Origin of the sequence: Muricoccus pecuniae (assembly GCF_014199205.1) — a bacterium.
GTDB classification, from domain to species: Bacteria; Pseudomonadota; Alphaproteobacteria; order Acetobacterales; family Acetobacteraceae; genus Roseomonas; species Roseomonas pecuniae.
In genome coordinates this window covers 1-55,127 of the sequence record NZ_JACIJD010000002.1, presented here as the reverse complement: position 1 = coordinate 55,127, position 55,127 = coordinate 1, and the positions used below count along the sequence as shown (strand labels likewise).

At 72.4% G+C, this 55,127-nt stretch carries 52 protein-coding genes (1 of these 52 running past the window's edge); 18 read left to right on the top strand and 34 right to left on the bottom strand.

The annotated features are described in order from the left end of the window. The 5 genes in view from FHS87_RS02205 to FHS87_RS02185 are tightly spaced (at most 22 nt apart) and all read right to left on the bottom strand, a layout consistent with a single transcriptional unit that may run on beyond the window. Positions 1-318, bottom strand: the 5' end (the start) of a protein-coding gene (locus FHS87_RS02205) for an aldose epimerase family protein (RefSeq protein WP_184513448.1). 522 nt of this gene lie to the left of the window's left edge; 318 of the gene's 840 nt are visible here — the first part of the coding sequence; its start codon is at positions 316-318; the stop codon falls past the left edge of the window. Between the two features lie 4 nt (positions 319-322). Continuing rightward, positions 323-1,165, bottom strand: a complete 843-nt coding sequence (locus tag FHS87_RS02200; RefSeq protein ID WP_184513446.1) for an NAD-dependent epimerase/dehydratase family protein — start codon at positions 1,163-1,165, stop codon at positions 323-325. A 7-nt stretch (positions 1,166-1,172) separates the two neighbouring features. Continuing rightward, positions 1,173-2,453, bottom strand: a complete 1,281-nt coding sequence (locus tag FHS87_RS02195) for a TRAP transporter large permease (protein WP_184513444.1) — start codon at positions 2,451-2,453, stop codon at positions 1,173-1,175. 22 nt (positions 2,454-2,475) lie between these two features. Beyond that, positions 2,476-3,009, bottom strand: coding sequence for a TRAP transporter small permease (locus FHS87_RS02190; RefSeq protein ID WP_184513443.1), 534 nt, complete (start codon positions 3,007-3,009; stop codon positions 2,476-2,478). A 2-nt stretch (positions 3,010-3,011) separates the two neighbouring features. Beyond that, positions 3,012-3,998 (bottom strand): TRAP transporter substrate-binding protein, encoded by a 987-nt coding sequence (locus tag FHS87_RS02185; protein WP_184513441.1) that lies wholly within the window; start codon positions 3,996-3,998, stop codon positions 3,012-3,014. A gap of 152 nt (positions 3,999-4,150) precedes the next feature. Between FHS87_RS02185 and FHS87_RS02180 the strand changes: the two genes are divergently transcribed. Next, on the top strand, positions 4,151-5,500 hold the full coding sequence (locus FHS87_RS02180) for an amidase (protein WP_184513438.1): 1,350 nt from the start codon (positions 4,151-4,153) through the stop codon (positions 5,498-5,500). Between the two features lie 19 nt (positions 5,501-5,519). Here the strand turns inward: FHS87_RS02180 and FHS87_RS02175 are convergent, their stop codons facing one another. The 3 genes from FHS87_RS02175 to pnp all read right to left on the bottom strand — a co-directional run bounded on the left by FHS87_RS02175 (position 5,520) and on the right by pnp (position 11,408). Then, entirely contained in the window at positions 5,520-7,481 is a 1,962-nt protein-coding gene (locus FHS87_RS02175; RefSeq protein WP_221299432.1) for an alpha/beta hydrolase domain-containing protein, read from the bottom strand. 147 nt (positions 7,482-7,628) lie between these two features. Further along, positions 7,629-9,029 (bottom strand): NAD(P)H-dependent flavin oxidoreductase, encoded by a 1,401-nt coding sequence (locus tag FHS87_RS02170; RefSeq protein WP_184513436.1) that lies wholly within the window; start codon positions 9,027-9,029, stop codon positions 7,629-7,631. A gap of 147 nt (positions 9,030-9,176) precedes the next feature. Then, positions 9,177-11,408, bottom strand: a complete 2,232-nt coding sequence (pnp, locus tag FHS87_RS02165) for a polyribonucleotide nucleotidyltransferase (RefSeq protein ID WP_184513427.1) — start codon at positions 11,406-11,408, stop codon at positions 9,177-9,179. Positions 11,409-11,921: 513 nt separating this feature from the next. Between pnp and FHS87_RS02160 the strand changes: the two genes are divergently transcribed. Together FHS87_RS02160 and FHS87_RS24145 are read left to right on the top strand one after the other, a co-directional pair. Beyond that, the gene (locus FHS87_RS02160; protein ID WP_184513425.1) at positions 11,922-12,128 is read left to right on the top strand and encodes a cold-shock protein; all 207 of its coding nucleotides are present in this window, start codon (positions 11,922-11,924) and stop codon (positions 12,126-12,128) included. Between the two features lie 232 nt (positions 12,129-12,360). Continuing rightward, complete coding sequence (locus FHS87_RS24145) at positions 12,361-12,483, top strand: hypothetical protein (protein ID WP_281394247.1); 123 nt, start codon at positions 12,361-12,363, stop codon at positions 12,481-12,483. Positions 12,484-12,525: 42 nt separating this feature from the next. On the opposite strand, the gene FHS87_RS02155 is transcribed toward FHS87_RS24145, so the two are convergent. Next, entirely contained in the window at positions 12,526-13,098 is a 573-nt protein-coding gene (locus FHS87_RS02155) for a YbhB/YbcL family Raf kinase inhibitor-like protein (protein WP_184513423.1), read from the bottom strand. 92 nt (positions 13,099-13,190) lie between these two features. Here FHS87_RS02155 and FHS87_RS02150 point away from each other — a divergent pair, with 92 nt between their 5' ends. Continuing rightward, positions 13,191-14,069 (top strand): aldose 1-epimerase family protein, encoded by an 879-nt coding sequence (locus FHS87_RS02150; RefSeq protein ID WP_184513421.1) that lies wholly within the window; start codon positions 13,191-13,193, stop codon positions 14,067-14,069. 168 nt (positions 14,070-14,237) lie between these two features. Here FHS87_RS02150 and FHS87_RS02145 read toward each other — a convergent pair whose 3' ends face one another. From FHS87_RS02145 to FHS87_RS02095, 11 genes are all read right to left on the bottom strand, one after another. After that, entirely contained in the window at positions 14,238-14,618 is a 381-nt protein-coding gene (locus FHS87_RS02145; protein ID WP_184513419.1) for an H-NS histone family protein, read from the bottom strand. Between the two features lie 183 nt (positions 14,619-14,801). Then, on the bottom strand, positions 14,802-15,662 hold the full coding sequence (locus tag FHS87_RS02140; RefSeq protein ID WP_184513409.1) for a DUF2272 domain-containing protein: 861 nt from the start codon (positions 15,660-15,662) through the stop codon (positions 14,802-14,804). A 5-nt stretch (positions 15,663-15,667) separates the two neighbouring features. Continuing rightward, complete coding sequence (locus FHS87_RS02135; RefSeq protein ID WP_184513407.1) at positions 15,668-17,533, bottom strand: hypothetical protein; 1,866 nt, start codon at positions 17,531-17,533, stop codon at positions 15,668-15,670. A 105-nt stretch (positions 17,534-17,638) separates the two neighbouring features. Then, on the bottom strand, positions 17,639-18,610 hold the full coding sequence (locus FHS87_RS02130; protein ID WP_184513405.1) for a Bug family tripartite tricarboxylate transporter substrate binding protein: 972 nt from the start codon (positions 18,608-18,610) through the stop codon (positions 17,639-17,641). A 103-nt stretch (positions 18,611-18,713) separates the two neighbouring features. After that, a complete protein-coding gene (locus tag FHS87_RS24140) occupies positions 18,714-19,589 on the bottom strand; it encodes an SH3 domain-containing protein (RefSeq protein ID WP_281394244.1) in 876 nt (291 codons plus the stop codon). A 52-nt stretch (positions 19,590-19,641) separates the two neighbouring features. Further along, the gene (locus tag FHS87_RS02120) at positions 19,642-20,013 is read right to left on the bottom strand and encodes a DsrE/DsrF/DrsH-like family protein (RefSeq protein ID WP_312861849.1); all 372 of its coding nucleotides are present in this window, start codon (positions 20,011-20,013) and stop codon (positions 19,642-19,644) included. Continuing rightward, on the bottom strand, positions 20,010-20,804 hold the full coding sequence (locus FHS87_RS02115; RefSeq protein WP_184513403.1) for a HesA/MoeB/ThiF family protein: 795 nt from the start codon (positions 20,802-20,804) through the stop codon (positions 20,010-20,012). Before FHS87_RS02115 ends, FHS87_RS02120 begins: the two co-directional genes overlap by 4 nt. A gap of 41 nt (positions 20,805-20,845) precedes the next feature. Further along, complete coding sequence (dut, locus tag FHS87_RS02110) at positions 20,846-21,301, bottom strand: dUTP diphosphatase (protein ID WP_184513401.1); 456 nt, start codon at positions 21,299-21,301, stop codon at positions 20,846-20,848. Next, on the bottom strand, positions 21,298-22,749 hold the full coding sequence (locus FHS87_RS02105) for a bifunctional phosphopantothenoylcysteine decarboxylase/phosphopantothenate synthase (protein WP_221299469.1): 1,452 nt from the start codon (positions 22,747-22,749) through the stop codon (positions 21,298-21,300). Before FHS87_RS02105 ends, dut begins: the two co-directional genes overlap by 4 nt. Then, positions 22,737-23,480 carry a class I SAM-dependent methyltransferase gene (locus FHS87_RS02100; RefSeq protein WP_184513397.1) on the bottom strand — a complete coding sequence of 248 codons (744 nt, stop codon included), beginning with the start codon at positions 23,478-23,480 and terminating at the stop codon, positions 22,737-22,739. The genes FHS87_RS02105 and FHS87_RS02100 overlap by 13 nt, the downstream gene beginning before the upstream one ends. 43 nt (positions 23,481-23,523) lie before the next feature. After that, positions 23,524-25,236, bottom strand: coding sequence for a gamma-glutamyltransferase family protein (locus tag FHS87_RS02095; RefSeq protein WP_184513395.1), 1,713 nt, complete (start codon positions 25,234-25,236; stop codon positions 23,524-23,526). Positions 25,237-25,291: 55 nt separating this feature from the next. Between FHS87_RS02095 and mutM the strand changes: the two genes are divergently transcribed. Beyond that, on the top strand, positions 25,292-26,185 hold the full coding sequence (gene mutM / locus FHS87_RS02090) for a bifunctional DNA-formamidopyrimidine glycosylase/DNA-(apurinic or apyrimidinic site) lyase (RefSeq protein WP_184513393.1): 894 nt from the start codon (positions 25,292-25,294) through the stop codon (positions 26,183-26,185). Positions 26,186-26,210: 25 nt separating this feature from the next. On the opposite strand, the gene FHS87_RS02085 is transcribed toward mutM, so the two are convergent. The 5 genes from FHS87_RS02085 to dnaN form a co-directional block, all read right to left on the bottom strand. After that, positions 26,211-26,783, bottom strand: coding sequence for a histidine phosphatase family protein (locus tag FHS87_RS02085; RefSeq protein WP_184513391.1), 573 nt, complete (start codon positions 26,781-26,783; stop codon positions 26,211-26,213). A 94-nt stretch (positions 26,784-26,877) separates the two neighbouring features. Continuing rightward, positions 26,878-27,504 carry a glutathione S-transferase family protein gene (locus FHS87_RS02080; protein WP_184513389.1) on the bottom strand — a complete coding sequence of 209 codons (627 nt, stop codon included), beginning with the start codon at positions 27,502-27,504 and terminating at the stop codon, positions 26,878-26,880. A 130-nt stretch (positions 27,505-27,634) separates the two neighbouring features. Next, the gene (gene gyrB, locus FHS87_RS02075; RefSeq protein WP_184513964.1) at positions 27,635-30,091 is read right to left on the bottom strand and encodes a DNA topoisomerase (ATP-hydrolyzing) subunit B; all 2,457 of its coding nucleotides are present in this window, start codon (positions 30,089-30,091) and stop codon (positions 27,635-27,637) included. 198 nt (positions 30,092-30,289) lie between these two features. Further along, the gene (recF, locus tag FHS87_RS02070; protein ID WP_184513387.1) at positions 30,290-31,435 is read right to left on the bottom strand and encodes a DNA replication/repair protein RecF; all 1,146 of its coding nucleotides are present in this window, start codon (positions 31,433-31,435) and stop codon (positions 30,290-30,292) included. Positions 31,436-31,558: 123 nt separating this feature from the next. Beyond that, positions 31,559-32,686 (bottom strand): DNA polymerase III subunit beta, encoded by a 1,128-nt coding sequence (dnaN, locus tag FHS87_RS02065; protein WP_184513385.1) that lies wholly within the window; start codon positions 32,684-32,686, stop codon positions 31,559-31,561. Between the two features lie 168 nt (positions 32,687-32,854). Between dnaN and FHS87_RS02060 the strand changes: the two genes are divergently transcribed. Then, the gene (locus FHS87_RS02060) at positions 32,855-33,862 is read left to right on the top strand and encodes a zinc-dependent alcohol dehydrogenase family protein (protein ID WP_184513383.1); all 1,008 of its coding nucleotides are present in this window, start codon (positions 32,855-32,857) and stop codon (positions 33,860-33,862) included. A gap of 21 nt (positions 33,863-33,883) precedes the next feature. Here FHS87_RS02060 and dnaA read toward each other — a convergent pair whose 3' ends face one another. From dnaA to FHS87_RS02035, 5 genes are all read right to left on the bottom strand, one after another. After that, a complete protein-coding gene (gene dnaA / locus FHS87_RS02055) occupies positions 33,884-35,374 on the bottom strand; it encodes a chromosomal replication initiator protein DnaA (protein ID WP_184513381.1) in 1,491 nt (496 codons plus the stop codon). Between the two features lie 254 nt (positions 35,375-35,628). Next, positions 35,629-35,901 carry a 30S ribosomal protein S20 gene (gene rpsT, locus FHS87_RS02050; RefSeq protein WP_184513379.1) on the bottom strand — a complete coding sequence of 91 codons (273 nt, stop codon included), beginning with the start codon at positions 35,899-35,901 and terminating at the stop codon, positions 35,629-35,631. 120 nt (positions 35,902-36,021) lie between these two features. After that, positions 36,022-36,801, bottom strand: coding sequence for an enoyl-CoA hydratase (locus FHS87_RS02045; protein ID WP_184513377.1), 780 nt, complete (start codon positions 36,799-36,801; stop codon positions 36,022-36,024). A gap of 63 nt (positions 36,802-36,864) precedes the next feature. Next, complete coding sequence (locus tag FHS87_RS02040) at positions 36,865-37,728, bottom strand: DMT family transporter (RefSeq protein ID WP_184513375.1); 864 nt, start codon at positions 37,726-37,728, stop codon at positions 36,865-36,867. A gap of 69 nt (positions 37,729-37,797) precedes the next feature. Beyond that, a complete protein-coding gene (locus FHS87_RS02035) occupies positions 37,798-38,490 on the bottom strand; it encodes an SIMPL domain-containing protein (protein ID WP_184513373.1) in 693 nt (230 codons plus the stop codon). 176 nt (positions 38,491-38,666) lie between these two features. Here FHS87_RS02035 and FHS87_RS02030 point away from each other — a divergent pair, with 176 nt between their 5' ends. Further along, the gene (locus FHS87_RS02030; protein ID WP_184513371.1) at positions 38,667-39,053 is read left to right on the top strand and encodes a PH domain-containing protein; all 387 of its coding nucleotides are present in this window, start codon (positions 38,667-38,669) and stop codon (positions 39,051-39,053) included. A gap of 3 nt (positions 39,054-39,056) precedes the next feature. On the opposite strand, the gene FHS87_RS02025 is transcribed toward FHS87_RS02030, so the two are convergent. Continuing rightward, positions 39,057-40,847 carry a thiamine pyrophosphate-requiring protein gene (locus FHS87_RS02025; RefSeq protein WP_184513369.1) on the bottom strand — a complete coding sequence of 597 codons (1,791 nt, stop codon included), beginning with the start codon at positions 40,845-40,847 and terminating at the stop codon, positions 39,057-39,059. 221 nt (positions 40,848-41,068) lie between these two features. Between FHS87_RS02025 and FHS87_RS02020 the strand changes: the two genes are divergently transcribed. From FHS87_RS02020 to FHS87_RS24135, 4 genes are all read left to right on the top strand, one after another. Continuing rightward, positions 41,069-41,971, top strand: a complete 903-nt coding sequence (locus FHS87_RS02020) for a DMT family transporter (RefSeq protein WP_312861847.1) — start codon at positions 41,069-41,071, stop codon at positions 41,969-41,971. Positions 41,972-42,062: 91 nt separating this feature from the next. Next, on the top strand, positions 42,063-43,787 hold the full coding sequence (locus tag FHS87_RS02015) for a cation:proton antiporter domain-containing protein (RefSeq protein ID WP_184513367.1): 1,725 nt from the start codon (positions 42,063-42,065) through the stop codon (positions 43,785-43,787). Continuing rightward, positions 43,784-44,518 (top strand): alpha/beta hydrolase, encoded by a 735-nt coding sequence (locus FHS87_RS02010; protein ID WP_184513365.1) that lies wholly within the window; start codon positions 43,784-43,786, stop codon positions 44,516-44,518. The genes FHS87_RS02015 and FHS87_RS02010 overlap by 4 nt, the downstream gene beginning before the upstream one ends. 85 nt (positions 44,519-44,603) lie before the next feature. Continuing rightward, a complete protein-coding gene (locus FHS87_RS24135; protein ID WP_184513363.1) occupies positions 44,604-45,140 on the top strand; it encodes a cupin domain-containing protein in 537 nt (178 codons plus the stop codon). Between the two features lie 16 nt (positions 45,141-45,156). On the opposite strand, the gene FHS87_RS02000 is transcribed toward FHS87_RS24135, so the two are convergent. Together FHS87_RS02000 and FHS87_RS01995 are read right to left on the bottom strand one after the other, a co-directional pair. After that, a complete protein-coding gene (locus tag FHS87_RS02000; protein ID WP_184513361.1) occupies positions 45,157-46,131 on the bottom strand; it encodes a threonine ammonia-lyase in 975 nt (324 codons plus the stop codon). Then, entirely contained in the window at positions 46,128-47,246 is a 1,119-nt protein-coding gene (locus FHS87_RS01995) for an NAD(P)/FAD-dependent oxidoreductase (RefSeq protein WP_184513359.1), read from the bottom strand. Before FHS87_RS01995 ends, FHS87_RS02000 begins: the two co-directional genes overlap by 4 nt. Before the next feature lie 247 nt (positions 47,247-47,493). Between FHS87_RS01995 and FHS87_RS01990 the strand changes: the two genes are divergently transcribed. Genes FHS87_RS01990 through FHS87_RS01975 form a run of 4 tightly spaced genes read left to right on the top strand, consistent with a single transcriptional unit; the run spans position 47,494 to position 50,874 of the window. Then, positions 47,494-48,558 (top strand): methionine ABC transporter ATP-binding protein, encoded by a 1,065-nt coding sequence (locus FHS87_RS01990; protein WP_184513357.1) that lies wholly within the window; start codon positions 47,494-47,496, stop codon positions 48,556-48,558. Then, on the top strand, positions 48,555-49,220 hold the full coding sequence (locus FHS87_RS01985; protein ID WP_221299431.1) for a methionine ABC transporter permease: 666 nt from the start codon (positions 48,555-48,557) through the stop codon (positions 49,218-49,220). The genes FHS87_RS01990 and FHS87_RS01985 overlap by 4 nt, the downstream gene beginning before the upstream one ends. 17 nt (positions 49,221-49,237) lie before the next feature. Then, a complete protein-coding gene (locus tag FHS87_RS01980) occupies positions 49,238-50,038 on the top strand; it encodes a MetQ/NlpA family ABC transporter substrate-binding protein (RefSeq protein WP_184513355.1) in 801 nt (266 codons plus the stop codon). Between the two features lie 17 nt (positions 50,039-50,055). Next, positions 50,056-50,874: a MetQ/NlpA family ABC transporter substrate-binding protein gene (locus FHS87_RS01975; protein WP_184513353.1), complete on the top strand. Its 819-nt coding sequence runs from the start codon at positions 50,056-50,058 to the stop codon at positions 50,872-50,874. A gap of 84 nt (positions 50,875-50,958) precedes the next feature. Here FHS87_RS01975 and FHS87_RS01970 read toward each other — a convergent pair whose 3' ends face one another. After that, on the bottom strand, positions 50,959-52,470 hold the full coding sequence (locus FHS87_RS01970; RefSeq protein WP_184513351.1) for a lytic transglycosylase domain-containing protein: 1,512 nt from the start codon (positions 52,468-52,470) through the stop codon (positions 50,959-50,961). A 288-nt stretch (positions 52,471-52,758) separates the two neighbouring features. Between FHS87_RS01970 and FHS87_RS01965 the strand changes: the two genes are divergently transcribed. From FHS87_RS01965 to FHS87_RS01955, 3 genes are all read left to right on the top strand, one after another. Next, positions 52,759-53,379 carry a glycine zipper 2TM domain-containing protein gene (locus FHS87_RS01965; RefSeq protein ID WP_246417776.1) on the top strand — a complete coding sequence of 207 codons (621 nt, stop codon included), beginning with the start codon at positions 52,759-52,761 and terminating at the stop codon, positions 53,377-53,379. A 64-nt stretch (positions 53,380-53,443) separates the two neighbouring features. Continuing rightward, complete coding sequence (locus tag FHS87_RS01960) at positions 53,444-54,286, top strand: ABC transporter permease (RefSeq protein ID WP_184513349.1); 843 nt, start codon at positions 53,444-53,446, stop codon at positions 54,284-54,286. 4 nt (positions 54,287-54,290) lie between these two features. Then, on the top strand, positions 54,291-55,037 hold the full coding sequence (locus FHS87_RS01955) for an ABC transporter ATP-binding protein (RefSeq protein ID WP_184513347.1): 747 nt from the start codon (positions 54,291-54,293) through the stop codon (positions 55,035-55,037). The last annotated feature ends 90 nt before the right edge of the window (positions 55,038-55,127 follow it).

Genomic DNA, 55,127 nt, shown 5'->3' with positions numbered 1-55,127 from the left:
TTGCGCCAGCACGGCGCGCCCGGGCGACACCTCCTCGATGCGCCAGGGATGCTCGCGCGAGAGGCCGTGCAGCGCGGTCGCCTCGGCGACGCGGTTGCAGGGGAAGTGGTGGACACCGCCGGGATAGGGCAGCCGGCCCCGGTCGAGCCGGTTGGTCCAGGGCAGCATGAGAAAGGCGCCGGCCCAGCTGTTGTTGGGATCGGCGCCTTCGGGAAGCGGATGCAGCACGTCCCGGCCATCATGCGCGAGGCGGGCCAGGGCGCCGCCCTGCGCGGGCAGGAGGGCGGCGCTCCAGGCGCCGCCCGCGATCTCCAGCACGGGATCAGTCCAGCGCGAAAGCGTCCTTCGGCGAGGGCTTGTCGCGGGTGTAGTCCATCGCGGTGTAGCCGCCGCCCTGGTAGCGCTCCGTCACCGGGTCGCCGGAGACCTTGCTGCCGACCTTGTCGCTGAAGGTATCGGCCGTGTCCTCCGGCTCCCAGCCGATGCGGTCGCGGTGGTCCTTGCCCCAGTAGGTCGCGGGGTTCTTCGACGCGCCCCAGACCACGGCGTGGCCGATGCGCGGCGCCTCCAGGAACCTCTCCATCAGCCGGGCGAGATCGGCGTAGGAGAGCCAGGTGGAGAGCATCCGCCGGTCCACCGGCTCGGGGAAGGAGGAGCCGATGCGGAGGTTGAGATTCTCCACCCCATGCTTGTCCCAGTAGAGGCGGCCCATCAGCTCGCCATAGGCCTTGGAGAGCCCGTAGAAGCTGTCGGGGCGGAATGCGCAGTCGGCATCCAGCAGCTCGCCATTCCCCTCGGGCCGCTCGTGGAAGCCGATGGCGTGGTTGCTGCTGGCGAAGAGCACGCGTGCCTTCTCGCGCCGGGCTGCCTCGTAGACGTGGTAGAGGCCGCGGAGATTCGGGCCGAGCACCACCTCGAACGGGTGCTCGGTGCTGATGCCGCCATAATGCAGGATCGCCTGGCAGCCCTCGGCGAGGCGCAGCATCGTCACGCCGTCGTTCAGGTCGGCCCGCGTGAAGCTCGCCCCCTCCGGCACGGTGTCCGGGAAGGGGGAGATGTCGGTCAGGCGAAGCATGTAGCCGGCCTTCGCCAGGGCGGGCGCGAGGGCCCGCCCGAGGTTGCCGGACGCCCCGGTGAGCAGGACGGGGCGGGTCTTGTCGGTCATCAGAGCCTCAGCGGAAGACGGAAGGGAGCCAGAGCGAGACCCAGGGAACATAGGTCACGATCAGCAGGACGATGAAGCTGGCGAGGTAGAAGGGCGCGCTGGTCCTGGTCGCCTCCCACATCGAGACCTTGCCCACGGCGCAGGCCACGAAGAGCAGCGGGCCGACGGGCGGGGTGATCAGCCCGATGCCGAGGTTCAGGATCAGCACGATGCCGAACTGCACGGGATCCATCCCGGCGGCGACCGCCACGGGCAGGAAGACCGGGGTGCCGATCATGATCAGCGGCGCCATGTCCATGAAGGTGCCGAGCACCAGCAGGGCGACGTTGATCAGCAGCAGCATCATCAGCGGGTCGGAGGTGATGCTCTTCATGAAGGCGACCGTGGTGGCCGGCACCTGCATCAGCGCCATTAGCCAGCCGAAGGCCGAGGCGGTGCCGATGATGAGCAGCACCATGCCCGTGGTGCGGCAGGCGCCCAGCACCGCCTCCCGGAAGCCCTCCCAGCTCAGGCTGCGATAGACCAGCCCGATCACCAGCAGCGCGTAGAGCACGGCCACGCAGGCGCTCTCGGTCGCGGTGAAGATGCCCGAGCGCACGCCGGCGAAGATGATGACGATCAGCATCAGGCCGGGAAGCGCGGCCACCAGCAGCCGCAGCAGCACGACGAAGCCGGGGAACTTCTCCCGCGGATAGCCGCGGCGCACCGCGACCAGCCAGGCGGCGAACATGATGGCGAACATCAGCAACGCGCCGGGGATGAGCCCGGCGGTGAAGAGATCGGCCACCGAGATCGCGCCGCCGGCGGCGATGACGTAGAGGATCATGTTGTGGCTGGGCGGGATCAGCAGGTCGATCAGCGCCGCATTGGCCGTGACGTTCACCGCGTAGTCCGGCGCGTAGCCGCGCGCGCGCATCTGCGGGATCATCACGCCGCCGACCGCCGAGGCGTCGGCCACCGCCGAGCCCGAGACGCCGCCGAACAGCGTGGCGGCCACCACGTTCACCTGCCCCAGCCCGCCGCGCAGGTGGCCGACCATGGCGGAGGCGAGCGCCACCAGCCGGTCCGCGATCTGGCCGCGCATCATGAGGTCGCCGGCGAAGACGAAGAAGGGGATGGCCAGCATGGAGAAGATGTTCATGCCGGAGACGATCTGCTGGAACACGACCACCGCGGGCAGGTCCATCCAGAGAACGGTGACGAAGGCGGCGATGCCGAGCGCGAACGCGACCGGCGTGCCGATCAGCAGCAGCAGCGTGAAGCTGCCGAGCAGGACGGCGATGTCCATGATGGGGGCCTCTGCGGCGCGCTCAGGCGTCGGTCAGGATGGGGTGGGGATGCTGGTCGGCCGGAGCGAGGTGGCCGGCCGCATGGGCGAGGAGCCGCTCGATCCCGAAAAGGGTGATGAGCACGCCGCCGAGCATGAGCGGGACGTATTCCACCGCGCCGTTCAGCCCGATCGTGGGGAGGGTGGTGTCGGCGACCTCCAGCGCCAGCTCGCCGGTGAACCAGGCCATGCCGATGCCAAAGGCGGTGATGCAGAGGTCCGAGATCACGTCGAAGATGCGGCCGATGGCGGCCGGCAGCACGGACTTCAGCGTGTCGAAGCCCATGTGGAAGCCCTCGCGCACGCCAACCGCCGCCGCGCCCATGATCATCCAGCCCATCAGCAGCAGCGCGGCCGATTCCGCCCAGGCGGGCGTGTCGTTGAGGACGAACCGGCCGAAGACGGCATAGGCCACGATGACCGTCATCGCGATGAGGGCGATGCCCGAGACGAAGAGCGCGACGCGGCAGATGGCGTCGAGCGCGGCCGAGAGGCCGCGCTGCGCGTTGTGGACCATGATCAGGCTGTTTCCCGGATGCGCGACACGATGCCCTTCATCCGCGCGTCCTTCACGAACTGGTCGTAGACCGGGCCCATGTTCCGCTCGAAGGGCTCCTTGTTCATCGTGTTGATCTGGGCCCCGGCGGCGATCACCGCGGCCTTCGCCTCGTTGCTGCGGGCCTGCCAGAGGCGGCGCATCTCGGGCACGCTGTCCTTCGCGGCCTGGCGCAGGAGGTCCTGCAGCTCCTTCGGCAGGCGGTCATAGGATCGCTTGGCCATGACCAGCAGCTCCGGCGCCATGGAGTGCTCGGAGACGGAGTAGAACTTCGCCACCTCGAAGTGCCGGAAGGATTGGTAGGACGGGTAGTTGTTCTCGGCCCCGTCCACCACGCCCGTCTGCAGGGCGGAATAGACCTCGCCCGTCGGCAGCGGCGTCGCGTTCGCGCCGAAGGCGCGCATCATCGCCACCCACATGTCGCTGGGCTGCACGCGGATCTTCAGCCCGCGCAGGTCGCCCGGCTCGTTGATGGCCTTGGCGCGGGTGTAGAAGCTGCGCGCGCCGCTGTCGTAATAGGCCAGCGGGATCAGGTTGTGCCGCATCAGGCCGGAGGCGATGTCGTCGCCGATCGCGCCGTCCAGCACGCGGTGCATGTGGTCCTCGCTGCGGAACAGGAAGGGCAGGCCGGGGATCACGGTCGCCGGCTCCAGCGAGTTCAGGCTGGCCGAGTTCACGCGGTTGAGGTCGATCACGCCGAAGCGCGTCTGCTCCAGCGTGTCCTTCTCCTCGCCGAGCTGGCGGGAGCCGAAGACCTGGACGCGCACGCGGCCGCCCGACTTCTCCTCGATCTGCTTGCTCATGAACTTGACGGCCTCGACGGTCGGGTAGCCGTCGGGATGCACGTCGGCGGAGCGCAGGGTGATCGTCTGCGCCTTCGCCGGATTGGCGATGAAGGGCGCCGCGAGCGCGCCGAGCAGCACGGCCCGGCGGGGGGCATGGATGGTCATGGACAGTCTCCCGGTGTTCAGGGGGGTTCTTCCCTATGGGGGGAACCGCTGCCGGCCGCCCCTCTAGTTGTCATACAAGTTGCTTCGGCCGGTGCGTCCCTGTCAACGGCGCTCGCATTGCGGTCGCGTCATCCACGCCGCATCCTCGGGGCATGATGACCATCGAGGACGCGGCCCGCGCATTGGCGGCCGGCGAGACAGGCTCCGAACAGCTCGTCGAGGAGGCGCTCTCCCGAATCGCGGACCCCGGGGGAGAGGGCTCGCGCGCCTTCGTCGCGGTGCAGACGGAGGAAGCGCGGGCGGCGGCCCGCGCGATGGACCTGCTGCGCGGGGCGGGGCGGGCCCCCAGCCCCTATGCCGGCATCCCGATCAGCATCAAGGACCTGTTCGACCAGGCCGGGGTGGTGACGGCGGCGGGCTCCCTCGCCCGGCGGAACGAGACGCCGGCCACCGCTACCGCCCCCGCCATCGCGCGGCTGGAGCGCGCGGGCTTCGTGGTGCTGGGCCGCACGAACATGGTCGAGTTTGCCTTCTCCGGCACCGGGCTGAACCCCCATCACGGCACGCCTCGCGCGCCCTACGACCGCTCCACGGGGCGCGTGCCGGGCGGCTCCTCCTCCGGTGCCGCCGTGGCCGTGGCGGACGGGATGGGCTTCGGGGCGATCGGCTCGGATACCGGCGGGTCCTGCCGCGTGCCGGCCGCGCTCTGCGGCATCACGGGCTTCAAGCCGACCGCGCGCCGCGTGCCGACGGCCGGGGCCTTCCCGCTCTCCACCACGCTGGACAGCATCGGGCCGCTGGCCCCGAGCGCCGCCTGCTGCGCGGTGCTGGACGCGGTGATGGCCGGGGAGGAGGGGGCGGCCCCGCCCTCCCCCATGCCGCTGGAAGGGCTGCGCCTCGGCCTGCCCAGCGCCACCTACCTCTTCGACGGGCTGGCGCCGGCGGTCATCGCCGCCTTCGACATCGCCCTGCGGCGCCTGGAGGCGGCGGGGGCGAAGCTGATCGACGTCGCCCTGCCCGAACTCGCCGAGATCCCCGCGGCCAATGCCACGGGCGGCTTCGCGGCCTCGGAGGCCTGGGCGCTGCACCGGGAGCTGATCGGCCGCTCGCGCGAGCTCTACGACCCCATGATCCTCGCGCGCATCGAGCGCGGCTCCTCCATGACGGCGGCGGAGCTGATCGCCCTGATGAGCGAGAGGGCGCGGATCATCGCCGCCATCGCCCCCCGCACGGCACCCTTCGACGCGATCGTCGCCCCCACCTGCCCCCTGACCCCGCCCTCCATCGCGGAGTTGGAGGCGGTGGAGGATTTCAACCGCGTCAACCTCCTGCTGCTGCGGAACACGGCCGTGGGCAACTTCCTCGACCGCTGCTCCATCAGCCTGCCCTGCCATGCGGAGGGAGAGGCGCCGGTCGGGCTGATGCTCACGGGCGAGCACGGGGGCGACCGGCGGCTGCTCGCTGTCGCCCGCGCGGTGGAGGGGGCGCTCCGGGCGGGCTGAGATCGGCGCGGAGAGGGGCTCAGCGCAGCCGCGCCAGCCTTCCCTCCCCCGCCGCGCGGATCGCCTCCTCGGCATCGGCGGGCAGGAGCAGGCGCTCGGACACCAGCCGCTCCGTCGCGGCCCTCACCGCGGAGAGGTAGGCCTCGTTGCTCGGATAGAGCTCCTCCAGCGAGGGGCGCGGGTCGCGCGCGGCCTCGCGCTCCGCCCTCGTCGCGGCGAAGGGCACGACTCCGCCCACCTGCGTGCAGATCTCCTGCGGTCCCTCGGCCCCGGCCTGGGCGTTCCAGCCGACATAGGTGGCGCGCGGCGCCTCGATGAGCGGCAGGCGGATGCCGGCGATCGCGTTCCCGTCCAGCCCCGCGCGCGGCACGAAGAGGGGGTAGCTGCCGCGGACCTCGGGCAGCGGCGCGGCCTGCTCGATCAGGTCGGCGCGAACGAGCTGCCCGCGATAGGGCAGGCCGGGAATGGCAGGATAGGCCTGGGCGGCCGGCACGAGCGTGCCATGCGCGCGCATGGGGAAGCGGCTCGCCGGCGGCTCGGTGCCCACCCGCAGCCAAGCTTCCATCGCCACGAGCAGCGCGCGCAGGGCCGGTCCGCCATTGATGGGATTGAGTGGCATCACGCAGGCAGCGCTTGGCCGGGAGACGGCATTCGGGGGATTCCCGTGCGGCGCGCCGGAGAGAAGATAGATCCTGACATCCGGCGGGAGGTCAAGGTGGTTCCCCCTGGTGTCGGTCACGAGCAGGCTGGCCTGGGATCCCCAGAACTCGAACTCGGAATCGAGGTGGATGATCTTCGGGCAGGTGTTGTTCAGCCGGCAGCGCAGGAGGATGCCGTCCCGCTTGCCGCTGAGACCGTCCTCCAGCACGGGATAGGTGAAGGGAAAGGCGAGCACGGGGTAGAGCCGGTCGTATTGCGGGCCGGGATTGCGCCCGGGCTGCGCGAAGCGGGCGTTGGTGAAGCTGCGGCGGGCGCCGGGGATGATCGGCAGCACCCCCTCGAAGACGATCCGGCCGGCCTCGTCCTCGTTCATCCCGAAATAGAGCAGGTCGCGGAGGGCGCGCCCGGACTGGGAGATGCCGAGGCCCACCGCCCGGTCGATGCCGGTCCGTCCCCCGGCGGCCAGGGGGTTCGCCGGGCCGGTCTCGCGCCGGAGGAAGGAGGTGACGTCCCGCATGGCGGCCAGCCCCATGCCGGAAAGGCGGGGATCGCGGGCGGTGTAGGTGATCTCGTAGAGCGCGCCCGGGGCGACACCGGAGAGGCGGTCGATCTCCACCGTGGTGTCGTCGACGAAGCGCAGGGCGAGGCCCTCGGGCGTCATCCGTTCCAGGTCGGTGCGGTCGCGCAGGGTGATCCGGGCGGAGCCGCGCTCGGCGGCGGGATAGGAAAGGGTCACCCGCTTCGGCGTGGCCGTGTCGGTGAAGGTGAACTCCTCCCGCGAGGGGCCGGTGATGCCCGCGGCGGTCGGCACCTCGATCCGCAGCAGGTCGGGGCCTGCCGGGGTGTCGAATTGCCAGCCCGCCCAGACAAGGGTGTATCCCCGCTCCAGCAGGAAGCCGTTGCCCGCATCCTCCGGCGCCGCGAGGCGGAGCGCGCCGCCGGCCTCCGCATCCTGCGCCCAGGCGGGCAGGAGCTTGCGGCCGCGATTCACGACCTCGAAGAGAAGGGTGCCGCTGGGGCAGGCGGGCCGGAGGATGACGACATCGGTCGTCGCCTCCACCCGGCCCCCGGCGTTGCGGGGCGCGCGATCGATATCGGCGATGACGGCGTTGCGCGGATCGGCGGGGTCGAGCGCGATTGTCGCGCGGGCCGTTATCTTCTCCGCCGCGCCGCAGCCGCCGAAGGTTCGGCCACCCAGGGCCGCCCCGTCCCGCGAGACCACCTCGAAGCGCGTCACCTCCGACCGGGCGGGGGCAGGCTGAAGGGTGAGCGCAAGGGTAACGGCCAGAGGCGCGAGCGCGCCCGAGATCCGGTATCGCATCGTGGAATCCCTCCCGGGCCGGCATCGTGGCCGGCCATCGGGAGGAGGGTGCGCGGACGCTGGGCGCGCCGCAACCTCCCCGCGGCAGGGATCGGCGCCCAGAAGAGGATACCCGCGGCGGGACGCGCCGCGGGGGAAGGACGGGCGCTAGCGCCCCGTCATGATCCGCCCGACCAGCTCCTTCACCGTCGGGATGAAGCCGTTCGAGTAGAACGGGTCCTGCCCGAAGCGGAAGGCGTTGTGGCCGGCGAACATGAGGTTCCGCTCGGGATCCCCACCGTGGCCGATGTCCTGCAGCGTCTTCTGGATGCAGAAGCTGCGGGGATCGGCCTTCTTGCCGTTGGAATGGTCGTCCGTGTGCTGCGCCCAGTTGGAGAAGCGGCACTGGGAGAGGCAGCCCATGCAGGCCACCTGGTCGGCCAGGATCTCGCGGCTCGCCTCCGGCGTCTCGAAGATCAGCGTCTCGTCGGGCGTGCGGAGCGCCTCGGTGAAGCCCTGGGCCTCCCAGCTCATCACCCGCTCCAGGTCACCCGGCACGAGGTAGACGGGGCGCTTGCGGGGGCCGACGCCGTAGGTGGCGGAGTGCTCGCCGATCGGCTCGGCCGTGTAGGCCACCTGGCGCTGGCTGCGCGCCTCCAGCTCCCGCAGGAAGTCGTTCCGCACCGCGCTGCTGTAGAAGCCGGTAGGGGAGAAATTCTGGAGGGAGACGTCGCCGGGCTTGAGCGTCAGCAGGCGCTGCTTCCAGGCATCCGGGATCGGGCTCTCGCGCGTCACCAGCGGGCGGGTGCCGAACTGGAAGGCGATGGGGCCGAGCTCGGGATTGTCGATCCAGTCCTCCCACTCCTCCAGCCACCAGACGCCGCCGGCCATGATGATCGGTACCTCGCCCAGGCCGAACTCGCGCATCTGCTGGCGCAGCTTCAGCACACGGGCATAGGGGGCCTCCGGCTTGCGGGGGTCCTCGGAGTTGGACAGGCCGTTATGGCCGCCGGCCAGCCAGGGGTCCTCGTAGACCACGCCGCCCAGCCACTCGGAAGCCTTGGAATAGGCGCGCTTCCACAGCGCCGAGAAGGCGCGGGAGGAGGAGACGATAGGGTAGATGTGGATGCGGTATTCCCGCGCGATATCGGCCAGGCGATAGGGCATGCCGGCGCCGCAGGTGATGCCGTGGATCAGGCCGCGGGCCCCCTCCAGCATCCCGCGCGCCACGCGCTCCGCCCCGCCCATCTCCCAGAGGATGTTGGCGTGGATGCGCCCCTGGCCGTTGGAGCGCTCATAGGCCTCGCGCGCCTGGGCGATGCCGCCGGCGATGCCATAGGCCACCAACTCCTCGTGCCGCTCGCGCCGGGTCTTGCCCCGGTATTCCTGGGGGATGATGCGCCCCTCGGCGTCGTAGCTGTCGGCGTTCACGGCCGAGAAGGTGCCGACCCCGCCTTCGGCGGCCCATTGGCCGCAGGATGCGCCGTTGGAGGCGGAAACGCCCTTTCCGCCCTCAACGAGGGGGAGGACGTCGGCACCGCCCATGCGGATGGTGTTGATCGCCTTCAAGGCCGTCTTCTTTCCTGGATACCGGAGCAGCGGGTGAGCCGCCTCGCGGCCCGCATATGGGCCGGGTCCGGGGAATAGAACAGTCCCCGGTCCCGGCGCCACGTTCTTTTCACGGAGCCGCGATCACGCGGCTCCGCGCGTCGGACCTCAGTAGTTGTCGCGGCGGGGGCGATCCCCACGGTCACGCCGGGGACGGTCGCCCCCACGGTCACCGCGGTCGGAGCGCTCGCCGCCCTCCTCGCCCTCGGCGCGGGGGCGCTTGGCGCCGACCTGGTCGGTGATGTCGGCGCCGGTCTGCTGGTCCACCACGCGCATGGACAGCTTCACCTTGCCGCGGTCGTCGAAGCCGATGACCTTCACCTTCACCTTGTCGCCGACGGAGACGACGTCGCCCGTGCGGGCCACGCGATCCTGGCCGAGCTCGGAGATGTGGACCAGCCCGTCCTTGGCGCCGAGGAAGTTCACGAAGGCGCCGAAGTCGGCCACCTTCACCACCGTGCCGTTGTAGATCCCGCCCACCTCGGCCTCGGCCGTGATGCCGCGGATGCGGTCGATCGCGGCCTGGGTGGCTTCCTGGCTGGAGGACGCGATCTTGATCGTGCCGTCATCCTCGATGTCGATCTTCGTGCCGGTCTGCTCGACGATCTCGCGGATCACCTTGCCGCCGGTGCCGATCACTTCGCGGATCTTGTCCTTCGGCACGTTGATGACCGTGATGCGCGGCGCGGTGGCCGCCACCTCGTTGCGGGAGCCCGAGAGCCCCTTGGACATCTCGCCCAGGATGTGCAGGCGGCCGTCCTTCGCCTGGTCGAGCGCGATCCGCATGATCTCGAAGGTGATCGAGGTGATCTTGATGTCCATCTGCAGGGCGGTGATGCCCTGCTCGGAACCGGCCACCTTGAAGTCCATGTCGCCGAGATGGTCCTCGTCGCCCAGGATGTCGGAGAGCACGGCGAAGCCGCGATCCTCCTTGATCAGGCCCATGGCGATGCCGGCGCAGGGGCGCTTCAGCGGAACGCCCGCATCCATCAGGGAGAGCGAGGTGCCGCAGACGGTCGCCATGGAGGAGGAGCCGTTGGACTCCGTGATCTCCGACACGACGCGGATCGTGTAGGGGAACTTCTCCTTCTCCGGCAGCAGCGGGTGCACGGCGCGCCAGGCGAGCTTGCCGTGCCCGACCTCGCGGCGGCCCGGGGAGCCCATGCGGCCCGTCTCGCCCACGGAGTAGGGCGGGAAGTTGTAGTGCAGCATGAAGTCCTCGCGGTACTCGCCCGCGAGGGCGTCGATGATCTGCTCGTCCTGGCCCGTGCCAAGGGTGGCCACGCAGAAGGCCTGCGTCTCGCCGCGGGTGAAGAGGGAGGAACCGTGGGCGCGCGGCAGGATGCCGACCTCGGCCACGATCGGGCGGACGGTCTTCGTGTCGCGGCCGTCGATGCGGATGCCGGTGTCGAGGATCGTGTTGCGGACGACGTCGGCCTCGAGATCCTTCATCAGGCCCTTGGCGGCGGCGGGGTCGGTGCCCTCGGCCGTCAGCTGCTCGGCGATCCGCTTCTTGACCTCGCCCACCTTGGCGTAGCGGGCCTGCTTCACCGTCTCCTTATAGGCCTCCGCCATGTCGGCGCGGCCGATCTCGGAGATGCGGGCCTTCAGGGCGCGCTCGGCCTCGCTCGCCTCGGTCAGCGCCCAGGGCTCCTTGGCGGCACGCTCGGCCAGCTCGATGATGCCCTGGATGACGGGCTGGAACGCCTTGTGGCCGAACTCCACGGCGCCGAGCATTACCGCCTCGGACAGCTCCTTGGCCTCGGACTCCACCATCAGCACGCCCTCGGCCGTGCCGGCGACGACGAGGTCGAGCTCGCTCGTCTTGATCTGCTCGATGGTGGGGTTGAGGACGTACTCGCCGGCGGCGTAGCCGACGCGGGCGGCGGCGATCGGGCCGAAGAAGGGAATGCCCGAGATCGTCAGGGCGGCGGAGCAGCCGACCAGCGCCACGATGTCAGGGCTGTTCTCCATGTCGTGCGAGAGCACGGTCGCGATGACCTGGACCTCGTTCCGGAAGCCCTCGGGGAAGAGGGGGCGGATCGGGCGGTCGATCAGGCGGGAAATGAGGGTCTCGGCCTCGGAGGGACGCCCCTCGCGCTTGAAGAAGCCGCCCGGGATCTTGCCGGCGGCGAAGGCCTTCTCCTGGTAGTTCACCGTCAGGGGGAAGAAGTCCTGGCCCGGCTTCACGGAGCGGGCGCCGACCACGGTGCAGAGGACGATCGTGTCGCCCAGGCGCGCCAGCACGGCGCCGTCGGCCTGGCGGGCGATCTTGCCGGTCTCGAGGGTCAGCTTCTTGCCGCCCCAGTCGATGTCCTTGCGGTAGTAGTTGTCGAACATGCGTACGTCCTGTCGGCCCCGTCTGGCCGGATTGCCGGCGGGGCGGTGATGCGACACGGGCGGGATGAAGGGTCTCTGCGCCTGCCCTGCCCGTGGAGGTCATCTCCCTGCGGGGTCCGGGATGCCCGGCGTCTCGGGCGGCATGGGCTCCGCCCGCTGGGGCGGGGCGGTCCGGCGCGCGTTCCCGCGCGGCGGATTCCATGTGGCCGGAAACGCCGCGCCGCGGCCGTTCCTGTCAGCCCACCGCATGCGCGGAAGGCGGGCGGAATCCACATGATCCCACCCAGCGGGCGGCTATATGACCTCTCCTGTCCCGGAAGGCCAGGGAAAACGCGCGGATGGGCGGCGCGGGTTGCAATCCGTCCATCCGGTCCCCACTTTGATCTGGCCAGTGCTGGCCCAGTCCGTCCGCCGATCCGACCAGGGACGCCGGGCCGCCAGTTGCCGGTTTCTCGCCCGGGCTTGTGCCCCGTGCCCCGGCCCGGGCAACCTCTACCGAAAGATACGCGATCGATGGCTACCGGAACCGTCAAGTGGTTCAACGCAACCAAGGGCTACGGCTTCATCCAGCCGGATGATGGCTCCAAGGATGTGTTCGTCCACATCTCGGACGTGACCCGCGCAGGCCTCCGCGGCCTGAACGAGGGCGACAAGGTTTCCTTCGAGGTCCAGAAGGACCCGAAGGGCAAGATGTCCGCCGCCAACCTGCAGATGGGCTGAGCGGCCGGGCGGACCTCCGCCCCGGACAAGAAACGGGCGGGTGCTGCGGCCGAAGGCCTGCGGCACCCGTTCCGCATGGGCCCTGCTGCGTGACGGGCAGGTGCCCCGACAGAAATCGTCACGATCACAACACGAATTGGCTTGCCGCCGCCCCATTGGGGGAGGAAGCTCTGCCTGTTCGGCATCGCCCGTGCGACGTGACCGCGCCGCGGGGCCAACGAAAGAAGAAACGATGCAGACCATCATGAATACCCGGCCAGCCCCGCGCCTGCCGGTTCTCGCTCCCCGCCCCGTGCCGGCCGGCACGCTGAGCGAGGCCGAGATCCGCCAGATCGTGCAGGAGATCCTGGGCTAGGCCATTCCGAGCCGGCGGGCCCTCAGCCCTCCGGCAAGAGTTTCAGGGGCGCGCGCAGGTGCCGATCAGGCATCCCTTCGCGAGAGCGCCCTCCCGGAACACCCGGCGCAGGGCGCTCCGGCCCTGCCAGCCCGCCAGCGAGGCGGGAGGCTGGCGCAGCGCGAAGAGTTGAAACGCGTAGCGATGGGGCCCGTGACCGGGCGGCGGATCTGGCGGGAGCCAGCCCTTCCGGAAGTAAGAGTTCCGACCCATTCCCAGCCCCGGCAATCCGGGCTCCCCAGGCCTGGGGAGGTCACCGGCCGCGAGCCCGCCATCCCCGGGCGGGAGCGCGGTGACGACGGCGTGGATGAGGGGACGCGGCGTCGGGCTGTCGGCATCCTCCACCACCAGGACGAGCGATGCCGTCCCCCGCGGCACACCGCGCCAGGCCAGCGGTGGGGAGAGTCCCGGCCCGTCGGCCGTGTAGAGGGCCGGGAGCCGGCCACCCGCTGTGAAGGCCGGGCTGGTCACCTCGATCACGGCCGGCACATTCACCTCGGCGAAGAGAAGCGCGTTGATCCCGGGCCGCAGCCCGGACATTGCGCGCCCGAGAGCAGCGGGAAGAACTTGCAGCATCGAACCTCCGCGAGGTGGGGGAACACCTTCTGGAGGGACGCGCGGCGCCGCGCCGGGTTGCGGGTCCGAGGCGACCGGCGCATCCAGGAGGCATGACCGATCTCCACCGCTTCGGTGACGAGGCCCTCTCTGCCATCATCTCGGCCGACGGAGCGGAGTTGCGCTCGCTGCGCGACCCGGGAGGGCAGGAATGGCTCTGGCAAGCCGGGCCGGAGTGGCCGCGCCACGCCCCGGTCCTGTTCCCTATCGTCGGGCGCCTGCCGAATGACAGGTTACGGTATCGTGGCAAGGCCCACCGCCTCACCCAGCATGGCTTCGCGCGGGACAGCCGGTTCGACTGGGTCGGCCGTGATACGGATGGTTGCCGCCTGCGCCTCGCGGACAGCGCCGCGACGAGGGAGACCTTTCCCTTCTCCTTCGTCCTCGACATGGAGTGGCGGGTGGGGGGTGGAGCGCTCGCCTGCACCGCAACGGTCACGAATCCGGGGAAGGCGCCCCTGCCCTTCTCGATCGGGGCCCATCCGGCCTTTGCCTGGCCGCTACCAGGCGCGGCCTCACGCGAGGGGCACAGCCTCCTCTTCCCCGGACTTGATCAGGAAGTGCTCGCGGCCCGTCGCCTGACGGATGGGCTGGTGGATGCCCGGGAGGATATCCCCCTGAAGGACGGCACTCTTCCCGTGCAGGACAGCCTTTTCGAGCGCGACGCGATTGTCCTGCCCGGCTTTCCCGGACGCCGGATCCGTTTCTCATCCGGCAACGCCGCATTGGAAATGGAATGGGAAGGCTATGGTGATCTCGGCCTATGGTCGAAACCCGGCGCCGGCTTTCTCTGCCTGGAGCCGTGGTGCGGCACCGCCGCGCCGCTTGGCTGGGATGATGAATTCTCAGCCAAGCCGGGCATCACGCAATTAGAGGCGGGCCAGTCGGCAAGCTTCCGCTGGTCGGTCCGACTTCTACCCGCTGGCGATTGACGCCAGCACAGGCCGTAGCCGCTTCAGGACATCAAACCGGCCGAACAGTTCGTGCATGCCCCACCTACCACGACGGTAGTGGTCCGGTGGGCATTCACCGAGTACGCTTCCGGGACAGTATTACCTTTTCAGCGAAAACTTCCCGGAAGCGATCCGTCCCACCCTGCCTCAGATACGGAATTCGTCGCGCTTGTGGCCCTGCGCTTCCTGGGCAGAGAGCCACTTCGGCATGCGACCGCGCCCACTCCAGGTTTCGCCATTCGGCCCACGAAAACGCGCCGCGACGGTGCCACCGGCATCCCGCCGGGTGCGGCGGGACGGCGTTGCGCTCGGCGGGGTGATGCCGGCCGGAAGCAGGGCCTCCAGTTCCAGGCCGAGCTGAGCGGCCTTGTTCCGAAATTCCTCGATCAGCGCGGTCCGGGCTTCGTCCTGCTTTTGCGACCGCTTCGCCTCAGCGGCCTCGATCAACGCGGTCAGTTCCTGCGCCGTCATGGAATCCAGGTCGAAAGCGGCCTTGCGCTTCTGGGAGGATTCGTGTGCCTCGGGCATGTCGGCTAATCCCTGATATAACGTCTTGAGGGTCGGAACGCCCGGCATGCTGGCCGGGCGAATCATTCATCCCCGGCGGAATATCGCTTTCTCCTGCGCATTGTCGAGAGCGCGCCCCGGAGATTGAGAGAGTAGCGTTCCAGGCTTTGCCGTATTTTCCGTGCAAACCCGAATTAAACCTTACTATTCCGCTCTGCGGTTCACTTCCCCCAATCGCAAGGCGATCGCCGGCTCTCGACGAAATGGCGGCAATGCACCCAGGCGATTTTCCATGACCGCGAAGATCACCGGCTCCCCCGCGGCGCGCGGGAGCAGGCGCCCGGCGAGGTCGGTCGGATACATCGTCAGAGTCACCGCATCGGCCACATTCCCGCCGATCGCCTGGACCATCCCCGCCTCGGCATGAAGCACGATGTCGCAGTGCATGGGGCGGAACCGTCCGGCTTCGGGCACGCGCTCGCGCCAGGAGGGGAGCGGCCGGGATGACCGGTCGGCGCAGACGAGGTCGCCCGGCTCCGGCGCCCGCCCGAAGGGGTCATGCGGCAGGAAGGGCGCCTGGGCCGGGAAGTCGCGCGCGTCGCGCAGCATGGCGTCGAGATAGAAGGCGTGGGAGGCGGAAGCGTGGAACTCCCGCTCGTCCACCCCTGCCGCGCGCATGACGTAGGACACGAAGGCCGCGGACCAGGCGGGCTCGGACCACACATCGGCCCCGGCAGCGCCGGCCAGGCGCGCGGACCACAGGGCGCGGTTGCGGCGGATGGCGGCGGCCGCCTCTGCCTCGGGCACCGCTCGCCAGTAGGCGAGAACCCGGGGAAAGGCCTCCGTCCCGCCCTCCGCGCCGGGGAGGAGACGCGGGAGGCTCGGGCCGGCGACGAGGCCGCCCCACTCCCTCCATTCCGCCTCGGCGATCCTCAGGATCCTGGCCCGGACCGAGGGCGGATAGGCGACCGGCGCTTCCAGCCTCTCGGCCGGCGGCGCGGCGCAGGCGGAGAGAGCCAGGGCGGTCAGCAGCGCCCGGAGAGGCGACAGGGCGCGCCGCTTCATGCCCCTCAAGCCGCGACGTCACCCGCGGAGAAGGCCACCTCATCGGGCGAGAGCACCCCGAGGAGCAGGGCGGCAGTGCTGGCGGCGTCGGGCTCGCCCACCCCGCCGGGCAGCACGTCGAGCCGGTCCTCCTGCGAGCGCAGCCGGCCGGCGAGGCCCTGGAGGCAGGCATCCCTCGCCACCACCGCCCGCGCCAGCACCTCCGCCTCCAACGCGACGCGGCCCGTGCCGGCCAGGACCTCCACCGCGCGCAGCCCGCGAAGCAGGGCGGCGAGCGCCCGCGTCGGGACGGGCTGCGCCCCCTCCAGCCCGAGAAGGGAAGGACCGGCGGGGTCCAGCGCCAGGACGGCGCGCCCCAGCGCCTCCGCCACCCAGGGCTCGGGAATGAGCGAGGCGCCGCGAGCGAGGGCGAGCATCGCCGACCCGTGCTCCGCCAGCCCCGTCCCGATCACGCCGTCCGCGGAGGCGGCCGCGGTGATCTGGCCGAGAACCTGGCGCAGGCGCCGGCGGTCCCGCGGGGATCCGCCGGCCCGCCAGACGGCATCGAGCGCGACGGCGACCGGCGCCAGCTCGGAGATGGGAAGCACCTCCCCCTCCTCGTCCGGCAGGGCCGCGAGCTGGCGCTCCAGCACCTCGCGCAGGCGGGCCAGCCGCTCCCGCGGAAAGGGTTGCGCGAAGCCGGGGGCGTTCAGCAGCACGGAGGCCATGGCAGCCAGCGGGGCGCCCGGCCCGGTCTGGCCGGGATCGCGGCCGGCCAGGGCTTCGGGCGCGCGGAGAAGGCGCAGCGCCGCCTCCGGCGTGCCGGGCACCACGCCGCGCGCGAGCAGCCGGTCCTCGCGCAGCGTCGCCGTCCCGCTACGCGGCAGGTCCGGCAGGGTGTGGCGCAGCACGAGCCAGTGGGGCACGCCCCCCCGGGACTGGAGCCGCAGATTGAACACCGCCTCACCGGCGCGCGGGCGGATATGGAGGGCCAGCGCCTCATCCTCCGGTCCCGCGCTCCAGAGATGAAGGGAGTCGGTGGGGCCGGTGGAGAGCACCTCCTCCTCGGCGAATGGCCCGGCCGGGCGACGGGACTGGGTGCCGCTGCGCCCGACCGACAGATAGGCCGGGGGCGCGGCGCCCTCGGACAGCGCGTCCAGCGCCGTCGTCAGGCGCAGGTCGGTCAGCCCCGCCCTCGGCCCCGCTCGCAGGGTCACGGTCAGGCGCAGGACGGGGTCGGCGGCCGTGGCGCGGTACTCGTAGCGGATCGTGCCGGCCGCGATGCGAAGCCCCGGGACGGGCCGGAGCACGAGGGTACTCTCGTGCCACATCAGCACTCCCGCCCCCTCGGGCTGCACGCCCTGGGCGGTGACCGCCTCCTCGATGTCGAGGGTGCGGGCGCGCAGCGAGAGGTGGCCGATCAGCCCGGGCAGGCCGCCCTGGAGGCGGAGCCGGATCATGTTGCCGGTGTGCAGCACGTCCCGCGCCCGGCTGTCGCCCCGCATCCGCTGGCGCAGGACGCCATGGGCGAGATCCCCCGTGAACTCGTGCCAGGGCGTCACCACCCGCAGGTCACGTGGGTCGGCGCGCAGGATCTCAGCGCGCGGCGGGGCGGGCGGAGGCACGCCGCGCGAGGGCGCTCCCCCTTCCTCCACCATGGCCGTCACGAAGGACAGCACGGCGTCGGCCATGGCGGGGTCGGCGGCGCGCACGGCCGGGATCGCCATCAGCTCGGCGGCCAGCGCGTTGTCGCGGGTGAGGAGCGGCGCCCCCGCGGCACTGTGATTCGCGAGCCCGGTGAGGGGCTGGCCATCCAGGCTCACCTGTCGCAGCAGGCGGCGCAGGGAGGCGAGGAGGCGGTCGCGCTCCTGGAAGTGGAGCAGGTCAGGCATGAGATGACGGGCTCGGCAGGGACTGTGTGGCGGCGGCCCATACTAGACCGGATCGCGGCCCCGTGAAATCGAGCACACGCGGCACGATCATGCTCCGGCCCCGATTCAATCGGTCAGGCGCACCCCCGTGGCCCTCGCGATCTCGCCCCAGCGCGCGCTCTCGGCCGAGATGAAGGCGGCCATGGCCGAGGGGTCGCGCGCCTCGACGGAGAAGCCGGCGGCCGTCACGCCCCGGCGCACGGCCTCGTCCCGCTGCGCCTCGGCGAGGGCGGCGGCGATGCGCGCCACCGCCGCATCCGGCGTCGCCCGCGGCGCGAAGAGGGCGTTCCAGACGGGAAGGACGAAGCCGGGCAGGCCCGCCTCGTCGAAGCTCGGCACCGCCGGGAGGAGCGGGTCCCGCGCCGGGCCGGTGACCGCGAGGGGGATCACCTTCCCTTCCCGGATGAGCGGCAGGGCGGAGCCGATCGCGGCCACCATCGCGTCCAGCCGGCCGGAGGCGATCTCGATCAGTGCCTGGGGCGCCCCGCGGTAGGGAACGTGCTGGGCCTTCAGCCCGGCCGTCGCCGAGAGCCCGGCCATGAGGAGATGGCTGGCCGAGCCGGCGCCGACGCTGCCGTAGTTCACATCCCGCTCCCGCGCCGCCGCGAGGAAGCCGGCGAGGTCCGTGGCGAGGCCGGGGCGGACCACCAGCACCTGCATGGAGATGCCGAGGAAGCCGATGGGCCGGAAATTGGCGTCGGGGTCGAAGGGCAGGCGGTCGGTCAGGTGGCGGTTGATGGAGATCGGGCCGTTGCCCGCCACGAAGAGGGTGTTGCCGTCCGGCACCGCGCGGGCGACGCCCTCGGCCGCCAGGATGCCGCCGCCGCCGACGCGGTTATCCACCACCACCGGCTGCCCGAGCGTCGCCGAGAGGGAGGCGCCGTAGAGACGTGCCAGCGTGTCGGGCGTGGTGCCGGCGGGGAAGCCGACGACGAGGCGCAGCGGCGCCCCCTGCCCCCTCGCGCTCCCGGCCATCAGGCCCAGCGCCGCGGACAGGGCCAGGACCGGCCGGCGGCCGAACCGGTGCGAACGTGTCATGACCTCTCCCCCGCGCCGGCCCCTGGCCGGATCGCCGGGAGGGATAGAGCGCGGGCTGCGCGGGCGGCAAGACGGCCGCGGGGAGAAACGAGCCTCACGCGGGCTATTTCACCTCCTCCTCGGGCATGGCGCCGAAGAACTCCGTCCGCCGCATCCAGCCGCGGTGCTCGCCGACCTGAACCTCGCACCAGACCTGCCCGGCCTCGCAGAGGCGGATGCGGCCGAGCACGCCGGGCTTGAGCCGCGCGACGACATTCGCGCCGTCCTCCGCGCGGCGGCGCAGCACCCGCTCCTCCCCGGTGACGACGAAGGTTCGGCGCCCCGTGAGGTTGGACTGGTGAACCCAGCCCTCCGTGCCCTCCATGTCCCGGATCCGGCGCCAGAGCTCGAACTCGCGCACGATCTGCACGGGCAGCTCGCGCCGCTGATAGGTCCACTCGATCGGATAGCGGGTGCCCGGGCCGGTGCGCATGTTCACCTCCTCGGCCCGCAGCGCGGCGAAGCGCGGCAGGGGCAGGCTGGTGACCGAGCCCACCGTGGGCTGCGGCTCCGGCGGCGCGGGCGCGGGCTGGGGGGCCGGTGCGGCGGCCCCCGCGGCCGCGCCCGCCGCGGCACCCGCTGCAGCACCGGCCGCCGCCCGCCGGCGGTTGGGCTGGGCTGGCTGCGAACCGGCCCCGCGTGGCTGGGCGCCCTGCGCCGGTTCGGCCCGGCGCTCGCTCGGCCGGGCGGGCTGGGCCGAGGGGCGGGCCGGCGCCGGGGCACCCGCCTCCCGGGGCAGCGTGGGGCGCGGCGCGGGCGGAGCCGCCGGCCGGCGCGGCGCGGCAGCACCTGGCTGTGCGGCGGAAGACGGCGCGGCGGGCTGCTGGGGGGCGGCCGCCCCCCCGCGCGGGACCGGCGGCGGCAGGCTTCCGGCGGCCTGTGCCCAGGCCTGGGCGGAGGGCGCGAGCAGGAGGGGCAGCATGGCGAGAAGGCGTTTCATCAGGCCCCGATCACGCGCAAACCGGCCCCCTTTGGTCAAGACTTCGTGTGGCCTAAAGCGACAGCATCTGGCCGCCGCCGACGGCCTCCAGGAAGGTGACGACCCCCGCCACCTGCACCTCCCCGATGAGATCGGGCGGCTCGATCCCCTCCGCGCGCATCCCGGCCTCGCAGGCGATGAGCCGGATGCCGAGATCCGTCGCCGCCTCCAGCAGCGCGGCGATGCCGGCGACGCCGCGCTCGGCGAGCCGCCCTTCGCGCGGATCCCCCAGCAGCACGCCGTCGCGCCGGAACAGGGCGAGGCCCGCATTGGTAGCAAAGAGGGTGACGGGGCGGCCGATCGCCGCCGCCGCCGTGGCGAGGACGAGGGCGTAGTGCGCCGGCTCGTGCCCCGCCCCGCGCATGAGGATGCCGAGGGGGGTCACGCCCCCTCCCCGCCCCCGCAGAGCGCGCAGGCCGGGTCCCGCCGGAGGCGGATGGTGCGGAAGCGGCTGTCCAGCGCGTCCCAGAGCAGGAGCCGGCCGGACATGGAATCGCCGATGCCGAGGATCTCCTTCAGCACCTCCGTCGCCTGCAACGTGCCCATCACGCCCGTGACGGCGCCGAGCACCCCCGCCTCCCCGCAGGAGGGGACGAGGCCGGGCGGCGGCGGCTCCGGGTGGAGGCAGCGGTGGCAGGGATGCGGGGCGCCGAGATGCGACTTGAAGGTGGAGAGCTGCCCCTCGAAGCGCAGCACCGCCGCCGAGACGAGCGGGCGCGCGAGATGGTGGCAGAGATCGCCGAGGAGGAAGCGCGTGGGGAAGTTGTCCGTGCCGTCGCAGACGAGGTCGTAGCGGGGGACCAGGTCGCGCGCCGCCGCCTCGTCCAGCCGACGGAGATGGGGCTCCACCGTCACCAGCGGGTTCAGGGCGCGCAGCGCGGCCGCCATGCTCTCGACCTTCGGCTGGCCGACGCGGTCCGTGCGATGGGCGATCTGCCGCTGGAGGTTGGAGAGTTCCAGCGTGTCGTGGTCCACCAGCCCGATCGTGCCCACCCCTGCCGCGGCGAGGTAGAGGGCGAGAGGCGAGCCGAGGCCGCCCGCGCCCACCACCAGCACCCGCGCCTGCCGCAGCCGCGCCTGGCCGATGGCGCCGACCTCGCCGAGGAGGATGTGACGGGAGTAGCGGTGAAGCTCGTCCTCGGTGAAGTCGAGGTCGGGGGGTGCGGGGCCGTCCATGGGGGTGATGTCGGCCGTCGGGCGCCGCGGGGCAAGCGCTCTCAGCGCGTGCCCGTGCTGCCGAAGCCGCCGGCCCCGCGCGCCGTTTCCGGCAGCTCCGCCACCTCCTCGAAATCGCCATGCGTCACCGGGGCCAGCACGGCCTGGGCGATGCGCATGCCGCGCTCCACCGTGAAGGGCTCCGTGCCGGCATTGAGGAGGATGACCTGAACCTCCCCGCGGTAGTCCTCGTCGATCGTGCCGGGGGAGTTAGGCAGGACGATCCCGTGCTTCAGCGCGAGGCCGGAGCGCGGGCGGATCTGCCACTCATGCCCGGGCGGCAGGGCCACGCGCAGGCCGGTGGGCACGAGGGCGCGGCCGCCAGGCGGGATAGCGAGCGGGGCCTCCACCGCCGCCAGCAGGTCCATCGCCGCCGCGCCCTCAGTCGCGTAGGACGGGAGCGGCAGGTCGGCGGCATGGGGCAGGCGCAGCACCCGGATGGTCGCGCGGCGGCTCATGCCAGCGCCTCGGCCACGCGGTCCGCAAGACGGGCGGCGACTTCCACCTTCGGCAGGCGCGGCCAGTCCTCCACCCCGTTGGCGGTGACGAGGTGGACGGTGTTCTCCGCCCCGCCCATCGCGTCCCCGGACACGTCGTTCGCCACGATCCAGTCGCAGCCCTTGCGGGCGAGCTTCGCGCGGGCGTGCTCGATCACGCGCTCCGTCTCGGCCGCGAAGCCGATGACGAGGCGCGGGCGGCGGGGATGGCGGGAGAGGGTGGCGAGGATGTCCGGGTTCGGCACGAGCGCCAGCGGCGGCGCGGCGTCGTCGGCCGGCTTCTTCATCTTCTGCGGCGCGGGGTCGGCGGGGCGCCAGTCCGCGACGGCGGCGGCGAAGACCGCCGCATCGGCGGGCAGCGCGGCCTCGCAGGCGGCGAGCATCTCCCGCGCCGTCTCCACGCGCATCACCGTCACCCCATCGGGGTCGGGGACCGTCACGGGGCCGGAGACGAGGGTGACGCGGGCACCCAGCGCCGCGAGGGCGGCGGCGATGGAGTGGCCCTGCTTTCCGGAGGACCGGTTGGCGAGGTAGCGCACGGGGTCCAGCGGCTCATGCGTCGGGCCGGAGGTGACGAGGACGTGGCGGCCCGAGAGGGGCAGGGCACCGGGCGCCGTGCCGCGCAGCGCGTGCGGCGCGGGGCCCGCGGTCGCGGCCTGGGAGGCGGAGAAGGTCGAGGGCGCGGCTTCGGAGGGGTCGGCTTGATGGTCGGCGGCGTGGGGATGGCCGTCGCTGAAGCTGGAAGGGCTGCCGCCACCGCGGCGCGCCGGGGCCGGGGCCGGGCGGCCCTCCTGCGCGGCGATGGCCGCGTCCAGCGCATCCTCCAGCGCGAAGTCCGGCGCCCCGTGCTCGGGGTCCGACAGGATGGCGGTGATGGCGGCGAGGATGTTGGCCGGCTCGGCGAGGCGGCCCGTGCCGCTCTCCGCCTCGGCCATCGGCCCGTCCTCGGGGCCGACGAAGGTTACGCCGCGCGCCATGAGGGTGGCGACATTCGCCCCCGTCGCCGGGTGGGACCACATGCTCGGATTCATCGCGGGCGCGACGAGGACGGGGCCGCCCCAGGCCAGCAGGGCGGCGCCGGCCAGGTCGTCCGCCATGCCCGCCGCCATGCGCGCGAGGCGGTCGGCCGAGGCGGGGGCGACCACGACGAGGTCGGTTTCGCGCGCGAGGCGGATATGGCCGCGCTCGGCCTCCTCCTCCAGCGACCAGAGGCTCTCCGCGAGGGGCCGGTTGGTGACTGCCTGGAGCGCGTGGGGCGTGACGAAGCGTGCCCCGCCCGCGGTCAGCAGGCCGGTGACGGCCGCGCCCGCCTTGCCCAGCAGGCGCGCGAGCTCCAGCGCCTTATAGGCCGCGACGGAGCCCGAGACGATGAGGAGGACGCGCTTGCCGGAAAGGGTCACAGCCGCCAGCCCGAATGGATGGCGACGATGCCGCCGGAGAGGTTGCGATGCGTCACCCGCTCCAGCCCCGCCGCGCGGAACATGCCGGAGAGCGCTTCCTGATCGGGCATCATGCGGATGCTCTCGGCGAGGTAGCGGTAGGATTCGGAATCCCGGGCCACCCGCGCACCGATCGCGGGCAGGGCCTTGAAGCTCCAGGCGTTGTAGAGCGGATCGAACGCGGCGACCTGCAGGCGGGAGAACTCCAGCACCAAGAGCTTCCCGCCGGGCCGCAGCACGCGGCGGGCCTCGCGCAGCACGGCGTCCTTGTCCGTGCAGTTCCGCAGCCCGAAGGCCATGGAGACGCGCTCCACGGAGCGGTCAGGGAAGGGCAGCCGCTCCGCATCGCAGCAGACGAAGTCGAGCCCAGCGGCCAAGCCCCGGCCGAGCGCCCTGCCCTGCCCCACAGCGAGCATGGCGTGGTTGATATCGGCCAGGATCACCCGCCCGGCCCCGCGCTCCTTCGCCAGGAAGCCGATGTCGCCCGTGCCGGCGGCGAGGTCGAGCAGCGTGTCGCGCGGGCCGGCTCCGATCGCGTTGACGAAGATGCGCTTCCAGACCCGGTGCAGGCCGAGCGACATCAGGTCGTTCATCACGTCGTATTTCGGCGCCACGCTGTCGAAGACCTGCCGCACCATCCCCGCCTTCTCGGCGCGGGGGACGGGGGTGAAGCCGAAGTCGATCGTGTCGTTCTGGGGCATGGGCGGGAAGATAGGCCCGGGGGCGCGCCGCGTCACGCCGGGGCTAGTCACCCAGCGCGGCGCCATCCCGGCGGGGATCGGCCGCGCCCTCCCAGCCGCCGGGGACGCGGCGGATGATCTGCAGTCCGGTGTTCATCTCCGCCACCACGGGCCTGTGGCCCATGGCGCGCAGGGGCTCCACCAGGGCCGCGGCGGGGGTGCCAGCCTCCAGCTCCTCCGCCCCGTTCTGGGCACCGATGCGCGGCCGGGCCGTGGCGCGGCGGGCGTCGGCGCCCCAGGCCAGCACCTCCACCACCGCCACCGCGACGGAATCGACGATGCGCGCCCCGCCTCCCGCGCCCACCACCAGCTCCGGCGCCCCGTCCGCCCCGAGGACGATGGTGGGGGCCATGGTGGTCACGGGGCGCTTGCCACCCTCCAAGCGGTTGAAGGCGGGAGCCTCTGGCGGGCCGGGATCGGCGGCGAAGTTGGTGAGCCCGTTGTTCAGCGCGATGCCGGCGGCCAGCCGCTCGGCGCCGAAGTTGAGGTTGTTGGTGGTGGTGAAGGCGATCGCGTTGCCCGCCCCGTCCACGACCGAAACATGGGAGGTGCCGGCCAGCGCCAGCGGGTCCGAGGCGGCGGGCAGGGCGCCGTGGCGCTCCATCGGGTTGCCGGCGGCCACCGTCTCCATGGCCTGCCCCGGCCGCACCGCCCCGGCACGGCTCGCGAGATAGCTCGGGGAGACGAGGGGACCGGTGGGCACGGGCACGCGGTCCGGGTCGCCCAGCCAGCGGCGCCGGTCCGCGAGGGCGAGGCGGCTGGCCTCAAGGATAAGGTGTGCCGCCTCGGGCGAATCCGGGGCGAGCCGGGCGATGCCCAGCCGGTCCATGAGGCCGAGCTGCTGCTGCACGGCGATCCCGCCCGAGGAGGGCGGGGAGGCGGAGCAGACCTGGCGGCCGAAGGCGTTGCTGCAGACGGGCTCGCGGCGCTTCGCCTGATAGGCGGCGAGGTCGCCGGCCGCCATCCATCCCGGGACCGGCTCGCGCGAGACGGAATCCAGCACCGCGCGGGAGAGCGGGCCGGTGTAGAGGGCGTCCGGCCCCTCCGCAGCCAGCAGGCGCAGGGCCTCGGCCTGGGCGGGATTGCGGATGAGCGTGCCGGGCGGAAGCGGCTGCCCCTCCGCGCCGAAGAAGATCGCGCGGATCTCCGGGTCGCGCACCAGCTCCGCCGAGCGGGCGAGAAGGGCGCGGTGCAGGCCGGGCGGCAGGGGAAATCCCCTCTCCGCCGCGCGGATCGCGGGGGCCAGGAGGTCGCGCCAGGGCAGGCGCCCGTGATCGGCATGGACGAGGGCGAGCATCCGCAGGCTCCCCGGCACCCCCGCGGAACGGCCGGAGCGCGCGACCGTCGCGGCGCCCACCCGCGTGCCGTCCGGGGCCTCGATCAGGCGGGAGGTGGCGGCGGCGGGGGCGGAGGCGATGCCCTCGTAGCCGTCCAGCCGCCGCGCCCCGGCGCTCCAGTGCAGGAGGAGCGCGCCGCCCAGCAGGCCGGTCGCGTGCGGCTCGACCACGGAGAGCACGGCCTGGGCCGCCACCGCGGCATCGGCCGCCGTTCCGCCCGCGCGCAGCATGTCCAGCCCTGCCCCGGCAGCCAGGGGATGGGCGGCCGCGACCATCTGGCGCGCGGCGCGGGTGGGCGCTTCCGCGGCCAGGGCACCCGGCACCGGGGCGCCGAGCGGGGCGGCGAGCAGCAACGCGGCGACCAGATGGCTGGGGCGCATGGCGTTCCTCCGTCGGGCGTGGACGAAACTATGCGCGCGGCACCATATCCAGGCCATGCCTGAATTGCCCGAGGTGGAAACCGTGATGCGCGGCCTCTCCGCCGTGCTCACCGGCCAGACGATCGCCCGCGCCGAGACCCGCCGCGCCGGCCTGCGCTGGCCCTTCCCCGAGATGCTGGCCGAGCGCCTGTCAGGCCGCCGCGTGGAGGGGTTCCGGCGGCGCGGGAAATACATGCTGATGCGGCTCTCCGGCGGGGAGTCGGCGCTGATCCATCTCGGCATGTCCGGCCGCATGGTGGCCCGCCCGCCCGGTGAGGGGCCGGTGCCGCGGATTGCGCCGCAGGGCGCCTTCTCCGACGCGCGCGGAGGAGGCGACGGGCTGGCGCACGAGCACCTGATGCTCGAAACCGGGCATGGCTGGCGCGTGGGCTTCCAGGACCCCCGCCGCTTCGGCTGCGTGGACCTCATGCCGACAGAGGGAGAGGACCGCCACAAGCTGCTGGCCGGCATGGGGCCGGAGCCGCTGGAGGAGGGCTTCACCCCCGCCACCCTGTCGAGGTCCCTCGCCGGGAAGAACACGCCGATCAAGGCGGCGCTGCTGGACCAGGGCGTCGTCGCGGGGCTGGGCAACATCTACGTCGCCGAGGCGCTGTTCCGCGCCGGCATCTCGCCCCGCCGCCTCGCGGGCACCGTGCCCGGGGCGCGGGCGGCGCGGCTGGTGCCGGCGATCAAGTCCGTGCTGACGGAGGCGATCGAGGCCGGGGGCTCCTCCCTGCGCGACTACGTCCGCAGCGACGGGGAGATCGGGCGCTTCCAGGAGCGCTTCGAGGTCTATGACCGGCTCGGCCAGCCCTGCCCGCGCTGCCCCGGCCCGCCCGCCTGCCCCGGGGTGCAGCGCATCGTCCAGGCCGGGCGCAGCAGCTTCTTCTGCCCCCGCACTCAACGGTGACCGGGGGCGCCGGATAAGGCGTCGGTCAGGCGCCCAGCTCGGCCGGGGTGAAGTGCCAGCCCCGGTCGCCCCCGGGCGGCTCCACCAGGAGCGGCAGGGCGTTGGGCGTGCGGATATTCGCCTCCAGCCCGGCCGCCTGACGGAAGGCGCGCCAGAGGGCGCCATGCGCCACCACCAGCACGGGGCCGGGGCTCGCTGTCGCGCGGTTGATGGCGCGCACGGCGCGGGCGCGGAGATCGGCGAAGGGCTCGGCGCCCTCGGGCGTGGTGGTGCCGTCGATCCAGTCTTGGAACCAGGCGGACATCTCCTGGCCTTCCTGCACGCCGAAGGCGCACTCGACGAGTTCGGGGTCCAGCGTCACGGGCAGCTCCAGCCGCGCGGCCACGATCTCGGCCGTGACGCGGGCGCGGGTGAGCGTGCTGGCGTGGATGGAGCGGATCCCCTTCCCCACCAGCGCCTCCGCCGCCCGCCCGGCCTGGGCGAGGCCGACGCTGTTGAGCGGGATGTCCACCTGCCCCTGGGAGAGCATGCGGGCGTTCCAGTCGGTCTCGCCATGGCGGAGAAACCAGAAGGAGACGGGATTCGGTTCGTTCGTCATCGGCCATCGCACGGGGACGGGCGATGCCGCGCCCTCCCGTGCCCTTCGCTCTTCGGATATGTCCTGCCACGCGGGCCGGGGGCCCGCGGCTGCGTCAGGCCGAGAGGCCTTCCTGCTCCAGCGCGCGCTTCACCGCCGGCCGCTCCAGCATCGCCTTGAGATGCGCGTCGAGCTTCGGCGGCAGCGGGCCGCCCACGCGCTTCGCCTGCCAGTACTCGACGAAGAAGAGCGCGGCATCGGCAATCGAGAAGCCCTGCGGCAGCAGCCAGGTGTCCCCGCGCCAGATCTTCTCGACCACGCCGAAGAACTTGTCCGCATTGGCGCGGGCCTGCTCGATGACGGCGGGATGGTCCTCCTCCCGCAGGGAGAAGACGTTCGGCCGGAACTGGCGAGTGAAGGCGTGCGGGTGGATCGTGCCGGTGACGTAGTCCACCGCCTCCAGGGCGCGGGCCTGGCCGAGGGCGTCGCGCGGTACCAGCCCCGCCTCGGGATTGGCTATGGCGAGAAAGGCCGCGATCGCCGGAAACTCCGTGAGCGCCGGGCCGCCATCCCCGGTGTCGAGGGCAGGCACCTTCGACTTCGGATTCACGGCCGTGTACTCAGCCCCGTGCTGCGCCCCCTCCTTCAGCGCCACGAGCGAGAGCTCGTAGGGCTTGCCGATCTCCTCGAGCAGGATGTGGATGCCGAGCGAGCAGGCGCCGGGGGAGTAGTAGAGCTTCATGGGGCTTCCTCAGCCGTGCGGAACGGATGGAGAGGAAGGTGACCGGATTTGCCGGCGCGTTGAAGGCCCCCGGGCCGGAAAATGCACCGGGCGGGCGGCGGCTTCCCTGCCGTCCCCGCCCGGCACGGTCCTACACGTCGAGATTCGCCACCTTCAGCGCATTGCCGACGATGAAGTCCCGGCGCGGCTCGACCACATCTCCCATCAGCGTCGAGAAGACGCGGCCGGCATCGTCGGCGTCCTCCACGGCCACGCGCAGCAGGGTGCGCGCCTCCGGGTCCAGCGTGGTCTTCCAGAGCTGCTCGGGGTTCATCTCGCCCAGCCCCTTGAAGCGCTGGACGGTGAGGCCCTTGCGGCCCTGGGCCAGGATGCGGTCGAGCGCCGCCATGGGGCCGCGCACTTCCTGCCTCTGCGCGTCGAACTGCAGCACGGCGGGGCCGGCGAAATCGGCGGCGAGGCGGTCCCGACGCTCCTCGAGCCAGCGCGACTCCGCGGAGCGGAGGGCGATGAGATCCAGATGGTGGCTCTCGGTGACGCCACGAACCTGGCGGAACACCCTCAGCCCATCCTCGTCCAGCACCGCCTTCCAGCTCCGCTCGGTCGGCGGAGCGAGCTCGTTCAGGCGGGCCGCGAGGCGCGGGGCCGCCTCGGGATGCGGCTCCGCGCCCAGCACCCCGGCGACGGCGGCCTGCTCCACGATCTCCGCCGGCACGTTGCTCGCGAGGCGGCGAATGCGGCGGGAGATGTTGCGGAGCTCGTCCACCACGGCGCGCAGCTCTTCCCCGGCAATCTCCCGGCCGTCGGCGAAGAGCATGCGGGCGCCGCTCAGCGCCTTCTCCAGCAGGAACTCCTCCAGGGCGCGGTCGTCCTTGAGGTAGCGCTCCTCATTGCCGCGCTTGGCGCGGTAGAGCGGCGGCTGGGCGATGTAGAGATAGCCGCGCTCGATCAACTCCGGCATCTGCCGGAAGAAGAAGGTGAGCAGCAGCGTGCGGATGTGCGAGCCGTCCACATCCGCGTCCGTCATGATGACGATGCGGTGGTAGCGCAGCTTGTCCGGATCGAAGAACGGCATGTTCGGCCGGTCCGGGTCGCGCGTGCCGATGCCGGCGCCGAGCGCGGTGATGAGCGTGCCCACCTCGGCGGAGGAGAGCATCTTGTCCATCCGCGCGCGCTCGACATTCAGGATCTTGCCCTTCAGCGGCAGGATCGCCTGGTTCGCGCGGTTGCGTCCCTGCTTGGCGGAGCCGCCTGCGGAGTCACCCTCGACGAGGAAGAGCTCGGACTTCGCGGGGTCCTTCTCCTGGCAGTCGGCGAGCTTGCCGGGGAGCGTGGAGATGTCGAGCGCGTTCTTGCGCCCCACCTTCTCGCGCGCCGCCTGGGCCGCCTTCCGCGCCACGGCCGAGAGCACGACCTGGTCGAGGACGAGCTTGGCCTCCTTCGGATGCGTCTCGAACCAGTGGGAGAGCGCATCGGCCACCGCCGTGTGCACCACCGGCTGCACCTCGGAGGAGACGAGCTTGTCCTTCGTCTGGCTGCTGAACTTCGGGTCCGGCACCTTCACGGAAAGGATGCAGGAGAGGCCCTCGCGCATGTCCTCGCCGGACAGCTCGACCTTCTCCTTCTTCGCCAGATCGGCGGCGTACTTCGTCACCACGCGGGTCAGCGCCTGGCGGAAGCCGGCCTGGTGCGTGCCGCCGTCGCGCTGCGGGATGTTGTTGGTGAAGCAGAGGGTGCGCTCGCGCGGCGAGCGGTTCCACCACATCGCCATCTCCACCTTGATGCCGTTCACCTCCTTCGAGGCGAAGGACACGGGCGGCTTGAAGAGCGGGTCCTCCGCGGCGTCCATCCACTCGACGAAAGCGACGAGCCCGCCCTCGAAGTGGAAATGCGCTTCCTGCACCGGGGTGTGGCGCTCATCGCGCAATCCGATCTTCAGGCCGGAATTCAGGAAGGCCAGCTCGCGCAGGCGCTTCTCCAGCACGGCAAACTCGAACTCGGTCTTGGTGAAGGTCCCGGCGGAGGGCTTGAAGGTCACCTCCGTGCCCGCGGGATGATCGCTGGCGCCCACGACCTCCAGCGGCTTCACCGTCTCGCCGTGCTCGAAGCGGATGAGGTGCTCCTTGCCCCCGCGCCAGATGCGAACCTGCATCCATTCGGAGAGCGCGTTCACCACCGCGGCGCCGACGCCGTGGAGGCCGCCGGAGACCTTGTAGGAGTTCTGGTTGAACTTGCCGCCGGCATGCAGGCGCGTCAGCACCACCTCGGCGGCGGAGACGCCTTCCTCGGCATGGATGTCGGTCGGAATGCCGCGGCCGTTATCCGTGACGGTGACGCTGCCATCGCCGTTCAGCACCACGACGCAGGTGTCGGCAAAGCCGGCCTGGGCCTCGTCCACCGCATTGTCGATGATCTCGAAGGCCATGTGGTGCAGGCCCGAGCCGTCATCGGTGTCGCCGATATACATGCCGGGGCGCTTGCGAACGGCCTCGAGGCCGCGCAGCACGGTGATGGAGGCGCTGTCATAGGCACCATCGGCGCCGGCAGCGGCGACCTCGGCGTCATGGGCGGCGCGGGCAGCTTCGGACATGCGGATCAGGAACCTCTCGGGCCGCGCCAGCGGGCGCGCGGCCATGCGGAATCGTCAGGCTGCAATATAAGGATTCCGCGCGCGCGAAGCCATGGTTGGGACGCCGAAATAGTGGATCTGCAAGGGAAATCGGCCGAGCCGGGTTGAGCCCGCCCGGAAGGGCTCCCGGCAGACGTGTAGCGCGGAGAGGATAGCCCCCTAGCCCGGCGCCACGCCCTCTGGGCCGATCGAGAACAGCTCCGCCACCCCGTCGAGGGAGGCGAAGACCCCCGGCTCCGTCCCGGTCAGGAAGCTCTGGGCAGGCAGGGCGGCGAGGGCCGCGAACAGGGCCTCCCGCCGGGTGGCATCCAGGTGCGCCGCGATCTCGTCCAGCAGCAGCAGCGGCGCGAAGCCGCGCAGGGCGGCGATCAAGGCGGAATGGGCGAGCACGGTGGAGATGAGCAGCGCCTTCTGCTCGCCCGTGGAGCACAGCTCCGCCGGAACGCCCTTGGGCAGATGGGAGAGGCGGAGGTCGCAGCGATGCGGGCCGGCCAGGGCCATGCCCGCCGCGGCGTCCCGGCCCCGGCGGGCGGCCAGGGTCTCGCGCAGCCCGTCCTCCACGGCCAGGGCGGACTGCGTCTCCAGCGCGGCGGCCGTCTCGCATTCCAGGGCGCAGAGCGCGGCGGGGAAGGCCCCGGCGACGCCTCCGGCCAGGGCGCCGTTGAGCTGGGCGATCAGCGAGCGCCGGGCGGCGGTGAGGGCCACGCCGTGCCGGGCCATGGCGTCCTCCAGCCCGTCCAGCCAGCGGGGCTCCGCGCGCCCTCCCTCGCGCGTCTCGGCCAGGAGCCGGTTGCGCTGGGTCATCGCGTTCTCATAGGCCGAGACCTCGCGGGCATGGTTCGGGTCCAGCGCCCAGACCAGGCGGTCGAGGAAGCGGCGGCGGCCGGAGGCGGCCTCCTGGAACAGCCGGTCCATCTGCGGGGTGAGCCAGACGGCGGCCACGAGCCGGCCAAGCTCCGCCTGGGTCCGCACGGGCTCGCCGTTCAGGCGGAAGGCGCGCTTCTCGGCGGGGCCGTCATGGGCGGTGCCGGTGCCGAGGTCGAACTCCCCTTCCGGCCCCTCGAAGCGGCCGGAGACGGCCCAGGGCAGGCCTTCCTCCCCCACATGACGGCCGAGATCGGCGATGCGCGCGCCGCGCAGCCCGCGCCCGGGGCCGAGCAGGCTGATCGCCTCCAGGAGGTTCGTCTTGCCCGACCCGTTCTCCCCCGCGATCACCACGATCCCCGCGGAGACGCGCAGGGCGGTGCGGGCGTGGTTGCGGAAGTCCTGCAGCTGCAGGCGCGTCAGGCGGAGGGAGGGGGTCACGCGGAGGGGGTCACGCGGAGGGGGTACCGAGGGGGATGGGCGCCCCGCTGCCCGCCGTGCCGGCCCTGCCCCCGGCCCGGCGCGGCCGGAAGGGGCGGGGCGGCCCGTCGGAGAGGCGCGGGGTCAGACCCGCATCGGCATCAGGACGTAGAGGGCCTCGGGCTTGGAGGCGTCCTGCACGATGGTGGGGGCGGAGCCGTCGGCGAAGCGGAACTCCACCTGCCCGTCCACCTGGTCCGTGATGTCCTTGAGGTAACGGGCCTGGAAGCCGATCTCGAGCGGGGCGGAGTCATAGGCCACCGTGTCGCCCTCCAGCTCCTCCTGCGCCTGCCCCTGGTCCGGCGAGGCGGCGGTGAGGAGGAGGTGGTTCTTCTCCAGTGACAGCTTCACCGGGCGCGAGCGCTCGCTGCTGATCGCGGCCACGCGGTCCACGGCGGCGGCGAAGGCGTTCTTGTCCACGGAGAGGAGCCGGTCGTTCCCCTTGGGGATCACGCGCTCATAGTCCGGGAAGGTGCCATCGATCAGCTTGCTGGTGAGGGTGACGCTGCCGAGCTTCACCTGCAGCTTCGTGTCGGAGAGCCGCATCTCGATCTCGTCCACCGTCTCCTCGGCCAGCTTGCGCAACTCGGCGATCGTCTTGCGGGGAACGATCACGCCCGGCATGCCCTCGGCCCCATCGGGCAGCGGCTCCTCCACGCGGGCGAGGCGATGGCCGTCCGTCGCCACCGCGCGCAGCACCTTCGTGCCGTCCACCTCGGTCGCGTGCAGGTAGATGCCGTTGAGGTAGTAGCGCGTCTCCTCCGTGGAGATGGCGAAGCGGGTGCGGTCCACGAGGTCCCGCAGCATGCCGGCGGTGACGCTGAACTTGTGGGGGAGCTTGCCCTCGGTCATGGAGGGGAAGTCCTCCACCGGCAGCACCATCAGGCTCGTGTTGTAGCGGCCGGCGCGCAGCGCCAGCGGGGCGTCCCCGCCGCGGTGGTCCAGCTCCACCTTCACCCCGTCGGGCAGCTTGCGGACGATCTCGAACAGGGTTGCGGCGGGCGCCGTGCAGCGACCCTCGCGCCCGACTTCGATGCCGCCCACCTCCTCGACGATCGCGATCTCCATGTCGGTCGCGGTCAGGCGGAGCCGGCCCTCGGCGGCGTCGAGCAGCACATTGGCCAGGATGGGGATGGTGTTGCGCCGCTCCACCACGCTCTGGACATGGGCGAGAGCCTTGAGGAGCACCGCCCGGTCCACCGTGAACTTCATCGCCGCCACCCCCGTAACGCGCTGGAGGCGACAGCCCCCCGGATGAGCCCTCTATCATCCTGAAAACTCGGCGTGAAGACTCGGGCCGGGAATGCGGCCTTTCCGCACCCCGCACGGACACCCCTCCCCGCCCCGCGCGTTCGAACGGGGATCGATGCGGAGAGAGCCATGCGAGCGATGGTGGTGCGCGCCCCCGGCGGGCTGGAGAGGCTGGAGAGGGTGGAGCGCCCTGACCCCGGCGCGCCCGGCCCGGGCGAGATCCGGGTCGCCCTCCATGCCAGCTCGCTGAATTTCCACGACTACGGCGTCGCCAGTGGCCGGGCCCGGGCCGAGGACGGGCGCGTGCCGATGTCCGACGGCGCAGGGGTGGTGGAGGCGGTCGGCACGGGGGTGACGGATTTCCGCCCCGGCGACCACGTCGTCTCCTGCTTCTTCCCGGACTGGCAGGACGGCCCGCCGGAGATCGACAACTTCTCCCGCACCCCCGGCGACGGCATCGACGGCTTCGCCCAGGAGGTGGCCGTGCGCCCCGCCACTGCCTTCACCCGCGCGCCGCGGGGCTTCAGCCATGTGGAGGCCGCGACCATCACCACGGCCGGGCTCACGGCCTGGCGGGCGCTGGTGGTGGATGGCGGGCTGAAGCCGGGGGACACGGTCCTCGCCCTCGGCACGGGCGGGGTGTCCATCTTCGCGCTCCAGCTCGCCAGGCGGATGGGCGCGCGGGTGATCATCACCTCCTCCTCCGACGAGAAGCTGGAGCGTGCCCGCGCCCTCGGCGCTGATGAGGTAATCAACTACCGCCAGGAGGGGGAATGGGGCGCCCGGGCGCGCGACCTCACCGGCGGGCGCGGCGTGGACCATGTGGTGGAGGTCGGCGGGCCCGGCACCCTCGCCCAGTCCATCGCGGCCGTGCGGGTGGGCGGGCATATCTCGCTCATCGGCGTGCTCACCGGCCGGGCGGGCGAGGTGCCCACCGCGGCGCTGATGGCGAGGCATGCGCGGCTGCAAGGGCTGATCGTCGGCAGCCGGCGCCACCAGCAGGACTTCGTGCGCGCCCTGGATGACGGCGCGCTGCGCCCCGTGATCGACCGGAGCTTCCCGCTGGAGGATCTCGCCGAGGCCTTCCGGCACGAGGAGTCCGGCAAGCACTTCGGCAAGATCGGGGTGGAGTGGTAGGGGGCCGAAAGCCCCCCCCTCTCAGGTCTCCAGCATCCGCCGGAGAAGCTCGACATCCTCGGCGAAGCCGGCATCGCCCTGCATCAGCTCCGCGACGCGGGAGACGGCGTGCATCACCGTCGTGTGGTCGCGGTTGCCGAAGCGCCGGCCGATCTCGGGGAGGGAGCGGGAGGTGAGCTGCTTCGAGAGATACATCGCCACCTGCCGCGGCCGCGCCACGTTCCGCGCGCGGCGGGCCGAGGACATGTCGGTCAGGCGGATGTTGTAGTGCTCGGCGACCCGCTTTTGGATCTCCTCGATCGTCACCCGCCGGTCATGGGCGCGCAGGATGTCGTGCAGCACCTCCTGGCAGGATTCCAGCGTCACCGGCCGGCCGAAAAGGTTCGCATGGGCGATGAGGCGGTTCAGCGCCCCTTCCAGCTCGCGCACGTTCGAGGTGATCTTGTGCGCCAGGAACTCCAGCACCCGCGCCGGCACGTCCACCTGCGCGGTGTTCGCCTTGCTCTCCAGGATCGAGATGCGCAGCTCGTAGGTGGTCGCGTGGATGTCGGCCACCATACCGCAGCCCAGCCGCGTCCGCAGCCGGTCCTCCAGCCCCGCGAGGTCGCTCGGCGGCTTGTCGGAGGAGACGACGATCTGCTTGCCCTGGTCCACCAGCGCGTTGAAGGTGTGGAAGAACTCCTCCTGCGTGTTGTCCTTGCCGATCAGGAACTGCAGGTCGTCGATCATCAGCACGTCGACGGAGCGGAGGCTCTCCTTGAACTCCATCGTGCTCTGCGAGCGCAGCGCCGCGATGAAGCGGTACATGAACTTCTCGGCGGACATGTAGGCCACCGAGCGGCCCGGCCCGCCCGCCTGCGGCTCGCGGATCGCCCAGGCGATCGCATGCATCAGATGCGTCTTGCCCAGCCCCACCCCGCCATAGAGGAACAGCGGGTTGAAGCCCGGCGAGTTCGGCTTCTCGGCCACGCGGCGCGCGCAGGCATGGGCGAACTCGTTCGGCTTGCCGACGATGAAGCTGTCGAAGGTGAAGCGGGGATCGAGCGGCGCGGCCCAATCACTACGGGAGTCGGCGCTGCGGGCCTCGGGCCTCGCGGCCTCGGCGCGGATCTCGCCCGCCGGGCGGGTCGCGGCCAGCGGCTCGGCCAATTCGGCGCCGTCCACGACGGCGGGGGCTTCCGCGGCGGCGGCCCGCGCCCCGTCGGCGGGGGAGGCGACGCGGATATCCACCCGGCGCACGCCGACCGACTCGGCCTGCCACAGCGCCCTCAGCCGGTCCCCGTACTGGCCGCGCAACCAGTCCCTGAGGAAGCGGGTGGGGACATGGATCACCGCCTCCTCGTCCTCCACCCCGGCCAGGGTGAGCTGGCGCAGCCAGGTGCGATACTCGGCCTCGCCCACCTCCTCGCGCAGGCGGCCTCGGATGCGCGCCCAGGCGGCGTCCAGCCGCGCCCCGTCGGGCAGGCCCGAGGCCGGGACGGCGGACGTGGCATTGGCGTGCTGATCCGGCATGCGATCCACCCCCTGCCCCTTAGCGCCCACGTCGCCGCGGGCGCCCCCTCTATCCTGAAAGGTAACTTGCGGCCCCGGGAGCGGCCAACGCCAAACACGTTCCCGGCAGACCAGACCCGGCAAACCCGGCCCGGCAGACCAGAGACCCGGCGCAAAGAAAAACGCCACGGCGCGGAAGCACCGTGACGCATCCGCATCACAGGTCTACTTGGTCATGACTTGGCGGAGGGCGCCGTGCTGGCGCCCCTCACTTGTCAGGCGGCGGCGCCGATCGCCTTGATCCGCGCGGACAGGCGCGAGAGCTTGCGCGCCACCGTGTTGTCATGCGTCACGCCCTTGTCGGCGGCGCGCTGCAGCTCGGGCTGGGCAAGGCGGAACGCCTCCTGGGCCTTCGCCTTGTCGCCGCCGGTGATCGCGTCCTCGACCGCACGCAGGAAGGTGCGGACGCGCGAGCGGCGGGCGCGGTTGCGCTCGGTGCGCTTCTCGATCTGCCGGATGCGCTTGCGCGCGGAAGCGGTGTTCGCCATGGGCCTTAGGGATACCAGTCGAAATGTTCTCGGGACGCGCACCGCCTGGGGCAGCCGCGGGAAGGGGGGCGTTCTATCCACAGCCCCCCTGGGAGTCAAGGAAAGAGCTCGCCCCCTCCCTCACGCGTTCCGGAAGGCGGGTTTGCGCTTCTCGGCGAAGGCCGACATGCCCTCCTTCTGGTCCTCGGTCGCGAAGAGGCTGTGGAAAAGGCGGCGCTCGAAGCGCACCCCCTCGCGCAGGGTCATCTCATAAGCGGCGTTCACCGCCTCCTTGGCCATGACGACGGAGGGGAGAGAGAAGGAGGCGATCGCCTCGCCCATCCTCACGGCCTCGTCCAGGAGCGACTCCACCGGCACCACGCGGGTGACGAGGTTGCAGCGCTCGGCCTCGGCGGCGTCCATCATCCGCCCGGTCAGGATGAGGTCCATGGCCTTGGACTTGCCGACGGCCCGGATCAGCCGCTGGGTGCCGCCGGCACCGGGGATGATGCCCAGCTTGATCTCGGGCTGGCCGAACTTCGCGTTCTCGGCCGCGAGGATGATGTCGCACATCATGGCCAGCTCGCAGCCGCCGCCGAGGGCGAAGCCCGCCACCGCCGCGATCACCGGCTTCCTGATGGTGAGGACCGTCTCCCACTTCGTGCCGATGAAGTCCTCGAAATGGACGGCGGGATAGGTGCGGTCCTTCATCTCCTTGATGTCGGCCCCGGCGGCGAAGGCCTTCTCGCTGCCCGTCAGCACGATGGCCCCGATCGCGTCATCGGCCTCGAAGGCCCGGAGCGCCTGCCCGACCTCGGTCATCAGCTGATCGCAGAGGGCGTTCAGCGCCGAGGGCCGGTCGAGCGTGATCAGCCCCACCTTGCCGCGCGTCTCCACCCGGATCATCCCGTAATCGGCCATTCCGTCCTCCCGTTCCGTCGGCGCAGGCTGTGGCGGGGCGCGGGCGCGGTCAACGGGGGCTCATCAGCCCCGGCGCCGCTCCGGCCAGCCCATGACGATCCCGCCAGCCGCGATCACGGCGGCGCCCAGCATCGTCCAGCGGTCGGGCGGGTCCCCGAAGAAGAGGGCGGAGGAGAGGGTGGCCCAGACGAGCTGGGTGTAGGTCATCGGCGCCAGGATGCTGGCGGGCGCCCGGGAATAGGCCTGGATCAGGAGGTAGTGGCCGGCCGAGCCGAAGATCCCGGCCAGCATCACCAGCAGCCAGGCCCAGGCCGCCGGCGGCTGCCAGACGAAGGGCTGGGCCAGCCCCGCCACCGCCCCGGCGGCGAGGCCGGTATGGAGGATGATGGTGCCGGGCCCGTCCACGGTGGAGAGCTTGCGGGTCAGGATCTGGTAGGCCCCGAAGAAGGCCGCGGTGCCCAGGGGCAGGAACAGCGCCCAGTGCGGGGTCTCGCCCGTCAGGAAGGGCGGGCGCAGCGCGAGCATCACCCCGGCCAGCCCGATCCCGATGCCCACCCAGCGCCGGCGCCCCACCATCTCCCCGAGGAAGAGCGCGGCCAGCCCGGCGGTGAAGATGGGCGAGGCGAAGGTGACGGCGGAGGCGTCGGCCAGGGGGATGTAGGACAGGGCGATGACGAAGAGCAGGTTGGCCGCGAGCAGGGTGAGGCTCCGAACGGTCTCCAACCCCGGCCTGCGGCTCCGCCAGGGAAGGCGGCCCGTGGCCAGCCGCAGGGCCAGGGCCACCACCAGCGTGTGGAAGAGGAACCGGAGGAAGATGATCTGCGGCACGGGGTAGTGGGCGGTGAGGAGCTTCGTCACCGTGTCCAGCGCGACGAACAGGGCGATGGCCGCGCATTGGAGCAGCAGGCCGGCGAGGATGGGCGACATCGGCGGGCTTATGGCACGCGCCGGCCCGGCCGTCCCGCGCGGCCGGCCCCCACCCCCGAGCAGGATGGGTCAGTTCGGCGCCAGCACCACCGCGGCCGCCACCGTGGCCGTCACCACCACGTCCTCGGCCTGGGCGACGGGCGCCGGGGCGGCGCGGGCCGCCATGGCCTGCGCGAGCATCGGCCGGGGCGCGGGAGGATCGGGCGCCTCGAGCTGGATCTCGGCGATTCGCTCCACCCTCATGCCCATCTGGGATGCCACGGCCTCGGCGCGGCGGCGCAGGGCCTCCAGCGCCATCGAGGCCGCCTCTTGCCGCGCCGCACGCGCCGTCTCGCGCGCCAGGGTGTGCTGGATCCCGCCCAGGGCGAAGCCCCGGGACTGCAGCGCGCCCGCGAGCTCCAGGATCGGCGCCTGTTCCTTGCCACGCAGCGCGAGGGTCTGGCTGGAAACCCAGCGCGGCGGGTCCTCCTGCCGCCAGGTGAAGGGGGCGCCGGTGGTGGTTGTCACGGAGGCGGTGCCGCGCGCCGTCTCCAGCGCGGCGGCCATGGCCCGGTTCACGCCCGCCTGCGCGGCCGCGGCGACGGAATCGCGCGCCTCGAAGCGGAGCAGCGCCTGCACCTCGTCCGGCACGCGCGTGACCTCCGCGGTCTCCGAGAGGCGGAGCAGCGTGCCGGGGCCGGCGAAGACCGGCGCGGGCTGCGCGCCGGCCCTGGCGGCGAGAAAGGGAAGGGCCAGGGATGCGGTGAGGAAGGTGCGTCTCATAGGGGCCGATGCTCCGCCGTGGCTGCGGCGAAGATGGGGCACGGACGGGCCACGGGCGGGGCGGCGGACGAAGATGTGAGCGGGCGAGATCCCGGGCGAGGCCGCGCCGTGCGAGGCGGGGATTTCGGTCCCCCGCGGAAACAACCTAACCTTCCGCCGCTTCGGGAGGAGAGACCATGCTGGGCAAGCTGCTGGGCGCCGTGACGGGCGATGCCGGACAGGTGGCGCCGGAAGCGCTGGGCGAGCGCTTCCTCCAGGCCCTGCTGCCGGACGAGACGGTGCTCGCCGCCTTCCGCACCGTGCGGGACGGCTTCGCCCTGACCGACTGGCGGCTGCTGATCATGGACCGGCAGGGCGTGACGGGCTCGAAGACCGCCGTGGTCAGTGTCCCCTACCGCTCCGTCCTGCGCTTCTCGGTCGAGACCGGCGGGACGCTCGATCTCGACGAGGAGCTGCGGATCTGGGACCGCGCGGGCGCGGATCCCTGGTCCTTCAGCCTGCGCCGCGGCGGGGGTGCCGCGGCGCTGGCCCAGCGCATCCTCTCCGAGAGGCTGAGGGGATAGGGCTCAGCCCTTCCCGCCGGGCAGCACGGCGTTGATGACCTGCTTCGCGGTGTCGAGGATTACGCTGCCCTTCTCCGGATCGCCGGCCAGGGCCTTGGCGAAGTGGAGCGCCTGCTCGACCGTGGTGTGCGGGGGCAGGGGCGGTACGTTCGGGTCCGTCCGGATCTCCAGCACCACCGGGCGGTCGGAGGCGAGGGCCTGGTCCAGGGCCTCGGGCACCTTCGCGGGGTCGTCCACGAAGATGCCGCGCAGCCCGGCCAGCTCGGCGAAGCGGTGATAGGGGAAGTCGGGGATGCGCTGCGTTTCCTCGAACTTCGGCATCCCCTCCATCACCCGCTGCTCCCAGGTCACCTCCGTCAGGTCCTGGTTGTTGAGGACGAGGCAGATCCAGGTGGGGTTGGACCACTTCCTCCAATGGGCGCCGACGGTGATCAGCTCGGCCATGTTGTTCATCTGCATCGCGCCGTCGCCCACCATCGCGATCACGGGCCGGTCGGGATGCGCCATCTTCGCCGCGATCGCGTAGGGAACGGCGGCCCCCATGCTCGCGAGGCTGCCGGAAAGGGAGCCCATCATCCCCTCGCGGATCTGGAGGTTGCGCGCGTACCAGTTGGCGCAGGAACCGGAATCGCTGGTGAGGATGACGCGGTCCGGCAGGCGCTTCGACAGTTCCTGGAAGGGGAGCTGCGGGTTGACCGGATCGGCGGAGGCCGCGGCCCGCTTCTCCAGCAAGTCGAACCAGTCCTCTCTCCCCTCGGCGATGCGCTCGCGCCAGGAGGTGTCCGTCTTCTGCTCGAGCAGGGGCAGGAGGGCGCGGAGGGCTTCCGCGGCGTCGCCGCAGAGCGGCACCTCCATGGGGTAGCGCAGGCTCAGCATGGCGGGCTGGATGTCGATCTGCACGCCGCGCGCCTGGCCCTCCTTCGGCAGGAACTCCGACCAGGGAAAGCTGGAGCCGACCATCAGGAGCGTGTCGCACTCCATCATCAGGTCCCAGCTCGGCCGGGTGCCGAGCAGGCCGATGGTGCCGGTGACCCAGGGCAGGTCGTCAGGCAGCACGGTCTTGCCGAGAAGCGCCTTGGCCGCGCCGGCGCCGAGCCTGTCCGCCACCGCGATCAGCTCCGGCACCGCGCCCGCCGCCCCGGCGCCGACGAGGATGGCGACCTTCTTGCCGGCATTCAGCACCTCGGCCGCGCGGCGCAGGTCCTCGTCGCGCGGGATGACCCGGGGCGGGGTCCAGCCCACGCCGGAATGGATCGTGTTGTGCTTGTGCGGCGGGTCCTCATAGGGCTCGTCGGGCAGGTCGTTCGGCACGATGAGGGCGGTGACGCGGCGCTCGGCCATGGCGGTGCGCATGGCGCGGTCGATCAGGTGCCGCATCTGCGAGGGCACCGTCGCCTGCTGCACGAAGCCGCTGGCCACGTCCTTGAAGGCCGTCAGCAGGTCCACCTCCTGCTGGTAGTGGCCGCCGATCGCGGTGCGGCCGGTATGGCCGGCAATGGCGAGCAGCGGCACATGGTCCCCGGCCGCGTCGTACATGCCGGTGATGAGATGCGTGGCGCCGGGGCCGCTGGTGGAGAGGCAGACGCCGACCTCGCCGGTGAACTTGGCATGGGCGACGGCCATGAAGGCCGCCATTTCCTCGTGCCGCGCCTGGACGAACTCGATCTTATCGGTGCCGAAGCGCTGGAGGCCGGCGAGCAGCCCGTTCACCCCGTCCCCGGGATAGCCGAAGACTCGCCGCACCCCCCACTGGTGCAGCCGCTCCCAGAAGAAATCGCCGACCTTCTTCGCCATGGCATCCTCGTCGCGGGGGGATCGGGCGGCCGTTGCCGGGGGCAAGGGCCCGGAGCGCCGCGCCCTTCCGTGGGGCACCCCCTCCGAACGGGACCTTCCACGCGGGGTTGCGCCGGTTGACGGGGCGGGAGGCCCGGCCGACCCTGCGCGCCCGACCGGAGTGACCCCGCACCGATGCGCCGCGCCCCCCTCCCCTCGCCTGCCCGGAGGGGCTGAACCCCGTGCCGCTCTGGCTCGGCGCCACCCTCACCGCGGCGCTCTTCCAGTGCTGGCGCACCGCGCTCCAGCAGAAGCTCCGCGGGGCGCTCTCGCTGAACGCCGCGGCCGTGGTGCGCTACCTCTACGGCCTGCCGCCCGGCCTCGCCCTGCTGGCGGGCTGGTGGTGGGCGACGGGCGGCACCCTGCCCGCCTTCGGGCCGCAAGTCCTGGCCCTCTGCGCGGTCGGTGGGCTGCTGCAGATTTTCGGCACCGTCCTCCTCATCGCCTCCTTTGCCCCGCGCGGCTTCGCCGTCGGCACCGCCTATTCCAAGACCGAGGCGCTGCAGGGCGCGATCTTCGCCATCATCCTGCTGGGCGAGCACCTCTCCCCCCTGGCCTGGGCGGGGATCGGCCTCGGCGTCCTCGCGGTGCTGTGGCTCTCCCTGGCGGGGCAGGTCTCGGGCCTGCACCAGGCTCTCAGGGCCACGGCGCAGCCGGCGGCGCTCTGCGGCATCGCCGCCGGGGCCTGCTTCGGCCTGACGGGAATCGCGATCCGCGCGGCGAACCAGGAGCTGGCGGCGCCGGACCCCGTGCTGGGCGCGCTCTGCACCCTCGTCGTCACCAACGTGATGCAGACGGTGATGCAGGGCGGCTGGCTGCTGGCGCGGGAGCCGGCCTCGCTGGGCCAGGTGTTCCGGAACTGGCGGAACGCGGCGCCGGTGGGACTGCTCTCGGCGCTCGGCTCCGCCTGCTGGTTCACCGGCTTCGCCCTCGCGCCCGTCGCCCTGGTGCGCTCGGTCGGGCAGGTGGAGATCGTCTTCACCCTCGCCTTCGGCCGCTGGTACCTGCGCGAGCCGATCAAGCCGCGCGATGCGGCCGGCGCGGTGCTGATCGTACTGAGCGTGGTGCTCGTCCTCCTCGGTTGAGAGAGGGCCGGGGAGCGCCGCGAAAAGGCCACCGTCCCTCCACCGATCCGCCCTGGCCCTCGCCCCCGCCGGCTGCGACAAGGGATGTCCGATGCATCACGCGCCGCCGTTCCTCGCCAGCCTCGTCATCGGCCTCGCCGTCGCCTTCCTCTTCGGGCTCGCGGCGCGGCTGCTGCGGATGCCGCCGCTGGTCGGCTACCTCGTGGCGGGCGTGGTGGTGGGCCCGAACACGCCCGGTGTCAGCATCGACGGCGCCTTCACCAGCACCATGGCCGAGGTGGGGGTCGGGCTCCTCCTCTTCGGCGTCGGGCTGCATTTCCGCTCGCGGGACCTGCTGGCGGTGTGGCGGGTCGCGGTGCCCGGGGCGACGGCGCAGGTGGCGATCAGCACCCTGCTCGGCGCCGCGCTCGCCATGGCCCTGCCCGGCCTCGGCCTCGGCCCGGCCCTCGTCTTCGGCCTGACCCTCGCCATCGCCTCCACCGCCGTCGCCACCCGGGCACTGGAAGAGCGCGTGCGGCTCTCGGGCGAGGCGGGGCGGATCGCGCTCGGCTGGCTCGTCCTGCAGGACCTGCTGGTGGTGCTCGGCCTCGTTCTCGTGCCCGCGGCCTCCGGCGGGCATGACGGGATCGCGGGCGCGGCCCTCCTCGCCGTCGCGAAGCTCGCCAGCTTCGCGGCGCTGATGCTGGTGGTGGGCCGGCGCACCCTGCCCTGGGGGCTGGAGAGGGTGGCCCGCTCCGGCTCGCGGGAGCTGTTCACCCTGGCCGTCGTCGCGGTCGCGCTCGGCGTGGCCTTCGGCGCCTCCACCTTCTTCGGCGTCTCCTTCGCCCTCGGCGCCTTCTTCGCGGGCGTGGTGCTGGGCGAGAGCGACCTCGGCCACCAGGCCGCGGCCGAGACGCTGCCGCTGCAGCGGATCTTCGCGGCGATCTTCTTCGTCTCGGTCGGCATGCTGCTCGATCCCCGCTCGGTGCTGGACGCGCCGCTGGTCTCCCTGCTCGCGCTCGCCGTGGTGCTGCTCGGCACGGGGGGCGGAACCCTGCTCCTCCTCGTCGCGCTGCGGGTTCCGCCCGCGACCGCCGCGACGGTCGCCGCCGCCCTCGCCCAGATCGGCGAGTTCTCCTTCGTGCTGATGGAGCTGGCGATCGGGCAGGGCATCCTGCCCTCCGCCCTGCGCGGCCCGATCCTGCTGGGCAGCTTCGGCGCCATCCTCCTCATGCCCCTCACCTTCCGGGCCTTTGCGGCGCTCGCCGCCCGGATGCCGGACAGGTCCCGCCCGGCCCATGAGAGCGAGGAGCGCCTCCGCGCCGTCCCGCACCGGCCGGAGGGGCACGCCATCGTGGTCGGCTACGGCCGGGTGGGCGTGCTGGTGACGGCCGCGCTGCGCCGCCACGACCTGCCCGTCATCGTGGTGGAGGACGACCGCCAGCGGGCCGGGATGCTCCGCGCGCAGGGCGTGCCCGTGCTCTGGGGCAATGCCACCCAGCCCGAGATGCTGGAGGCAGCCGGGGTCGTCCGCGCCCGGCTGCTGATCGTCACCCTGCCCCTCGCCTGGGAGGCGCGGCGGGTCGTGGAGCTGGCGCAGGCCGCCAATCCCGGGCTCGCGGTGACGGTGCGCGCCCATCAGGATGCCGAGGTGGACTGGCTTCGACATCAGGACTCCACCGGCCTTGCCGTGATGGGGGAAAGGGAGGTTGCCCTGGGAATCGCCGATTTCGCGCTTCAGCGCATGGGAGTGGCGGCGGGACTTGCCCAGTCCACGGTGGACGCGCTGCGCCGCCGCCGCGTGGCGGACGCCGCCGCGGCCGGGCTCGGCGCATGAACCCCCGCTTCGACCCGCCGGCGGGGCAGCCGGCCCGCGCGCGGCTGCTCCTGCTGCACGGCGCGGCCTGTGGCCCCTGGATCTGGGCCGAGGGCTTCGCCCAGCGCCTCGCGGCCGCCGGGCACCCCTGCGAGGCCCTGACGCTGGACGGGCACACCCTCTATGACCGGCTCTCCGCCGTGCGCGCCGCCCTGGTGCGCGGGCCGGCGCTGCTGGTCGGGCACTCGCTGGGGGCGCTGATCGGGCAGCGCCTGCTGGACGATCCCCGGGTGCGCGGCGCCGCCCTCATCGCCCCCGTGCCGCCGGAAGGGCTGTGGTGGGCCAACGCGCATCTGGTCGCTTCCGACCCCGTCCTCTGGAACGAGGTGGCGCGGATGACGGGGCCGGGCGAACCCTCCCCCGCCGTGCTGCGCGGGCTGTTCGGCCCCGCGATGGATCCGGCCGCCGCCCTCCGCTACGCGTCCCGGCTCGGCCACGAATCTCCGGCCGCGCTGATGGAGGCGCAGATGCCGCAGCCCATTGTCCCCGGCTGGGTCCACGGCCGCCCCGTGCTGGTGCAGGCCGCGGAGCACGACCGCCTCATCCCGCGCGATGCCGTGGAGCGCTGCGCCGCCTGGCACGGCGTTCCGGTGGAGGTCCTGTCCGGGGCCGGGCACCTCGTCATGCTCGATGCGGGGTGGGAAGTGGCGGCGGAACGGATCGCGGCCTGGGCGGCGGGAGTGCCGCGCTAGGTTCTCCCGGGCGAGGCCGCGACCGCCCCTGGCAACTTCCCGATCCACCGCCACGTTCGTTCCGCTCGAACGAGCGGAGGCGACAGTGGCAGACAGCGGCTTGCGGATGGCCCAGGCGGGCGAGGCGGTTCCCTTCGAGATCCCCGGCGCGACCGGCGAGTTCCGGATCCAGATCCTGAACGAGGACCGGGACAAGGGGGTGGTCACCTCCATTGTCCACCTGCCCCCGGGCGGGGTGATCCCCGCGCACTACCACGAGGCCGGGTCCGAGATGCACTACGTGCTGGAGGGCGACCTGATCGAGGCCGGCGAGCCCCTCTCGGTCGGCGCCTTTCTCACTCACGCCAAGGGCGTGGTGCATGGCCCGCACGAGAGCAAGGGCGGCGCGAAGGTGCTGACCGTGCAGACCTGGCAGAGCGAGGGCGGCAACTTCGACTTCCGCCCGGCCGAGGGCGGCGCCGCGGCCGGCTCCGGCGGGAGCGGCGGCTCGCAGAGCTCCGGCAGCCAGGGCCCGGGCAACCAGGGCTCGGGCACCGGAGAGGCGGGCAGTACGACGAAGAATATCGGCGCCGAGACGCAGGAGGCGGCCGCCGCGGACCGCGAGGAGAAGGGCTACTCCTGAGCCCTCGCGCCCCGGCTCAGGCCAGGGCGCGCGCGAAGACGGCGGGGTCCACGTTCCCACCGCTGATCACCACGCCGACCGTGCGGCCCCTGGCGGGGACATGCCCCGCCAGGACGGCGGCCAGCGCCACCGCGCCGCCCGGCTCTGCGACGATCTTCAGGTGATCGAAGGCGAAGCGCATCGCCTTCAGCACCTCGTCCGGCGTCACGGCGACACCGCCGGCCAGCCGGGGCTGGTTCACCGCGAAGGTGATCCGCCCCGGGGCGATCGAGAGCAGCGCGTCGCAGAAGGTGGAGCCCTTGCCGTCCGCCCGCAGCCGCTCGCCGGCGGCAAGCGACCGGGCGGTGTCGTCCCAGCCTTCCGGCTCCACGGCGAAGACCTCCGTGCCCGGGCTCATGCCCTCCACGGCCAGGGCGCAGCCGCCGACCAGCCCCCCGCCCCCGGTGCAGACGGCCAGCGCGTCCATGCGGAGCCCGGCGGCGGCCGCATCCTCGATCAGCTCCAGAGCGACGGTTCCCTGGCCCGCGATCACGTCGGGATGGTCGAAGGGCGGGATCAGGGCGGCGCCGCGCTCCTCGGCCAGCCGGTCGGCCAGCGCGTCGCGGTCCGTGCCCAGCCGGTCGAAATGGATAATCTCCGCGCCCCAGCGCCGGGTGCTCTCCACCTTGATGGCGGGGGCATCCTCCGGCATCGCGATCAGCGCGCGCACCCCCTCGGAGGCGGCGGCGCAGGCGATCGCCTGGCCGTGGTTGCCGGAGGAATGGGTCACCACCCCGCCCGCGCGCTGAGCGGCGGAGAGCCGCGTCACGGCATTCGTCGCCCCCCGGAACTTGAAGGAGCCGGTGCGCTGGAGCGGCTCCGGCTTCACCAGCACCGTGCCGCCCGTCAGGGAGTCCAGTAGGGGATGGCGGAGCATCGGCGTGCGGACGACCCGCCCGGCCAGCCGCGCCGCCGCGGCGCGGACATCCTCGTAGGTGGGAAGCTCGGTCATGCGGTCACCTTTGCGAAGCGGCGGGGATCGACGAGGGGCACCACGTCCCGCAGGCCTTCGGGGTCCTCCCCGTTCACCAGCATCGCCAGCAGCCGCCCGGCGGCGGGCGCGGTCTGGATGCCGTAGCCGCCCTGGCCGCAGTTCCAGAAGAAGCCCGGCGTGCCAGAGGGACCGATGGCCAGGCCGCGGTCGGGGGTGAAGGTCCGCAGCCCGGCCCAGCGGTGCTCCACCCGGCGCACGGGGATGTCGAGCGCCGTCTCGAACCGGTCCACGGCGATGGCCACGTCCAGCTCGTCCGGCTGGGCGTCCAGGGGATCGCTGTCGGTCTCGTCGGCCGGGGAGACCATCAGCTTGCTGCGCGCCTCCGGCCGGGCGTACCAGCTATGGGCCACGTCGCCGAGCAGAGGCCAGGCCGTGACGTCGTGGGGCGCGGGATCGACGATCAGCGCCGTGCGCCGCTTCGGCTGCAGGCCGAGCGGGGCCACCCCCGCCATGCGCGCGACCTCGTCCCCCCAGGCGCCCGCGGCATTCACCAGCACGGGCGCGGCGAAGACCGTGCCGTCCCGGGTCTCGGCATGCCAGGCCCCGCCCTCATGCCAGAGGCGCCCGGCCCTCCGCCGCAGGGCGAGCACGCCGCCATGGGCGCGCAGGAGGCGAAGGAAGCCGGCATGCAGCGCGGCCACGTCCATGTCGAAGGCGTTGCGCTCGATCGCGGCCGCCACCGCGTAGCCCGGCCGCAGCGCCGGCACCATGGCGCGCACGGCCCCGGGCGTGATCGGCTCGATCCCCTCCCCCCGCGCCATCAGCGCCTCCAGCGCCGGGACCTGATCCTCGGGCGCGAGATGGACGACGGGGCGCGGTGCCATCAGCGGCGCATCCGCGAAGCCCGGCGGAGGGTTGCGGAAGAAGTCGCCCGAGGCCGCGGTGAGACTCTGCGCGTCCGCCGTGCCGTAGTTCAGGATCCAGATCGCGGCGGAGCGGCCGGTGGTGTGATAGCCCGCGCTCTCCTCCGCCTCGATGAGGGCCGTGCGGCGGGTGGGGGCGAGATGGGCCGCGGCCGTCGCGCCGCCGATGCCGGCGCCGACCACCAGCGCCTCGAAGCGTTGGATGTCCATGCGGGCCATGGTGCGGCCCGGCAGGGTCCGGGGCAACCCGGGCGCGTTGACAGCGTTGCACGCGCGCCTTAGGTGCGATTCCGAAAATCACGCCAGAATTCAGGAGAAATTTCGCCACGGCAGGCGCCGCGCTGCCGCCGGGATCGAGCCAGGGTCCGAATGGCGGCCCGGACGGTTTCCGAGCGCCGCCCCTCGTGGCAGACCCCGCGGGCCTGACCGCCCTTCCATCCCCTTCAGGGTCCGCACCATGCCCGACGATCCCGGCCCGCGGCCGGCCATATCCCTGCACGGCCTGACCCGCGAGTTCCGCGGGCGCGGCACGCCGCTCTGGGCGCTGGACGGGGTTTCCCTTGAGGTCGCGCCGGGGGAGATCTTCGGCATTGTGGGCCGCTCGGGCGCGGGCAAATCCACCCTGCTCCGCTGCGTGAACCTGCTGGAGCGGCCGGATTCGGGCCGCGTGACCGTGCTGGGCCAGGAGATCACCTCGCTGGACGAGGCCGCCCTGCGCGGGGCGCGGCGGGGCATCGGCATGGTGTTCCAGCACTTCAACCTGCTCTCCGCCCGCACCGTGGCGGGCAACATCGCCTTCCCGCTGGAGATCGCCGGCGTGCCGAAGGCCGAGCGGGAGGCGCGAGTGGCCGAGCTTCTGCCGCTCGTCGGGCTGGAGGAGCGGCGGGACTACTACCCCGCCCAGCTCTCGGGCGGGCAGAAGCAGCGGGTGGGCATCGCCCGCGCCCTCGCCTCCCGCCCCCGCATCCTCCTCTGCGACGAGGCGACGAGCGCGCTGGATCCCGAGACGACGGAGGAAATCCTCTCCCTCATCCGTTCCATCCGCGACCGGCTGGACCTCACGGTGCTGCTGATCACCCATGAGATGGCCGTGGTGAAGGCCATCTGCGACCGGGTGGCCGTGATGGAGGCCGGGCGCGTGATCGAGGAGGGCCGCGTCTTCGACGTCTTCACCCGCCCCGCCCACGCCACCACCCGCCGCTTCGTCTCCGAGGTGATCGGCCATGTCGTGCCGCCCGGCACGGTGGCCCGCCTGCCCGACGCGAATCCGGGGGAGGAGCGGCGGCTCCTGCAGGTGCTCTTCGCCGGTCCCTCCTCCACCCGTGCCGTGGTCAGCGAGGCCTCCCGCCGCTACGGGCTGGACCTGAACATCGTCTCCGGCCGCATCGACGCGATCGGGGCGGAACCCTACGGCCTCATGGCGCTCGCCGCCTATGGCCCGCCCGCCGCCATCGCGGAGGCCACGGCCTGGATGCGGGCCTTGGGCCTCGACGTCACCGAGATCGGGGAGGACCCGGCATGATCCCCTGGCTGCCGCCCGCGCTGACGGACCTCCTGATCGAGGCCGCCTGGCAGACCCTGCTGATGACCTTCGGCGGCGCCGTGGTCGCGATCGCCCTCGGCCTGCCGCTCGCCCTGCTGCTGCACACCACCGCGCCAGGCGGCCTGGCCCCGAACGGCTGGGTCAACCGGCCGATCGGGCTGCTGGTGAACGCCATCCGCTCCACGCCCTTCATCATCCTGATGGTGGCGATCGTGCCCTTCACGCGGCTGGTGGCCGGTACCTCCATCGGGACCACGGCGGCGCTCGTGCCGCTGTCCCTGGCCGCCACCGCCTTCATCGTGCGCCTCTTCGAGAACGCGCTGCGCGAGGTGGACCGCGGCGTGATCGAGGCCGCCCGCGCCATGGGCGCCACCCGCACCCAGATCATGACGCGCGTGCTGGTGCCCGAGGCCCTGCCCGGCATCATCGCGGCCATCACCGTCACCCTCGTCGGGCTGGTCGGCTACTCCGCCATGGCGGGGGCGATCGGCGGCGGCGGGCTGGGCGATCTCGGCATCCGCTTCGGCTACCAGCGCTTCATGCCGGAGGTGATGGCCACCGTCGTGCTGATCCTCATCATCTTTGTTCAGGGGCTGCAATCCCTGGGCGACCTCCTCGTCCGGCGCTTCAGCCGGCGCTGACATCTGGGAGAAGAACAATGCCCGTCACACGCCGTTCCCTCGCGGCCCTCGCCGCCCTCGCCCCCGCCGCCGCCCTAGCGCAGGATATCGGAACGGCCGCGCGCCCGCTCCGCATCGGCGTCACCGCCGGGCCGCATGCCCAGACGATGGAGAAGGTGCGCGAGATCGCGGCACGGGACGGGCTCGTCCTCCGCATCGTCGAGTTCACCGACTACATCCAGCCCAACGCGGCCCTCGCCGCCGGGGACCTCGACGCCAACTCCTACCAGCACCAGCCCTTCCTGGACGCGGCGGTGCGGGACCGGCGGCTGCCGCTGGTCTCCGTCGGCAAGACCATGATCTTCCCGATGGGCCTCTACTCCCGCCGCCACAAGGCGCCGGGCGAGGTGCCGGCCGGCGCCCGCGTGGCGGTCCCGAACGACCCAAGCAATGGCGGGCGCGCCCTCGTGCTGCTGGCCAGGGCCGGGCTCTTCGGCTTGAAGGAGGGCGCCGACCACACCGCCTCGGTGGCCGACATCACCGCCAACCCCCGCCGCATCCGCGTGGTGGAGCTGGAGGCCGCGCAGCTCCCCCGCGCGCTGGAAGAGGTGGAACTGGCCGCGATCAACACGAACTACGCCATCAATGCCGGGCTGAACCCCGTTCGGGACGCCATCGCCATCGAGGGGGCGGACAGCCCCTATGCCAACCTCATCGTCGTGCGGCAGCCGGACCGGGACGCCCCCTGGGTGCGGCGCCTGCTCGCGGCCTATCAGAATGACGAGGTGAAGAACTTCGTCCAGGCCACGTTCCAGGGCTCCGTCGTCCCCGCCTTCTGACCCGAAAGGATCACGCCATGCTTCGCCGCCCCCTCCTCCTCGCCGCCCCCGCGCTGCTGCTCGCGCGCGGCGCCCTCGCCCAAGGTGCCGCCATCGGCACCGCGGCCCGCCCGCTCCGCGCCGGGGTGACGTCCGGGGTCCATGCCCAGGTGCTCGAGCAGGTGCGCGACACCCTCGCCAAGGACGGCTTCGTCGTCCGGATCACGGAGTTCTCCGACTTTATCCAGCCCAACGTGGCCCTGCAGGGCGGCGAGATCGACGCGAACACCTACCAGCACCAGCCCTTCCTGGACGCCCAGAAGTCGCAGCGCGGCTACGACTTCGTGCCCGTCGGCAAGACGGTGCTGACGGCCATGGCCGTGTTCAGCCGCAAGGTGAAGTCGCTGAACGAGCTGGCGAGCGGCGCCCGCGTCGCCATCCCGAATGACCCGACCAATGGCGGCCGCGCCCTCGTGCTGCTGGCCGAGGCCGGGCTGTTCAGGCTACGCCCCGGCGCCGACTTCCGGGCGACCGTGGCCGACATCACCGAGAACCCCAAGCGCATCCGCGTCGTGGAGCTGGAGGCCGCCACCATCGCCCGCGCGCTGGACGACGTGGACGCCGCCGCCATCACCGGCAACTACGCCGTGCCCGCCGGGCTGCAGCCCGGGCGCGACAGCCTCGTCGCGGAATCGGCCGAGGGCGCGAGGACCAACCCCTATACCTGCCTCGTCGTGGTGCGCCGCGCCGACGCGCAGGCCCCCTGGGCCGCCCGGCTCGCGGCGGGCTACGCGGATCCGGCGGTGAAGGCCTTCGTCGAGCGGAGCTTCGGGGGCGCCGTCGTCTCCGGCAGCTGAGGGCCGGGCTGGGCACGGAAAAAGAAAAGGCCGGGGATCCCTCCCCGGCCTTTCTCGTTCGTGGGTAGCGTTGGGCCTTGCCGCTCAGCCCTGCGCGTCGGGCGAGATCACCATGCAACTGCCGCGCGCGCGCAGGCGGTCGCAGGCGCTCTGCGCCGCGTCGCGCGAGAGGCCAGTGACCCGCGCGCGGTACAGCGTGCCACGGCCCTGCGCGACGGGGGTGACGGAGAGGCTGCCGTTCCCGGCGCCGCTCCGCGCCTGGCCGGCGGCGTCGCGCGCCAGATTCTCGCTCGCGAAGGCCCCGACCTGGATCGCCCAGCTGCCGGAAGCCGCGGGAGCGGAGGGAACGCCGGCGCGCATCACGCCCGGGGGCATGCCGTTCTGCCGCGCCACCGGAGCCGGGAGCGTGCCGGCCTGCGCCGGGGGAACGAGGAAGAAGCCGCGCTGCGCCGGGCGCTCGGGCGCGGAGGGGCGCGCCTCGGCCTGTGCGACGGCGAAGGGGCGCGAGGGCGGGGACATCGGGGCCGCGGCGGGGGTGGGCGGGTTGGGGATCAGCTCCATCCGCGACACCACCACCGGCGCGGGCTCCCGCGAGTAGGTGGAGCCATCGGGGATGGGGTCCATCCGCGAAACCACGACAGGCGCGGGCTCGCGCGAGTAGGTGGAGCCGTCGGGGATCGGCTCCATGCGGATGACGTTGGGGCCGAGCGAGGCGAGCTGCGTCTGGGCGAGCTGCGGCTGGGCCGGCACCGGCGCGGGCGCAGAGGACTCGGCATAGGTCGAGCCGTCCGGGATCGGCTCCATGCGGATGACGGTGCCGGCGAGCTGCACGGGCTGGATGCCGGGGTCCACGGCGCGACGCTGCTCGCGCAGGGCGAGCATGGTGCCCGGATCGCCCGTCCGGCGGGACGGCGGGTTCAGGCCGATATCGGCGGCGGCGTAGACCTCGTCCGGCGCGCGGCGGCTGGGATGCGCGCCCTGGATGCGCGGGCCAATGCGGGCGACGTAGTTGCGCGTCTCCTCCGGCATGCGGCCACCGGCCCAGAGATAGTTCTCCAGGCGCTTCGGGCCGCCGTTATAGGCCGCGAGGAAGCCCGGCGAGCCGTAGAGGTCGTACATCTCGCGGATATAGGCCGTGCCGGCCATGATGTTCGACCAGGGGTGGTAGGGGTCGTCCCCCAGCCCGTGCCTGGCATTCAGCTCGGAATAGGTGCCGGGCATGAGCTGCAGCAGCCCCATCGCCCCGACGCGGGAGGTGGCGCTGAGGCGGCCGCCGCTCTCCTGGCGCATCACCTCGCGAATCCAGCGCTCCGGCACGTCGAAGCGGCCCGAGGCCTCGCGGATATAGGGGCCCCAGGGATCGGAGGAGGGACCGGGCGGATCGTAGCTGGCCGGTCGGTTGGAAGCGGCGGAGCGGTAGCTGGTGGTCGGGCCGGTCTGGGGCTGGCTGCCACAGGCCGCCAGCGCCGCCACCACCGACATCACGGCCAGGGCCCGCGCGCCTCGGCGCAGGCCGGGCGCACTCACCGCGTGCAGGCCGGACGCGCTCGCCGCGCGCAGGCTCGGCGCGAATGCGCCATGAGCGATCAGGCTCATCCCCCTCAACCCCCTGTCCTCTGCCCTGCCGGTTGCCCGGCGGGCGCGGGAAGCCAACGGCACCGCGTCCCCACGCGCCACCGCCGGCCACCGCCGGTTGCGATCAACTCTCGCGTTGCCAGGGCTAACGGATGCTTGCGGCCGCGGCAAGGAGACTTTGCGGCCTTGTGGCGGCAGAATCGCAGGGAAGACTGGCCCGCCGCATGTATCGGAATATTGAGCGGGGCTGGTCGGAGTCAGCCGAACACTCGATCTTCGCGTTTACTCATCCTTTTCCGGAGGAATGCCATGCCCGTCCGTCACCGCTCCCTCTCGATCATGCGCGCCGGCCTGGCGGTTGCTGTTCTCGCCGGCGGCGTCGCCGCCTGCGCGCCGCAGCAGACCGGCGGCACCTATACGACCGCCGCAATCGGCCGCACGGCGGCCGTTTCCTATGGAACCATCGTGGGCACCCGCCCCGTAACCGTCCGGGGCAATGGCAGCGGCCTGGGAACGGCCGCGGGCGCCGTGGCGGGCGGCGTGGCCGGCTCCTTCATCGGCGGCGACCCCCGCTCGAACGTGCTGGGCGGGCTTGGCGGGGCACTGCTCGGTGGGCTCGCCGGCAATGCCCTGGGGTCCGGCGTCAGCACCGCCCAGGCCGTGGAGTTCACCGTGCGCGAGGACACGGGCGGCGACTTCCAGACGGTGCAGACGAACGAGGAGGGGCTGCAGGCCGGGGACCGCGTCGTGATCTCCCGCGGCGACCGCACCCGGCTCAGCCGCGCCGCCGGCGGGCCGCCGCCGACGGCCTATGCACCGGCCGGCGCCTATGCCCCGCCCGGCGGCTACGCGCCGCCCGCCTATGGCGCACCGCCCGCCTATGGCGCTCCGGCGGGATATGGCGCCACGCCCGGCGTCGTCTACCGGTAGCCGGACCCAGGTGCCCCGCCCGGCGCTGGCCGGCGGGGCACTGGCCGGTGTATAGGCCCGCCCGATGCTCGCAGGCCCGCTCCTCGCCCCCGATACCTACGCCTTCAACGCCGCCGCGCCGCGCCGCGCGGAGCTGGCGCGCGCCGACCTGCGAAAGGGCTTCGCCTCCTGGCGGCTGGCCTGGGCTCTCGCGAGACTCGATCTGCGGAACCGCTACCGCGGCTCCGTGATCGGGCCGTTCTGGATGACCCTCTCGACGGTCCTGATGATGATGGGGCTGGGGCTTCTCTATTCCCGGCTCCTCGGGCTCAGCCTGGGCGAGTACCTGCCGCATCTCACCGTCAGCCTCGTGGTCTGGAATATCCTCGCCGGCATGGTGACGGATGCCTGCACCTCGATGACGAGCGCGGAGGGCGTGATCCGGCAGCTCCGCATCCCGTTCACCGTCCACGCCCTGCGCAGCGTGTTCCGCAACGGGCTGACCGCGGCGCACAGCCTGCCCCTCATCCCGCTGGTCTTCCTCCTCTTCGGCCATCTTCCCGGCCCCGAGGCGCTGCTGGCCCTCGTGGGCATCGGCCTCCTCCTGGCCAACGCGTTTTTCGCCTCGATCCTGCTGGGAATGCTCTGCGCGCGGTTCCGCGACATCGCCCCAATCGTGGCGAACGTCATGCAGCTCGCTTTCTTCCTCACGCCGATTCTCTGGAAGCCGGAGCTTCTGAAGGACCTTGCCGTGTGGCTTCCGCTCAATCCCTTCTACGCGCTTCTGGAGACGATCCGCGGCCCGCTGGTCGAGGGCGGGGGCCAGCCCCTCGTCTGGCTGGCGGCCATCCTCTACACCCTGGCGCTCGGCGCCGTGTCCCTCGCCTTCTTCGTCCGCTTCCGCGGGCGGCTGGCCTTCTGGGTTTAGGCTCATGGCCCGTATCGAAGCGAAGGACCTGCGGGTCGAGTTCCCGCTCTACCACCTGGGCGCGCGCAGCCTGAAGAAGCGCCTCCTGGCCCGGGCCGCCGTGCGCGTGCGGACGGACGAGGCGAACCGCGTGGTGGTCAGCGCCCTGCGCGACCTCAACTTCCGCATCGAGTCCGGGGAGCGGGTCGCGCTGGTCGGCCGCAACGGCGCGGGCAAGACGACGCTGCTCCGCTCGCTCGCCGGGATCTACGAACCCGTGGGAGGAGAGTTGCGGATCGAGGGCTCGGTCGGCTCCCTCATCGACCCCGCCGCCGGCATGGATCCGGACAGCACGGGGCGGGAGAATGTCCGCCTGCGCGCCCTCTACCGGAACCTCGACCTGGCCGGGCAGGCAGCGCTGGAGGAGGAGGTGACGGCCTTCGCGGGGCTCGGCGAATTCATGGACGTGCCGATCAAGGGCTACTCGGCCGGCATGTCCATCCGCCTGGCCTTCGCCATCGCTACCGCCATGCAGCCGCAGGTCCTGCTGATGGACGAGTGGTTCATGGCCGGCGACGCCGCCTTCATGGAGAAGGCCGAGGCAAGGCTGGTGAACCTTATCTCCGGCGCCGACATCATGGTGATCGCCACCCATGACATGGACATCGCCCGGCGCTGGTGCACCCGCGCCATCCGGCTGGATGCCGGCCGCATCGTGGCCGACGGCCCCGTGGAGCCGGTGATCTCAGCGATGCTGTCCGAGGTGGCCTGACCTCACCCCTTCCCCTGTGCCTGGAGGGCGGCCCGGAGTGCGTGCTGGACGCGGTCGAGTTCGTCGTCGGTGAGGGCGGGGAAGCTGGGC

Coding starts and splice junctions, on each gene's coding strand:
- FHS87_RS02200 (WP_184513446.1), bottom strand. CDS start 1,165: ATGACCGACAAGACCCGCCCCGTCCTGCTCACCGGGGCGTCCGGCAAC.
- FHS87_RS02195 (WP_184513444.1), bottom strand. CDS start 2,453: ATGGACATCGCCGTCCTGCTCGGCAGCTTCACGCTGCTGCTGCTGATC.
- FHS87_RS02190 (WP_184513443.1), bottom strand. CDS start 3,009: ATGGTCCACAACGCGCAGCGCGGCCTCTCGGCCGCGCTCGACGCCATC.
- FHS87_RS02185 (WP_184513441.1), bottom strand. CDS start 3,998: ATGACCATCCATGCCCCCCGCCGGGCCGTGCTGCTCGGCGCGCTCGCG.
- FHS87_RS02180 (WP_184513438.1), top strand. CDS start 4,151: ATGATGACCATCGAGGACGCGGCCCGCGCATTGGCGGCCGGCGAGACA.
- FHS87_RS02175 (WP_221299432.1), bottom strand. CDS start 7,481: ATGCGATACCGGATCTCGGGCGCGCTCGCGCCTCTGGCCGTTACCCTT.
- pnp (WP_184513427.1), bottom strand. CDS start 11,408: ATGTTCGACAACTACTACCGCAAGGACATCGACTGGGGCGGCAAGAAG.
- FHS87_RS02160 (WP_184513425.1), top strand. CDS start 11,922: ATGGCTACCGGAACCGTCAAGTGGTTCAACGCAACCAAGGGCTACGGC.
- FHS87_RS24145 (WP_281394247.1), top strand. CDS start 12,361: ATGCAGACCATCATGAATACCCGGCCAGCCCCGCGCCTGCCGGTTCTC.
- FHS87_RS02155 (WP_184513423.1), bottom strand. CDS start 13,098: ATGCTGCAAGTTCTTCCCGCTGCTCTCGGGCGCGCAATGTCCGGGCTG.
- FHS87_RS02150 (WP_184513421.1), top strand. CDS start 13,191: ATGACCGATCTCCACCGCTTCGGTGACGAGGCCCTCTCTGCCATCATC.
- FHS87_RS02145 (WP_184513419.1), bottom strand. CDS start 14,618: ATGCCCGAGGCACACGAATCCTCCCAGAAGCGCAAGGCCGCTTTCGAC.
- FHS87_RS02140 (WP_184513409.1), bottom strand. CDS start 15,662: ATGAAGCGGCGCGCCCTGTCGCCTCTCCGGGCGCTGCTGACCGCCCTG.
- FHS87_RS02135 (WP_184513407.1), bottom strand. CDS start 17,533: ATGCCTGACCTGCTCCACTTCCAGGAGCGCGACCGCCTCCTCGCCTCC.
- FHS87_RS02130 (WP_184513405.1), bottom strand. CDS start 18,610: ATGACACGTTCGCACCGGTTCGGCCGCCGGCCGGTCCTGGCCCTGTCC.
- FHS87_RS24140 (WP_281394244.1), bottom strand. CDS start 19,589: ATGAAACGCCTTCTCGCCATGCTGCCCCTCCTGCTCGCGCCCTCCGCC.
- FHS87_RS02115 (WP_184513403.1), bottom strand. CDS start 20,804: ATGGACGGCCCCGCACCCCCCGACCTCGACTTCACCGAGGACGAGCTT.
- dut (WP_184513401.1), bottom strand. CDS start 21,301: ATGAGCCGCCGCGCGACCATCCGGGTGCTGCGCCTGCCCCATGCCGCC.
- FHS87_RS02100 (WP_184513397.1), bottom strand. CDS start 23,480: ATGCCCCAGAACGACACGATCGACTTCGGCTTCACCCCCGTCCCCCGC.
- FHS87_RS02095 (WP_184513395.1), bottom strand. CDS start 25,236: ATGCGCCCCAGCCATCTGGTCGCCGCGTTGCTGCTCGCCGCCCCGCTC.
- mutM (WP_184513393.1), top strand. CDS start 25,292: ATGCCTGAATTGCCCGAGGTGGAAACCGTGATGCGCGGCCTCTCCGCC.
- FHS87_RS02085 (WP_184513391.1), bottom strand. CDS start 26,783: ATGACGAACGAACCGAATCCCGTCTCCTTCTGGTTTCTCCGCCATGGC.
- FHS87_RS02080 (WP_184513389.1), bottom strand. CDS start 27,504: ATGAAGCTCTACTACTCCCCCGGCGCCTGCTCGCTCGGCATCCACATC.
- gyrB (WP_184513964.1), bottom strand. CDS start 30,091: ATGTCCGAAGCTGCCCGCGCCGCCCATGACGCCGAGGTCGCCGCTGCC.
- dnaN (WP_184513385.1), bottom strand. CDS start 32,686: ATGAAGTTCACGGTGGACCGGGCGGTGCTCCTCAAGGCTCTCGCCCAT.
- FHS87_RS02060 (WP_184513383.1), top strand. CDS start 32,855: ATGCGAGCGATGGTGGTGCGCGCCCCCGGCGGGCTGGAGAGGCTGGAG.
- dnaA (WP_184513381.1), bottom strand. CDS start 35,374: ATGCCGGATCAGCACGCCAATGCCACGTCCGCCGTCCCGGCCTCGGGC.
- rpsT (WP_184513379.1), bottom strand. CDS start 35,901: ATGGCGAACACCGCTTCCGCGCGCAAGCGCATCCGGCAGATCGAGAAG.
- FHS87_RS02045 (WP_184513377.1), bottom strand. CDS start 36,801: ATGGCCGATTACGGGATGATCCGGGTGGAGACGCGCGGCAAGGTGGGG.
- FHS87_RS02040 (WP_184513375.1), bottom strand. CDS start 37,728: ATGTCGCCCATCCTCGCCGGCCTGCTGCTCCAATGCGCGGCCATCGCC.
- FHS87_RS02035 (WP_184513373.1), bottom strand. CDS start 38,490: ATGAGACGCACCTTCCTCACCGCATCCCTGGCCCTTCCCTTTCTCGCC.
- FHS87_RS02030 (WP_184513371.1), top strand. CDS start 38,667: ATGCTGGGCAAGCTGCTGGGCGCCGTGACGGGCGATGCCGGACAGGTG.
- FHS87_RS02025 (WP_184513369.1), bottom strand. CDS start 40,847: ATGGCGAAGAAGGTCGGCGATTTCTTCTGGGAGCGGCTGCACCAGTGG.
- FHS87_RS02015 (WP_184513367.1), top strand. CDS start 42,063: ATGCATCACGCGCCGCCGTTCCTCGCCAGCCTCGTCATCGGCCTCGCC.
- FHS87_RS02010 (WP_184513365.1), top strand. CDS start 43,784: ATGAACCCCCGCTTCGACCCGCCGGCGGGGCAGCCGGCCCGCGCGCGG.
- FHS87_RS02000 (WP_184513361.1), bottom strand. CDS start 46,131: ATGACCGAGCTTCCCACCTACGAGGATGTCCGCGCCGCGGCGGCGCGG.
- FHS87_RS01995 (WP_184513359.1), bottom strand. CDS start 47,246: ATGGACATCCAACGCTTCGAGGCGCTGGTGGTCGGCGCCGGCATCGGC.
- FHS87_RS01990 (WP_184513357.1), top strand. CDS start 47,494: ATGCCCGACGATCCCGGCCCGCGGCCGGCCATATCCCTGCACGGCCTG.
- FHS87_RS01985 (WP_221299431.1), top strand. CDS start 48,555: ATGATCCCCTGGCTGCCGCCCGCGCTGACGGACCTCCTGATCGAGGCC.
- FHS87_RS01980 (WP_184513355.1), top strand. CDS start 49,238: ATGCCCGTCACACGCCGTTCCCTCGCGGCCCTCGCCGCCCTCGCCCCC.
- FHS87_RS01975 (WP_184513353.1), top strand. CDS start 50,056: ATGCTTCGCCGCCCCCTCCTCCTCGCCGCCCCCGCGCTGCTGCTCGCG.
- FHS87_RS01970 (WP_184513351.1), bottom strand. CDS start 52,470: ATGAGCCTGATCGCTCATGGCGCATTCGCGCCGAGCCTGCGCGCGGCG.
- FHS87_RS01965 (WP_246417776.1), top strand. CDS start 52,759: ATGCCCGTCCGTCACCGCTCCCTCTCGATCATGCGCGCCGGCCTGGCG.
- FHS87_RS01960 (WP_184513349.1), top strand. CDS start 53,444: ATGCTCGCAGGCCCGCTCCTCGCCCCCGATACCTACGCCTTCAACGCC.
- FHS87_RS01955 (WP_184513347.1), top strand. CDS start 54,291: ATGGCCCGTATCGAAGCGAAGGACCTGCGGGTCGAGTTCCCGCTCTAC.